57 protein-coding genes, 1 pseudogene and 1 riboswitch (1 of these 59 running past the window's edge) are annotated in these 57,671 nt (G+C 46.6%); of the genes and pseudogenes, 45 read left to right on the top strand and 13 right to left on the bottom strand.

Features of this window, described 5'->3' with window-relative positions:
- The 12 genes from OB236_RS29050 to OB236_RS28995 form a co-directional block, all read left to right on the top strand.
- On the top strand, window positions 1-434 hold the 3' portion of the coding sequence (locus OB236_RS29050; RefSeq protein WP_076229879.1) for an SAF domain-containing protein. It extends 268 nt beyond the left edge of the window; 434 of the gene's 702 nt are visible here — the last part of the coding sequence; its start codon lies beyond the left edge, outside the window; the stop codon is at window positions 432-434.
- Window positions 435-471: 37 nt separating this feature from the next.
- Window positions 472-1,767, top strand: coding sequence for a P-loop NTPase family protein (locus tag OB236_RS29045; protein WP_076229880.1), 1,296 nt, complete (start codon window positions 472-474; stop codon window positions 1,765-1,767).
- A 3-nt stretch (window positions 1,768-1,770) separates the two neighbouring features.
- Window positions 1,771-3,429 (top strand): ATPase, T2SS/T4P/T4SS family, encoded by a 1,659-nt coding sequence (locus tag OB236_RS29040; protein ID WP_262687035.1) that lies wholly within the window; start codon window positions 1,771-1,773, stop codon window positions 3,427-3,429.
- Between the two features lie 3 nt (window positions 3,430-3,432).
- Window positions 3,433-4,425 carry a hypothetical protein gene (locus tag OB236_RS29035; RefSeq protein WP_262687034.1) on the top strand — a complete coding sequence of 331 codons (993 nt, stop codon included), beginning with the start codon at window positions 3,433-3,435 and terminating at the stop codon, window positions 4,423-4,425.
- A gap of 62 nt (window positions 4,426-4,487) precedes the next feature.
- The gene (locus tag OB236_RS29030) at window positions 4,488-5,375 is read left to right on the top strand and encodes a hypothetical protein (RefSeq protein WP_262687033.1); all 888 of its coding nucleotides are present in this window, start codon (window positions 4,488-4,490) and stop codon (window positions 5,373-5,375) included.
- A gap of 23 nt (window positions 5,376-5,398) precedes the next feature.
- Window positions 5,399-5,686, top strand: coding sequence for a hypothetical protein (locus OB236_RS29025; RefSeq protein ID WP_262687032.1), 288 nt, complete (start codon window positions 5,399-5,401; stop codon window positions 5,684-5,686).
- Window positions 5,687-5,703: 17 nt separating this feature from the next.
- On the top strand, window positions 5,704-6,081 hold the full coding sequence (locus OB236_RS29020) for a hypothetical protein (protein ID WP_262687031.1): 378 nt from the start codon (window positions 5,704-5,706) through the stop codon (window positions 6,079-6,081).
- A gap of 7 nt (window positions 6,082-6,088) precedes the next feature.
- A complete protein-coding gene (locus tag OB236_RS29015) occupies window positions 6,089-6,598 on the top strand; it encodes a hypothetical protein (protein ID WP_262687030.1) in 510 nt (169 codons plus the stop codon).
- A gap of 24 nt (window positions 6,599-6,622) precedes the next feature.
- On the top strand, window positions 6,623-8,458 hold the full coding sequence (locus tag OB236_RS29010; protein ID WP_262687029.1) for a hypothetical protein: 1,836 nt from the start codon (window positions 6,623-6,625) through the stop codon (window positions 8,456-8,458).
- 172 nt (window positions 8,459-8,630) lie between these two features.
- Window positions 8,631-9,338: an S-layer homology domain-containing protein gene (locus OB236_RS29005; RefSeq protein WP_262687100.1), complete on the top strand. Its 708-nt coding sequence runs from the start codon at window positions 8,631-8,633 to the stop codon at window positions 9,336-9,338.
- A 269-nt stretch (window positions 9,339-9,607) separates the two neighbouring features.
- A complete protein-coding gene (locus OB236_RS29000) occupies window positions 9,608-10,378 on the top strand; it encodes an alpha/beta hydrolase (RefSeq protein WP_262687028.1) in 771 nt (256 codons plus the stop codon).
- A gap of 73 nt (window positions 10,379-10,451) precedes the next feature.
- Complete coding sequence (locus tag OB236_RS28995) at window positions 10,452-11,642, top strand: M24 family metallopeptidase (RefSeq protein ID WP_262687027.1); 1,191 nt, start codon at window positions 10,452-10,454, stop codon at window positions 11,640-11,642.
- Window positions 11,643-11,831: 189 nt separating this feature from the next.
- Here the strand turns inward: OB236_RS28995 and OB236_RS28990 are convergent, their stop codons facing one another.
- Complete coding sequence (locus OB236_RS28990) at window positions 11,832-12,437, bottom strand: PrsW family glutamic-type intramembrane protease (RefSeq protein WP_262687026.1); 606 nt, start codon at window positions 12,435-12,437, stop codon at window positions 11,832-11,834.
- 180 nt (window positions 12,438-12,617) lie between these two features.
- Between OB236_RS28990 and OB236_RS28985 the strand changes: the two genes are divergently transcribed.
- On the top strand, window positions 12,618-13,580 hold the full coding sequence (locus OB236_RS28985) for a D-2-hydroxyacid dehydrogenase (protein WP_262687025.1): 963 nt from the start codon (window positions 12,618-12,620) through the stop codon (window positions 13,578-13,580).
- An 89-nt stretch (window positions 13,581-13,669) separates the two neighbouring features.
- On the opposite strand, the gene OB236_RS28980 is transcribed toward OB236_RS28985, so the two are convergent.
- Window positions 13,670-14,374, bottom strand: a complete 705-nt coding sequence (locus OB236_RS28980) for a TrkA C-terminal domain-containing protein (RefSeq protein WP_262687099.1) — start codon at window positions 14,372-14,374, stop codon at window positions 13,670-13,672.
- A 203-nt stretch (window positions 14,375-14,577) separates the two neighbouring features.
- Between OB236_RS28980 and OB236_RS28975 the strand changes: the two genes are divergently transcribed.
- The gene (locus tag OB236_RS28975; protein WP_262687024.1) at window positions 14,578-16,026 is read left to right on the top strand and encodes a hypothetical protein; all 1,449 of its coding nucleotides are present in this window, start codon (window positions 14,578-14,580) and stop codon (window positions 16,024-16,026) included.
- Window positions 16,027-16,084: 58 nt separating this feature from the next.
- Complete coding sequence (locus OB236_RS28970; RefSeq protein WP_262687023.1) at window positions 16,085-17,161, top strand: MerR family transcriptional regulator; 1,077 nt, start codon at window positions 16,085-16,087, stop codon at window positions 17,159-17,161.
- A 37-nt stretch (window positions 17,162-17,198) separates the two neighbouring features.
- On the opposite strand, the gene OB236_RS28965 is transcribed toward OB236_RS28970, so the two are convergent.
- Together OB236_RS28965 and OB236_RS28960 are read right to left on the bottom strand one after the other, a co-directional pair.
- Complete coding sequence (locus OB236_RS28965; RefSeq protein WP_262687022.1) at window positions 17,199-18,992, bottom strand: sensor histidine kinase; 1,794 nt, start codon at window positions 18,990-18,992, stop codon at window positions 17,199-17,201.
- 26 nt (window positions 18,993-19,018) lie between these two features.
- Window positions 19,019-20,629 (bottom strand): response regulator transcription factor, encoded by a 1,611-nt coding sequence (locus tag OB236_RS28960; RefSeq protein WP_262687021.1) that lies wholly within the window; start codon window positions 20,627-20,629, stop codon window positions 19,019-19,021.
- A gap of 121 nt (window positions 20,630-20,750) precedes the next feature.
- Here OB236_RS28960 and OB236_RS28955 point away from each other — a divergent pair, with 121 nt between their 5' ends.
- The 14 genes and pseudogenes from OB236_RS28955 (at window position 20,751) to OB236_RS28890 (ending at window position 35,768) form a co-directional block, all read left to right on the top strand.
- Window positions 20,751-21,704, top strand: coding sequence for a carbohydrate ABC transporter permease (locus OB236_RS28955; RefSeq protein WP_262687020.1), 954 nt, complete (start codon window positions 20,751-20,753; stop codon window positions 21,702-21,704).
- Window positions 21,701-22,543: a carbohydrate ABC transporter permease gene (locus OB236_RS28950; RefSeq protein ID WP_076229900.1), complete on the top strand. Its 843-nt coding sequence runs from the start codon at window positions 21,701-21,703 to the stop codon at window positions 22,541-22,543. The genes OB236_RS28955 and OB236_RS28950 overlap by 4 nt, the downstream gene beginning before the upstream one ends.
- Before the next feature lie 84 nt (window positions 22,544-22,627).
- Window positions 22,628-23,947, top strand: a complete 1,320-nt coding sequence (locus OB236_RS28945) for an ABC transporter substrate-binding protein (RefSeq protein ID WP_256711251.1) — start codon at window positions 22,628-22,630, stop codon at window positions 23,945-23,947.
- Between the two features lie 355 nt (window positions 23,948-24,302).
- Complete coding sequence (locus OB236_RS28940) at window positions 24,303-24,686, top strand: ATPase (RefSeq protein ID WP_262687019.1); 384 nt, start codon at window positions 24,303-24,305, stop codon at window positions 24,684-24,686.
- Window positions 24,687-25,157: 471 nt separating this feature from the next.
- Window positions 25,158-26,765: pseudogene (locus tag OB236_RS28935) on the top strand (OPT/YSL family transporter).
- A 9-nt stretch (window positions 26,766-26,774) separates the two neighbouring features.
- Window positions 26,775-27,836 carry a DUF917 domain-containing protein gene (locus OB236_RS28930; RefSeq protein WP_262687018.1) on the top strand — a complete coding sequence of 354 codons (1,062 nt, stop codon included), beginning with the start codon at window positions 26,775-26,777 and terminating at the stop codon, window positions 27,834-27,836.
- A 19-nt stretch (window positions 27,837-27,855) separates the two neighbouring features.
- On the top strand, window positions 27,856-28,815 hold the full coding sequence (locus OB236_RS28925; protein ID WP_262687017.1) for an aminopeptidase: 960 nt from the start codon (window positions 27,856-27,858) through the stop codon (window positions 28,813-28,815).
- A 61-nt stretch (window positions 28,816-28,876) separates the two neighbouring features.
- Window positions 28,877-29,770 (top strand): LysR family transcriptional regulator, encoded by an 894-nt coding sequence (locus OB236_RS28920; protein WP_262687016.1) that lies wholly within the window; start codon window positions 28,877-28,879, stop codon window positions 29,768-29,770.
- 110 nt (window positions 29,771-29,880) lie between these two features.
- On the top strand, window positions 29,881-31,056 hold the full coding sequence (locus OB236_RS28915; protein WP_262687015.1) for an aminotransferase-like domain-containing protein: 1,176 nt from the start codon (window positions 29,881-29,883) through the stop codon (window positions 31,054-31,056).
- 15 nt (window positions 31,057-31,071) lie between these two features.
- On the top strand, window positions 31,072-31,809 hold the full coding sequence (locus OB236_RS28910; protein ID WP_262687014.1) for a 2OG-Fe dioxygenase family protein: 738 nt from the start codon (window positions 31,072-31,074) through the stop codon (window positions 31,807-31,809).
- Window positions 31,810-31,840: 31 nt separating this feature from the next.
- Window positions 31,841-32,251, top strand: a complete 411-nt coding sequence (locus OB236_RS28905) for an acetaldehyde dehydrogenase family protein (RefSeq protein ID WP_262687013.1) — start codon at window positions 31,841-31,843, stop codon at window positions 32,249-32,251.
- A 36-nt stretch (window positions 32,252-32,287) separates the two neighbouring features.
- Window positions 32,288-33,349, top strand: a complete 1,062-nt coding sequence (dmpG, locus tag OB236_RS28900) for a 4-hydroxy-2-oxovalerate aldolase (RefSeq protein WP_262687012.1) — start codon at window positions 32,288-32,290, stop codon at window positions 33,347-33,349.
- A gap of 190 nt (window positions 33,350-33,539) precedes the next feature.
- Window positions 33,540-35,093: a PucR family transcriptional regulator gene (locus OB236_RS28895; protein ID WP_262687011.1), complete on the top strand. Its 1,554-nt coding sequence runs from the start codon at window positions 33,540-33,542 to the stop codon at window positions 35,091-35,093.
- Window positions 35,094-35,285: 192 nt separating this feature from the next.
- Entirely contained in the window at window positions 35,286-35,768 is a 483-nt protein-coding gene (locus tag OB236_RS28890) for a DUF2798 domain-containing protein (RefSeq protein WP_262687010.1), read from the top strand.
- Window positions 35,769-35,870: 102 nt separating this feature from the next.
- Here OB236_RS28890 and OB236_RS28885 read toward each other — a convergent pair whose 3' ends face one another.
- On the bottom strand, window positions 35,871-35,990 hold the full coding sequence (locus tag OB236_RS28885; RefSeq protein WP_240415068.1) for a DUF6254 family protein: 120 nt from the start codon (window positions 35,988-35,990) through the stop codon (window positions 35,871-35,873).
- 542 nt (window positions 35,991-36,532) lie between these two features.
- Here OB236_RS28885 and gatC point away from each other — a divergent pair.
- From gatC to OB236_RS28860, 5 genes are all read left to right on the top strand, one after another.
- Entirely contained in the window at window positions 36,533-36,820 is a 288-nt protein-coding gene (gene gatC / locus OB236_RS28880) for an Asp-tRNA(Asn)/Glu-tRNA(Gln) amidotransferase subunit GatC (RefSeq protein ID WP_262687009.1), read from the top strand.
- A gap of 33 nt (window positions 36,821-36,853) precedes the next feature.
- On the top strand, window positions 36,854-38,311 hold the full coding sequence (gatA, locus tag OB236_RS28875) for an Asp-tRNA(Asn)/Glu-tRNA(Gln) amidotransferase subunit GatA (protein ID WP_262687008.1): 1,458 nt from the start codon (window positions 36,854-36,856) through the stop codon (window positions 38,309-38,311).
- Window positions 38,312-38,341: 30 nt separating this feature from the next.
- Entirely contained in the window at window positions 38,342-39,793 is a 1,452-nt protein-coding gene (gene gatB / locus OB236_RS28870; RefSeq protein ID WP_240415071.1) for an Asp-tRNA(Asn)/Glu-tRNA(Gln) amidotransferase subunit GatB, read from the top strand.
- Between the two features lie 141 nt (window positions 39,794-39,934).
- Window positions 39,935-40,930 carry a Gfo/Idh/MocA family protein gene (locus OB236_RS28865; protein ID WP_262687098.1) on the top strand — a complete coding sequence of 332 codons (996 nt, stop codon included), beginning with the start codon at window positions 39,935-39,937 and terminating at the stop codon, window positions 40,928-40,930.
- A gap of 17 nt (window positions 40,931-40,947) precedes the next feature.
- Complete coding sequence (locus tag OB236_RS28860) at window positions 40,948-41,364, top strand: NUDIX domain-containing protein (RefSeq protein ID WP_262687006.1); 417 nt, start codon at window positions 40,948-40,950, stop codon at window positions 41,362-41,364.
- Between the two features lie 79 nt (window positions 41,365-41,443).
- Here the strand turns inward: OB236_RS28860 and hxlB are convergent, their stop codons facing one another.
- Together hxlB and hxlA are read right to left on the bottom strand one after the other, a co-directional pair.
- Entirely contained in the window at window positions 41,444-42,010 is a 567-nt protein-coding gene (gene hxlB / locus OB236_RS28855; protein ID WP_262687004.1) for a 6-phospho-3-hexuloisomerase, read from the bottom strand.
- A gap of 8 nt (window positions 42,011-42,018) precedes the next feature.
- Entirely contained in the window at window positions 42,019-42,651 is a 633-nt protein-coding gene (gene hxlA / locus OB236_RS28850) for a 3-hexulose-6-phosphate synthase (protein WP_262687003.1), read from the bottom strand.
- Between the two features lie 156 nt (window positions 42,652-42,807).
- Here hxlA and OB236_RS28845 point away from each other — a divergent pair, with 156 nt between their 5' ends.
- Window positions 42,808-43,182: a winged helix-turn-helix transcriptional regulator gene (locus OB236_RS28845; RefSeq protein WP_076229918.1), complete on the top strand. Its 375-nt coding sequence runs from the start codon at window positions 42,808-42,810 to the stop codon at window positions 43,180-43,182.
- 108 nt (window positions 43,183-43,290) lie between these two features.
- On the opposite strand, the gene OB236_RS28840 is transcribed toward OB236_RS28845, so the two are convergent.
- From OB236_RS28840 to OB236_RS28830, 3 genes are read right to left on the bottom strand one after another with little or no spacing between them, the layout of a single operon-like run.
- Window positions 43,291-43,821, bottom strand: coding sequence for a chromate transporter (locus OB236_RS28840; RefSeq protein WP_262687002.1), 531 nt, complete (start codon window positions 43,819-43,821; stop codon window positions 43,291-43,293).
- A 17-nt stretch (window positions 43,822-43,838) separates the two neighbouring features.
- Window positions 43,839-44,408, bottom strand: coding sequence for a chromate transporter (locus OB236_RS28835; RefSeq protein ID WP_262687001.1), 570 nt, complete (start codon window positions 44,406-44,408; stop codon window positions 43,839-43,841).
- Window positions 44,409-44,457: 49 nt separating this feature from the next.
- Window positions 44,458-44,937 (bottom strand): Lrp/AsnC family transcriptional regulator, encoded by a 480-nt coding sequence (locus OB236_RS28830; RefSeq protein WP_076229921.1) that lies wholly within the window; start codon window positions 44,935-44,937, stop codon window positions 44,458-44,460.
- A 298-nt stretch (window positions 44,938-45,235) separates the two neighbouring features.
- On the opposite strand from OB236_RS28830, the gene OB236_RS28825 reads away from it, so the two are divergent.
- Window positions 45,236-45,688, top strand: coding sequence for a GNAT family N-acetyltransferase (locus OB236_RS28825; RefSeq protein WP_262687000.1), 453 nt, complete (start codon window positions 45,236-45,238; stop codon window positions 45,686-45,688).
- Here OB236_RS28825 and OB236_RS28820 read toward each other — a convergent pair.
- Window positions 45,685-47,400: a hypothetical protein gene (locus OB236_RS28820; RefSeq protein WP_262686999.1), complete on the bottom strand. Its 1,716-nt coding sequence runs from the start codon at window positions 47,398-47,400 to the stop codon at window positions 45,685-45,687. The genes OB236_RS28825 and OB236_RS28820 overlap by 4 nt on opposite strands.
- Before the next feature lie 400 nt (window positions 47,401-47,800).
- On the bottom strand, window positions 47,801-48,715 hold the full coding sequence (locus OB236_RS28815; RefSeq protein ID WP_262686998.1) for a Rossmann-fold NAD(P)-binding domain-containing protein: 915 nt from the start codon (window positions 48,713-48,715) through the stop codon (window positions 47,801-47,803).
- Window positions 48,716-48,932: 217 nt separating this feature from the next.
- Here OB236_RS28815 and OB236_RS28810 point away from each other — a divergent pair, with 217 nt between their 5' ends.
- The 6 genes from OB236_RS28810 to OB236_RS28785 all read left to right on the top strand — a co-directional run bounded on the left by OB236_RS28810 (window position 48,933) and on the right by OB236_RS28785 (window position 54,481).
- A complete protein-coding gene (locus OB236_RS28810; RefSeq protein ID WP_262686997.1) occupies window positions 48,933-49,535 on the top strand; it encodes an RNA polymerase sigma factor in 603 nt (200 codons plus the stop codon).
- A complete protein-coding gene (locus OB236_RS28805) occupies window positions 49,486-49,968 on the top strand; it encodes an anti-sigma factor family protein (protein WP_262686996.1) in 483 nt (160 codons plus the stop codon). Before OB236_RS28810 ends, OB236_RS28805 begins: the two co-directional genes overlap by 50 nt.
- Window positions 49,969-50,002: 34 nt before the next feature.
- Window positions 50,003-50,629 carry a hypothetical protein gene (locus OB236_RS28800; protein WP_076229927.1) on the top strand — a complete coding sequence of 209 codons (627 nt, stop codon included), beginning with the start codon at window positions 50,003-50,005 and terminating at the stop codon, window positions 50,627-50,629.
- 169 nt (window positions 50,630-50,798) lie between these two features.
- Window positions 50,799-52,055, top strand: a complete 1,257-nt coding sequence (locus OB236_RS28795; protein WP_262686995.1) for a DUF4097 domain-containing protein — start codon at window positions 50,799-50,801, stop codon at window positions 52,053-52,055.
- A gap of 125 nt (window positions 52,056-52,180) precedes the next feature.
- Window positions 52,181-52,615, top strand: a complete 435-nt coding sequence (locus OB236_RS28790) for a Fur family transcriptional regulator (protein ID WP_262686994.1) — start codon at window positions 52,181-52,183, stop codon at window positions 52,613-52,615.
- A gap of 123 nt (window positions 52,616-52,738) precedes the next feature.
- Entirely contained in the window at window positions 52,739-54,481 is a 1,743-nt protein-coding gene (locus tag OB236_RS28785) for a glycosyl hydrolase family 18 protein (RefSeq protein ID WP_262686993.1), read from the top strand.
- Window positions 54,482-54,593: 112 nt separating this feature from the next.
- Here OB236_RS28785 and OB236_RS28780 read toward each other — a convergent pair whose 3' ends face one another.
- The gene (locus tag OB236_RS28780; protein ID WP_076229930.1) at window positions 54,594-54,935 is read right to left on the bottom strand and encodes a DUF2614 family zinc ribbon-containing protein; all 342 of its coding nucleotides are present in this window, start codon (window positions 54,933-54,935) and stop codon (window positions 54,594-54,596) included.
- 114 nt (window positions 54,936-55,049) lie between these two features.
- Here OB236_RS28780 and OB236_RS28775 point away from each other — a divergent pair, with 114 nt between their 5' ends.
- From OB236_RS28775 to OB236_RS28765, 3 genes are all read left to right on the top strand, one after another.
- A complete protein-coding gene (locus tag OB236_RS28775; protein ID WP_076229931.1) occupies window positions 55,050-55,919 on the top strand; it encodes a nucleotidyltransferase-like protein in 870 nt (289 codons plus the stop codon).
- A gap of 69 nt (window positions 55,920-55,988) precedes the next feature.
- Window positions 55,989-56,121: riboswitch (TPP riboswitch) on the top strand.
- 89 nt (window positions 56,122-56,210) lie between these two features.
- Window positions 56,211-56,411 carry a sulfur carrier protein ThiS gene (thiS, locus tag OB236_RS28770; protein ID WP_076229932.1) on the top strand — a complete coding sequence of 67 codons (201 nt, stop codon included), beginning with the start codon at window positions 56,211-56,213 and terminating at the stop codon, window positions 56,409-56,411.
- A 97-nt stretch (window positions 56,412-56,508) separates the two neighbouring features.
- On the top strand, window positions 56,509-57,282 hold the full coding sequence (locus OB236_RS28765) for a thiazole synthase (protein ID WP_076229933.1): 774 nt from the start codon (window positions 56,509-56,511) through the stop codon (window positions 57,280-57,282).
- Window positions 57,283-57,671 lie beyond the last annotated feature (389 nt).

The raw sequence follows: 57,671 nt of genomic DNA, 5'->3' as shown, positions 1-57,671 counted from the left end.
TGAATGAACAAATCACAGCTGATATGCTGAACACCGCCCATTTGCTGCCTGGTGCTGATGAGTGGAACATGCCACTTCCGGTGGAATGGATGTTTGGAAAACCTCCCGGCAGCTTGCTGCGTGGTGATCGGGTCTCCTTGCTGCTGGTCCAAAAGGAGGAAAGCAAAAAAGTTGATGACAAGACAGCCAATCAGGAGCTGTCACGTGAAAAACTGGACCAGCTGAATGTTTCTTATGAGGAAGAGAAAAAACTTCAGGAAATTGTCGTCAGCTATGCCAAGGGCACCAACAATCAGGAAATCGGAGCATCCGATGACCGTAAAAAACCAACAGGTATGGTCAGTACAATAGAGCTGATTGTCAATAATGATCAAAAAGAACTGATCCGCAAATACGGTACTAAGGGTTACCGATTCCTGGTCGTTTATCACTAGTACGTAGTATATAAGCTTAAAGGAGGTCTATTAAACATTGAATGCTTATGTGGTTTCAGGCGACCGAAGACTGCTGGAGGCGTTACGAATTTCCGGCGATTATGAGTCGGTATCCAGCGTATCCAAGGATATGGTAGCCGTTCTTCTGATGGGAGAAAGAACGGAAAGCAAGCGGGACTCTCTACTGAAAACAGCTCGAACCCTCGTATCGAATCCTTCAGTACCAGCTCCAGAGACCTCGTTATTGCCTGGAGACGTATGGATTGTAAGCGACGTGCTTCTGGATATGCACGAATTGTTCACGCTGCGCAGTTACTATCTGGCGAATCGAATTATTTATTTACTAAGCAACGGTACGGATCCGTTGACCTTAAAAACAACGCAAAGCCTGTGTGCAGCGCAAGGTATTGACTATGTGCTTCCATACCATACTCCTGAGCAGGTAGCGGATGAGACGGGGAAGATATGCCTGATTAAGGCAAGGACTGTCAGTAAGGTCATTACCGCAATCGGCGCGCTTCCGCAGCTGGGTGTCACCTCCAGTTTATTGTCAATCGGAGTTACACTGGCGGCACTATCGGGAGTAAAAGTAGGGATTTTTGGACTAAACGGCTGGAACCCCGGGGATAGTGGATTGATTTATTCGGCCAAATATATGGATGAGCTGTGGGGAAGCTTGCAGGGCAAGCAGCTTCAGGCTGCAGAGCTTCAGAGCAAAATGCAACTGCTGGCACCGAACGTTTATTATTTAGCAGGCAGCCGGGATTTGAAAAAACTGTATTATTACCAGACGGATGGCGTGTCATGGTTAATCGAGAAGGCGCGCGAGTGCTTTGATCTGGTGCTTCTGGATGCAGGCAGCTATCCTGACCATGCATTGGCAGCACAAAGCATACATGCTTCTGATCTGCTGCTCGTTTATATGAGTCAGAGTCAGCAGGCCAAGGCGCAGTGGCGGCGAATGTGCGAGCATATTTTGCACCCGGTTTTTCAATGGGAGCAGCGCCAATCGATGCTGCTGTTTAATAAAATGATTCGCTCACCCGATATCGAAAATGAAAAACAGCTCTCACGCCAGCTGGAGATGCCATATGTAGGCAGTTTGCCGTATGATCCGTCATTTTATCGCAAAGAAGCAGAGGTTGGCTGGGTCCATCCGCACAATCACGATTACAACAAAGAGCTGGGCAAAATAGCGAAGGCGATGCTGCATTATTATGATTTGCCGCTTGTACACACGTCTGCTGTAGAAACGGCCAAGCACACGGATTCTGCGGCAGGATCCTCGAAGGGCTCGTGGTTCCGTTGGATGAAGCCTGTAAAGGAGGCTTAAACATTGGCAAGTCAGTCGCGGTTTCATATTGGACAGTTTCATACGGAGCCTGAAATATGGGAACCGACGTTTTCGTCCTCAGTTGAACAGACCTATACGCCTCCCCAATTGATGAGTAGTGGCGGAAAGGTGCTTTTCGAGCAAGCCTGCCACACCTACAAAGAAATGGTCGGTGAACGATTCGCAGGTGCTATGCATCAAGGGCTAGGCAACCGGAATCTGGCAGGAGCACCGGATAGCGATGATGCCGAAGCTTTCGTCGAGCTGGAAAACAACGCGATTATCGGTGTGCCCGAGACAGTGACTGCCATTATGGAGCAAATACAATCCCATGTGGACCGCCAGGGTCTGCATCAACTGGAGCTGCCGGATTATTACATGAATCTCAGACGGTTTGCCAAGGAAGAGCAGCGCTGCTATGGCGATGTGACACATGCGATGTTTCATGAAATATACGGCTTTAAGGCACTGGCCTGCTGGCAAACGTATCCTGACAGCTACGCCGCGCAAATTATTGGAACCTCCATCTGGATCCATCATCACGGTCGCCATGAACGGATGCCATTTCAATTTGCCTCCACACAGGAGGTGGACAAAATCATTCGCGCACTCACTCGCCAAAAGGAAGATGCGATCGTCAATCTATACAATACAACCTTGGAGGTGGATTTATATACGGGGGAACGGGTTACGCTCACGGTGAAGCCCGACGTAAGGCATGATGTGATTACGTTTCGACGGTTTTTGATCGGTCGTGTTACCGTGGGGGATTTGGCAGATACCAAGCGCCGCACCATCCCGCCGGAAGCTGTCGAACTGCTGCAGGGCATATCGAAAACTCATTGTAATGTAATAGTCATTGGTCCGCCAGGAACGGGTAAATCCACGACACTTAAAGCGTTGATATCGGAACGGGAAAACCATTACACAGGTGCGATTATCGAAAAGCATTACGAGCTGGCTGCCAGCCGCGATTTTCCCGAAAAAAAGCTGATCGAACGGATCACCCATGAAGGCACCTTTCATCATGCAATGGATCAGATCCTGCGCTTCGACGTCGACTATGCGATTATCGGTGAAGTACGCAGAGTCGAGGCGGAGGGTGCGATGCTCGCCTGCGAACGACTGCTCAAGGGCTTTGGCAGCACCTTTCACACATGGAAGCCGGAAACCGTACCCTCACAGTTCGCGAGGCTGCTGTGCAGCTTGAATCCGGGTGTGCGTTTTGAGGAGGAAGAAAAGCGTGTAGCCGAAAATATCGATATTCTGATCGTGCAGACGCAGGACACGACTCGAACGCGTAAACGACTCAAAAGTGTTATGGAGCTTCGCTACAATCGATATACCGGAGAAATTAGTACTCATGAGCTGATGCATTGGAATGAGCGAACGGATACATGGACGTATCGCAACGATTTGAGTGAGGGCTTGCGTAAGGAAATGCATGAGGTGCATCCGGAATGGTCCGAACGAACTTTCCAAGCGTTAGCAGCATTGGCAGCGGCATCACCTATTGCTGAGAACGAGGGAATAGTTGTTTATAATCCTGTAGCGGCTAATCCGCTGCACCGAATCAGTGTTTCGATGAATCTAATGGCTGCTGCGATGTCAAGTAACCCTGTAGTATCACCAACAGAGCACTCGACGGATGAGGAGGTTTAGCCCTTGTCTATGTTTCCGATTTTGACGATGGCGCTTCTGTTCATCTCAGCGTGTTTATTTACAATCGGTTTGTATATGACTCTGAGGCAGCCTCTCCGTTATCTTCGTAAGCTGCTGCTGACAGAGCACCGACACCGAGTTAGCATGAAACAGCTGAAGCGTAAGCCTCGAGGCCACAAGCAAGCAGGGCGAATTGCGGCAATATACCGAAGAATACATCGTCAGCTGGAGCTGCTGCTGAAGGCTACGATGAAGGAGCGTTATAACGAATATTCGGTTCAGCGATTTTTACTGTTGGCTGTATCGAGCTCCTTGTCGGCCGGGATGGTTTCCTACGTAATGGCTTTCGATATTCGTTTCAGTCTGTTCATTGCCGTTGTGGCGTTTGCAGTACTGATCATCTATCAACGGCTGAAGCTGCGCAGCCAACAAATCCAAAGCGGCTATGATCTTGCAGAAACGATAGGTATTTTGACCAGTAAATACAAGGTTACCCGCGGTAATATGCGTATGGCGCTGCAGCTGGCTTGTCAGGAAATGTCGTCCAGTGCGATCCGCAGTCATTTTATGAACCTGATCAGGGAGGAGCTTAATTATGTGGACTCGCGCGAAATGGAGAAGGCGGTTGAAGAATTTATCTACAGTATTCAAACATCCTTTGCCAAGCAGCTTGGCTTAACAATGCTGAAAGGGCTGCTGCGTAACGAAAATGTGGAGAGCACGCTCATGGCGATTGATAAAAATATTCACAAACAGATCGATATGCTGCGCGATGAGGGGGATTCCAGCTCTGAGGTGCTGCAGTTGAGCTGGCTTCATGTGCTTTTGTTCCCGTTGCTTTTGCTAATGATGGTCATATTTATGGGCTACACGAGCACGGTACACTACCAATTAGGAACGGAGCAAGGGCGCTTTTGGCTGACGGTTACGGTTTGCTTTATTATCGGCTCGCTGCTTCTGGCAACCTGGTTCCGACGTCCGCCCAATGATTATTAGAAGGCTGATATCAGCTTCAGCATATGATTTAGCCCACAAGGAGGTCGAAGGTTTTCTTTCAGATGCACCATGATCTATATGCTGTCGGCGGCGGACTTCTTGGCATCCTGATTTGCCTGATTTACATGCTTGCTGCTTATCTGATACATCGCCGTTTGCGGACCCCCCTGTCCATTAAATATATGTCCCGCCTGCAATATATACGATTGAAAACCTGGCTGGATCATCCAGAGCTGGATCAACGTTTGGAGCGTACGGGGTATCCGTTGGGGATGAATGCGCTAAAAATCCAGTCCATCCGTTATGGTGTCGCGCTACTATGGCTGATCAACAGCTTATATGACATCTCATTCAATTGGGGTGTTCAATCCTTGCCTGCACTGCTGCTTCAGCTGTGGGGACCGGTTGTGATGCTGCTTGCGACCAACACGAGGGCTTCGCTGCTCACTTACTTTCTGGCCAAATGGAAGGAGATTGACGACGGGGAAAAAAACCGCGAGCTGTTCATGATCTACAGCATGATCGCTGACGAACTTAAAGGGGTTGGTCGCCGCAGACTGAATCTGCATACGATGCTGACCAAGCTGCGCGATTATACGGTAAGAATCAAGCCTGCATTGAATAAAGGGCTGCGGTTATTTGATGAAGGGGCGTCCGCTGCACTGCATGCGATTGGCGAGGATATCGGAACCAAGGAGGCCAAGGAGCTGTGCAAGCTGCTCGCAGATCTGGAAATGACGCCGCCTGAGGATATTTCTGCCTTGGTGGAGGCGAGGGAAGAGAGTTATACCCAGATGCTGCGCGAGAATCGGCGGCGAAGACGCAAGTTTTTTGGGAGCTTGGCTTATGCTGCGGCGTTTAGCCCGCTGTTGATTTATTTGTGGAATGCGTTAAACATCGCCCAGCAGTATGTAACGGATTTGGCACGCAGCACGAATCATTTTGGTTGAATCATAGAAGGAGTGGATAAATAATGAAACCGGCCTTGGAAAAGTTTTTACTCATTGCAGCTACATTGGCTGCCATCGGATTGTTCATTTTTGTGGCAATGTGGAGCTCGATTAAGGATAAAAAGACGCAAATGGACGATTTATTCAACAATACTAACGTTCCGAGCTCGTTCATTTACACACCTGCATTAGCTCATGGAGGTATTCGTGAAGACATCCATCGCAGTCTGTACGCAGACACGGAACGCAGAACGAATACACCATCCTTACATCCTGCTTTTGCGATACCACCTGATTCCATACCAGCATGAAAGCTGCTTTGGTGGAGATGCTGAGCGTTTATATTTTGCTGCTGCTGCTATTTCAGCCGATTTTGCATGATATATATTCAACTCGGGCCAATGCAGTAGAAATGGTGCTCGACAGTGCCATTCAAAAAGCAGCTAATGCAGATAACGGTCGATTTACTCCGGAAATTATCGATGAGATGCGGTATACGCTGGAGCATACCTTTTTGCTGGATGGTGTGGATATCCGATTTACGGGAACGACGATACTCACACCGAGGGGCGAATATATTGAGGGCACACTTTCTGTAAAAAGTACACCACGATGGCTGTTTCACAGCATGTTTGGCAGTCAGGACCGCGAACCTCCACAAATTGTCCGTTATGCCAAACAGATGAGCGAGGCGATGGTACGGTGATTAATAGATGAATCGAGCGCTGCTGCTGCTGTTTGTGGTGTTGATGTTTTTGTATACGACGGGGTTTGAAGCAGACAGGTTTGTTACGACGACTACACATAACCGGTTAAAATTCACTTTGAATCGTGGCGCTCATGATGCGGCCCTGCAGGTAAATAAGGATTGGCTCGCTGAAGGTCTGGTAGTGTTTGAGCGTCCATTGGCACATGCCGCATTTGAGGCAGGGCTTCGCGGAAATTTACAGCTGCGTCCGGATGGAACACCTTATGAAGGCAGTCTGCTGTCGGCTGCGCCTGTTATCGTATTTGAGGATTATGTGGACGATTTGTCCCCGGGAGTGGTGTTTCCTTACAGCTATGTGTGGGAAAGCGAGCATATTGTTCAGGTTCTGAAAGGGCCGGCTGTGATCTACAGGGTGAAGGTGAAAATGCCGCGCAACAGTTCACTTTCTTATGAAGGAGATGTATATAAAACGGTAATTTATGAATACCCATTGGATTTCAAGTCAAGCCAGTAAAAGGGGGAGGCGTGCTGATTGCATATGAATAAGGTTATAAAGACAAGCTTAATGAAAGCCTGCATGGCGTGCTTGGTTAGCGTGGCTTTGCTTCCGGTGGCAGTATCCGGTACAGCATTTGCCGCTGCATCGGTTCCACCTGCTCCAGGCATGATCCGTATTGATAATAAGCTGACTGGAACATCGGATATGGTTACTGTAACCGGACTGTCCGCGGGAGATATCGTCAAAGTGTATGCAGATGGCGGAACGACCACACCGCTGGGTACTGCTGCAGTCGGCAGCGGGTCGAATAGCGCAATAATCACGATCAATCAGCTGGGTGCTGCGGCTGGTTATGTATATGTTACCGTAACACAGCCTGCGTATTCGGAAAGCAGACGTATTGTGAAATCTTATCTGGCCGAGCCTTTGTCCGTGGCGCCTTCTGCAAGCAACATTCGGATTACGAATAATTCAACAGGCACACCGGATACAGTTGCACTGCTGGGACTGCAAGCAGGAGATCTCGTCAAAGTATATGCGGACGCTTCGAAAACCAATTTATTGGGCTCTGCTACAGCAGTAACGGGTTCCCGCGAAGGCACTGTTGTCTCCATCGGACAGCTCGGAAGCACCGAAGGTGTTGTCTACGTTACGTTGACGGAGTTAGGAAAAGGTGAGAGTAGGGCAACGGAAAAGGGATATGCTGGTGAAGCCATGAGCGCTAAACCGAAATTGGCACAAATTCGTGTGCTGAATGAGCTTAGTGGAACGAATGATCATATTATCGTGAGCGGCTTGCAGGCAGGTGATATTTTGAAAGTATACGCTTCTGAGAAGGCAGCCTCTCCTTTGACTCAGGTTACTGTGGCTGCAGGCTCTGACACAGCGGATGCATCACTCCCGCAGTTGAGTGTGGGAGAAGGCAGTGTGTATATGACCATTACAAGCCCACCCCTGCAGGAAAGTGTACGCGTGGTGAAGCAGTATCGCTCGGAACCGATTACGGCTGCACCGTCACCAAGCACCATTGTAGTGACAAACGAGCCAGTAGGAACGGATGATCGAATTGAGCTGTCGGGTCTGGCTGCTGGTGATATCGTCAAAGTATATGCAGATGCATCTTCAACCACTGTGATCGGGACGGCTACCGCTGACAGCAGTTCAACCCAAGTGAAGGTTTTGGTCCCACAGTTGGGCAGACAGGCCGGATATGTATACGTGACAGTAACCTCTTCCCTTCGTGCGGAAAGTCGACGTGTCATTAAAGCATACGCCGCCGAATTGGCGAGCGGTGCGCCGGATCGATCCCAAATTCAAATTCATAACGCTGTGGGATCCGAAGATACCCTTACAGTGAACGACCTGCAGGCTGGTGATACAGTGAAGGTATATGCGGACGATATATCTGTAGTGGCTATTGGCAGCGCGACTGCATCCGATGATGCGAGCTCTGTTGTGGTTCATGCAGCTTTACCTGGGACTGGTTATGGCCTTGTTTATATAACGGTAACGCATAAGCAAGAGGAAGAAAGTGCACGAACGGCTAAAATATATGCGGCCGAGCCTGTTACCTTTCCGCTATCCCCTAATCAGCTGCGAGTATCCAATCTGGCAGGAGCCTACGGTAATGATGAGGTTACAGCGATTGCGATCAAACCAGGTGATACGATCAAACTCTACACCGATGTACTGATAGCTACGCCAATTCAGACGGTGGACGGGGGAGAGGCCTCAGCCATTACAGCATCTGGTGTGACCACAGCCACGATTAGCGGTCTTCAGCTTAACAGCAATGGCGGTCACATTTATGTGACGATAACCTCTGAAGGAAAACGAGAGAGCAGTCGCATATTGAAGGTTTATGAAGCTGAGTAAGTCATTAACTTTAAAGAGAGGGGCTTGAATAATGATGACCTATCCCAAAAGCAATGTTCTTCATCGTAAAGCGGTTACTGACAGAGCTCGGGCATATCGAATTTTCAAAAACAAAATCAAACTTATGATTGCTGTTTCCTTACTATCTATTATAAGAAGGTTGGTCTTCGTGATGGCGGTTGTAACATTGCCTTTTAGTTTGTTAATTCCGAATCATATAGGATTTGCCAGATCGAACGATACGGTCGTTGTGTCTGATGTTCTTCCAGTTGTTGAGGAGGGTGGCACTGCTGCTGACAACGAGGAAGAGATGACTTTCTTATTTAGCGATATAACAGGGCATTGGGCGGAAGCTCCGATTCGTGAGGCTGCTGCGAATGGTTTTATATCCGGTTATGTGGATGGAACCTTCAAGCCGGATCATACCTTGACACTGGCGGAGTTTACCGCTCTGCTCACGGCAAGTCTGGAAGTTCCAATTTTGACCCCGAGCATAGCCAACTCGGCCCCAAGCGCAGCGAATTCCACTGAGATTACGCTCTATAACGGTAATATTCAGTCATTACGGGATGTTGGTATCATTAAGGAAAATGAATTTACACCAGACCAATGGAACCGCGAATTAACGCGTTCAGTCCTCATAGCACTTAGCTTAAGAGCGATCGACCCCAATTCCATTAACGAAGAATCGGAGCTCAAACAACGAGCGATCTCTGCAGGTCTGTTGGATGATAGCCATTCAACGGATACAGACAGCAAGCAAGTGCAGGCTGAATGGGCAGCTAAGGTGAGTACACGAGCTGAAGCTGTTGTTGTCATGCTGCGGTTACGCAATGCACTCGGTTTAGCAGGCCCTAATAAGGAGACAGTTTCGCACTGAGAAAAGATATTTCTCATTCGGTAGAGGAACAACCATCGTCTCTGTAATCGTGTGTTTACCGAACTCTCTATCACAAAAGTCGATATCGGATCTGCTCTTCCCCACGTGGATGTTGATTGTTGATCCTGATACAACGAAGCCTCCGTTCCACTATGTAGTGGACTTGGAGGCTTCTTCGATCTCATAGAGTCGTCAGAGCTTTTCGCTGGATTTTATTTGGTAATCCTGTTACCCTCTAGGTAAGATTAATCAAAAGGGGACATGAATCTATGGCTTTTATGGACTGTCATTTTTTCTCGGAATCGCTCGGGGTATCCGCATCCATGCACGTCATTTTACCACAGTCGACTACAGGACAGATCGGAATGGAATCCAATGTAATCAAAAAAAAGCATCCTACGCTTTTTTTACTGCATGGTTTGTCGGATGACCATACGATTTGGATGAGAAGAACTTCTATTGAACGATATGCTGCCGCCTATGGCTTGGCTGTTGTGATGCCTGCTGTTAACCGCAGTTTTTATACCGACATGGCTGTTGGCTACAAGTATTGGACATTTATTAGTGAAGAGCTGCCTGCTTTAGCGAGGTCGTTTTTTCCGTTATCGGAGGCAAGGGAGGACACCTTTGTTGCAGGTTTGTCGATGGGAGGATATGGCGCATTCAAGCTGGCGTTGTCGTGTCCGAATCGATTCTCAGCAGCAGCAAGCTTATCGGGGGCACTTGATATTGCGTCCATTGCCAAGCAGCGCGATCCGGTAGAGTTCCAACGTATCTTTGGCGATCTGGATCAATTTGCGGGGAGCCGTAATGATCTTTTTCAACTGGCGGAGGAAGTGGCGCAAGGTGAGGGTCCAAGCCCAATGCTGTATCAGTGCTGCGGCACGGAGGATTTTCTATATCAGGACAATGTGCGTTTCCGTGACCACTGCCGCGCCTTGAAGCTGGATTTGACCTACGAAGAAGAGCCGGGAAGCCATGAATGGGGTTATTGGGATCAAAAAATTCAAAACGTGCTGAATTGGCTGCCAATTCGATAATTGCTGTGCAGTCAGTGATGATTGCTGATGATCAAGCTCGTTTTTGAACGGGAAATATTAAAGGAGAGGTTTCATGAACGAGCATACTGAACGTGTAAGACGGCTTCAAGAAAGACTGTTGCAATTGCAGATTGACGGCTGTATGATCACGCAAAATGTCGATTTGTATTATTTTACAGGATCGATGCAGACCGGGTATTTGTTTGTGCCAAATGAGGGAGAGGCCGTGTTCTTTGTTCGCCGTAGTGTTGTACGTGCAGAGCAGGAATCCTCCATTACCGTGGAGTCTTTGGGCTCATTCCGAAGCTTTGGGGAACGGCTGGCCGATGTGTATCGTTCCTTATTCCATGCAGCGCATTCGCGTAACCTGAGGCTTGCTGCTGAATTTGATGTACTTCCTGTGCAGCAGCTCAAACGATTGGAAGCCGTACTGCCACAAGTGGATTGGGTAGATGGTTCACTACTGATCCGTGAACTACGGATGATCAAATCAGCTGCTGAAATTGGATACATTCGTGAAGCGGGCCGGGTCATCAATCTGGCTTTTGAGGATGCGCTCGACAAGCTGCGCCCGGGAATGCTGGAGCTGGAGCTGATGAGTCATATCGAGACGTATGTACGACGAGCTGGCCACATCGGTATAATGAGAATGCGAGGCTATAATCAAGAGGTAATTACGGGAATGATTGGAGCGGGAGAGGCAGCAGCAATGCCGACTTATTTCGATGGTCCCGCCGGAGGTCAGGGTTTATCCCCGGCAAGTCCACAAAGCGCGAGCCGTCGCCCCATTGCAGCCAACGAACCGATTCTGATCGATATCGGCTGTTGCATCGATGGCTATGTCATCGATCAGACACGAACCGTCGTTATCGGTACATTAGCCGAGGATTTGCTACAAGCTTATGAGCATTCGGAGCAAATTATACGCAGTGTGGAATCGAAGCTGCTGCCTGGTACCGTATGCGAGCAGTTGTACATGCATTCACTGCAAATGGCGTATACTGCTGGACTAAGTGACCATTATATGGGCTATGGCGACGATCAGGTTAAATTTCTCGGACATGGAATCGGGCTTGAGATTGATGAGCTGCCTGTGCTTGCCAAAGGCTTCAGCTACCGACTTCAGCCCGGCATGGTCATAGCTATCGAACCCAAATTTACATTCCCGCAGCGTGGAGTGGTTGGTATTGAGAACAGCTATGCGATTACGGATACCGGATTCGAAAAGCTGACCGTGTCGCGTGAGGGGCTTATCCAGCTCTAATCTTGAAGTAATAGGAAAAAGGAATTTTGTGCTGATTAAGTTTGTATTATGATTTCCCTCCAGACCATCCAATCGCTGCCTATCTTATTTAACATGGTGAAGTAACTTCTAGTCCCCGAGTCCCGGGGGCTTTTTGGCGTGGGCCATATTTCATACTGATAAAATACGAGATACTCAGAAACCGTCCCTTCAGCAGCATCGGCCATTGCCAGTCCCGTTTTCCTTTGACCATGCAGATGGCTGCGCCGGAAAGTGCCGCCCACACGATATGGCCTCCAGATGCCAAATGCCGCACCATAAAATTGTGTCATACAAGCTCTCAAGGTTGCTAGTTTCAAGCAGTACTCTTAGTGCGTAACCAGCGGTTTCAAAGTCAGCAAAGCCCGTACCTGCAGCGGCTCCAATTAGTAATCCATTCAGGATGTAAGTGTCTTTGGAATTACGCAGGAACCAGGCAATGGCCAGTACCTTGGCCGCCGCCTCGACGAAGCCGACAATGAGTACACCACTGAAGTCGTGCAGGGTTTGGTAGAGAACCAGTGCGGCGACCAATGACGCGACACCACCAATAAAGACGGTATACACAACCTTGTAGACAGGGATGTTTTGCGGTGCATTCATTTCCCAGAAAAAGACCACCAAAGTAAAAGGCACCATGAAAGAACCTACGATAATAAGTACGGGCAGGAAATTGAAGTTTCCAAAAAAGGACAAGCCAGTGTACATGCCCATGTAGGTAATCATCACCCATATAAAAACACGGGCAAACAGCCATGGCTTGGCCCGGGTATCCAATACATCCGCCTATATCCAAATTAATGACGTGCGGCTTGTATAACCTATCCAAAAATGTGAACCCTCTATGTACAAAAATAGGCTGAAACAAACGAAGAAATAACAGGGCTATTGCTGTATGCTTAAGCTAAGGAATGTTATAAGAGTATATCAAAGCTTGATCATAAAAGGAGTTCGGTTATGGCGAATATAGTCGTATTGGATGGCTACACATTAAACCCGGGGGATTTGGATTGGGGAAGATTAGAGCAGCTTGGCAATGTTACCGTATATTATCGATCGGCTGTTACTGAAATTGTGGAACGTGCAGCTCATGCGGATATCGTGCTGACCAACAAAACACAGCTGTCAGCCGCTATACTGGAGCAGCTTCCGAAGCTCAAATATATTGGTGTGCTGGCAACTGGCTACAATATTGTAGATACGGAAGCGGCTAAGCAGCGGGGAATTCCTGTGACGAATATCCCTACATACGGAACCCAATCCGTAGCCCAGTTCGTATTTGCGCTGCTGCTGGAGCTGTGTCATCGGGTACAGACTCACAGTGACGCAGTCCATGCGGGGGATTGGAACAACTGCCCAGATTTTTGCTTTACACGTTCGCCGCTGATTGAGCTTTCAGGCAAAACAATGGGGTTGATCGGGCTTGGTCGTATTGGTGGTCAAGTGGCAAGAATCGCCAACGCTTTTGGCATGAGGGTTATCGCAGTGGGCAGCGGTAGAAGCAATCCGACTCCAGTCGAAGGCGTAGAGTGGGTGGAGCTTGACCAGCTGTTAGCAGAATCGGATGTCATTAGTTTGCACTGCCCATTAACACCGGCTACGGAAAAGCTGATCAATGCGGAGCGGCTTGCGCTGATGAAGCATTCGGCTATATTGATCAATACCTCTCGTGGAGCACTAATTAACGAGCAGGATTTGGCAATTGCTTTGAACGATCGACGAATTGCCGGAGCTGCGGTGGATGTGCTGTCCGTGGAGCCTCCTGTACCTTCGAATCCGTTGTATGCGGCAGCGAACTGCTTGATTACACCTCATATCGCCTGGGCGACGAAAGAAGCCAGAGCCAGATTGATGGGAACAGCAGTAGATAATGTTCAAAGCTTTCTGTCGGGTCATACCGTTCATGTAGTGAACGGGTAATCTGCAAACGACTATGAGAAGCATCCATGTTCTACTGCGCGTCGGTAGCATTGGATGCTTTTTATTTGATGTAGCGTCGATCCCCCAATTTACATACCTACAACATGCTGCTCCTTCTGATTACTCAGCTTCATGCTCTGGAGCTCATGGTGAAATTTCTCCTCAATAGCCGATTTATTGCCATACACATACAAGATGTCACCCTCCTGAATCGTCAGCTTCAGGCACTGCTGTCTGATTTTCTGATCATCCCGCTGAACAAACAGCAGCAAAATATCTTCCTCCGTACCCAATAAGGCATCCGTTCTTTGGTCCACTAAATTGGAGTCGGCATGGATATGAACATCCGTGACCCAATCGGTGTCGCTCGTATACAAAATTTCTTCGATGGGCAGCTGATGCAGCTCAAATTGTTGATTCAGATGACGGTGAAACTTGAGCTTGAGCAGACCCATCATCTTTTTGTTTTTGACCGTTAGTAAAATAACAGCAAGTCCAACGGTTACTATTGTCAAAGCCGGGATTCGTAAATTTTGTCCCAACAGGCTGCTGATAATGGAGATCAGAACAGCCAACGAGAAGACACCGAACAAGATAAGAAACACGCCAATATTGCGGCGTACCGGGTGACGCAGGATCAGCTCCGATTCCAGTGTCGTATAACCGGTTGCCGTCAGCATGGAAACCGCCTGAAAGCGCGCGATTTCCTTTTTGAGCCCTGATATGATCAGAAGGGTAGAAGAAACCTCCAGCACCAAGGCAATCAGAATCAAATAAATGACGATAAACAGCATCTCCACGCACGATATCCCCCTTGCAACCGAATATATTCTATCATTACCATTCAGTACCGTTCTTGAACCCTTCAATCTGATTAAGGACAAGGAACTTTACTTCAATTTTTTGGATTTTTGATCTTTTTTGATTGATTGGGTGGGTTGTAGAGTAATACTACCTATAGAGAACAATTCGGTGATCAGTAGGAGCGGTGAAAAGAATGGTCCAACCCCATACCATGGTTCAACCTGTATTAGAAGAAAAACGGCTTAAGGCTGCACTGCTTCAGTTCGTGTTTCCGTTCTCGCTTAATGAGGATTGCCAGGATGATTTGAAGCAGCAGCTGCAAAAGGACGACTTTGCTGCGTTTGAACTGGGAAATCTGGAGCTGGAGACTGCATTCTACGGGGAGGGCTATCAGGTATCCCATTTGAATTTGGAACGGTATTATTTACCTTTTACGAATAGCGTCATTTTTCCTCATAAAGATTCCAAGGATGTATTTTTACGTTATTCCAAGCGTCTGGAAATGGATTGTAGCCTGCGGATGAATCAACAGCATATCCCGTTTCGTATACATTCGGTCGATGTCGTGTTATGTCCCTTTGATTTGGGCTTTATTACGGTACGGACCGAGGTGAGATGTGACGACTTAACCTACTCGCAGGTGCTGGAGTTCGTGAACCGATTCCGTATTTTGCAAAATATGAAGGATCAGGATGAGCCGGTTGAGCTGGTCCAAAATGGAAATCTTTACAACGAGGTCGAAGAATTTATTTTGGATGGACTTGTGCCCGGGATGATCGCCTACCTGGACAAGACGGATCTGGAAAAAACGTATTTTGAAAAGCTGCCCTTTTTTGTGGATGAGCGGATGTTTGTACAGGGACTGGTTTCCTTCACAGATAACTGCCCGATTGCACCTGAGGATATATACCGTGCCTCTCGGGTCGATGGACTGGACCTTCAGGGCGAGCCTTATATTAGCTCTTCGAATATGGACTATATTCAGCGGTATTTGGATGAGCACATTTACGACAGGTGGGGGCCGGATACGTTTTATGTGATTGAAGAGAACTCTTTCTTTTGTTTGACGAATCAGTCCAAGGAAGTGACTACGGCTCTCGGCAACCACATGTACGGAGCATATTATTATGGCGTGCTCATTAATTTGTTTTATAAAGTTGTGCTGCTTAAATTATCGAACCGTTATTCGCATGTCCAACTGGATCAGAATCAGGACGAAATCGATGATTTGATCCGCTCGATTACGATTTTTTCTGCCCGATATTACTTTCTGGAGGTCGCTACCCAATCCCAGGGCAAAGAAATTTTTCTCCAGCTTCGCAAGCATCTGGGCAGTGACGAGCTGTACGCAGAAGTGAATGAAACGCTGGCTGATCTGTACAAATACCAGGAAAATTTTACAGCCAAACGTTCCAATTACTTGCTGCTGATCTTGACGATCTATTCGGTGGTCAGTGGTATTTATGGGATGAATCAGGTGATTGAAGACTTGAAGGGACCTATCGATTGGGGGAAAATGAATGACTATTCCATTTTTGAATATATTGCGCTGACCGTGATGGTTACAGGGATGGGGGCTGCGATTACGCTGGGGGTGACTACGCTGAGGCGTTTGTTTAAGGAAATAGGTAAACGAAAATAAAGCAGAAGCCTCTTTACCTTCCCCTTACGTAATAGTTTATAATGGGGTTAGCAGGGAGATGGGAATATTGAAAATTAATGAACTGGCCCGCAGGCTGGATGTCACTCCGAGGGCGATTCGTTTCTATGAGGAGAAAGGGCTGCTGCAGCCAGTCAAAAATGAACACAACGGTTATCGGCACTACAATGAGGAGGATGCATGGCGGCTGCAAACGATCACTTCATTTCGTGAAATGGGGATCGGCATCGAGAGCATTGCCAAGCTGCTGCGAGTATTTGACAGTGGCGATGCGACCTCCCTGCATCATCATTTGGAGCTGCAGCGGGCGATCCTGTTTTCCAAGTGGGTAGAATGGAAGCAGACCCTGACCGCCATGGATGAGCTGATTGATCAGGTGGACGAAGGAAAGCCACTCGTCATGGACGATCTGTTCAAGCTCGCAGAGCATACGAAGCGAATTCGAACAGCCCGTTCCTCCTGGGAGGATCAGTGGGGCTTTGACCAAATCGCTGAGCAGTTTGACCGCAAACGACATGATCTGAACGAAAGCCCGGTTGGATGGATTGCCTCAGCAGACGAGTATGAGCAGGCTTTGGCCTTTACCGTTCAGTGGCTGGCTCCAAGGGCTGAAGAGGTGGGGCTCGATATTGGCGCGGGGACGGGTAATTTGGCGGGAAGGCTGTTGGAAACAGGTGCCGAGGTTGCGGCTGTCGAGCAATCGCGCCAGATGCTGGTTCGCTGCCGCAGCAAATATCCCGCGCTGCAAGCGAAGCTCGGCAATCTGCTCGCACTGCCGTTCTTCGATGGCCAGTTTCATTTTGCTGCGACCAGCTTTGCGTTCCATCATGTGAACGAGACCCAGCAGCTGCTGGGTCTTGCCGAAATGGACCGTGTGCTGAAGCCGCACGGACGTGTCGTTATTACGGGCCTTATGTTTGAGCATGAAGATGCCAGAGCGGCACATCTTACCCGGCTGCAGGCAGTTGGCAGGACAGATGTACTGGCCAAGCTGGCCAACTGCTATCCCTCTGACCGTTCCAGGCTGCTGCAGTGGTTTCATGAGCATGGCTATATCACGGTACAGCAGCAGCTGAACGAATGGGTACACATGGTGTATGCGCTCCGCCAGCCCTAATGCCAATCTGGAAAAGTGTCAGATGAAACGTCTTGATCTACACCGGATAAGCCCGTGGCATACCTTCGGTTGGCTTTCCCAGACCATCAATGTCATTGTCGTTCAGCAGGGGAATACGAATCGTAACAATGACACCGCTTCCGGCATCATTGTCTTGGATGTTAATCCCGTAATCCACACCGAAAAAGGCTTCGAAGCGTTCCGTGACGTTACGAATGCCATAACCACCGGTGCTTCGTTTTTCCCCTGAATTCCAGTTATTCCTGAGTCCTACGCCATCGTCCGAGACGGTAAATACGATCGCTTCATTCTCCTGAACAGCGGTGATGCAGATCGTGCCTTCCGATCTTCCGTCAAAGCCATGCATAATCGCATTTTCGATAAAGGGCTGAAGCGTCATTTTCGGGATATAATAAAGCTCCAATTCGGCAGGTACATGTGTAACGACGGTCAGGCCTTCCTCCCAGCGCAGCTGCTGGATCTGCATGTAGCAGCCGGCGTGGAGCAGTTCATCGTGGATCGTAACCAGACTTTCCCCATTGGACAAGCCGATCCTGAACATGCGTCCCATCAGCTCGAGAATTTCACTCATTTTATCTTGTCCGGCACCAAGAGCCATCCAATTGAGCTGATCCAGGGTATTATACAGAAAGTGTGGATTGATCATCGCCTGAAGCGCTTTGATTTCGGCCTTTTTTTGCCTGATGTACTGGTTTTCCAGCGACATATACAGCTCCTGAATCCGATCAATCAGCTTCCGGTAGCCTGCGAACAGCACCCCATATTCATTATAGTAATCCTCCGGCAGCTTTACCTTGTTGATATTCGCCGCGTATCCGCCCATCTCATGCAGCAGCAGCCGGATCGGTTTAATAAACTGATTGGAGAAAAATAAAGTGAAAAACAAGGCAATGAATATCGCCAAAATACCGACCAACGATAAAATAAATGCATTGTGAACACTGCCTGAAGTAATCTGCTTCCACGGGGTGAGCTCGACGAGCGTCCAGTCCGAATTGAAATGCTTTGACCAAACCATTAAGTGGCTGCTGGAGTTAGCCAGTGTATATCCCTTGGTATCGACCTTTAAATAGCCGGATTCGTTCACCGTATAAGGAAGAAAATCCTTAATATTGGGTCCAAGCTGCGGATCTCCAATTAACGTAATCACTCTGCCTCCAGAATCGAGCAAGATCCGGTTGGCGTCCGCCGTTTCCCCCTTGACCAGATTTTGAATTGCAGACGATTTTACATTTAAGAGCAATAATCCGCTGTATTCGCCAGTAGAGGAATATACTTTACGGGCAAAGCTGATCACGGAAAAATCCCCGTTAAACAATTGAATCGTACGCTCGCCTACCCATGAGAAATCGGTATTTTCAACCGCTGCGTACCAGGGCTCTCCTTTGACCTTCTGCTCCTCAATAAAGACAACAGGCATCTGGGACTGAATGTAAACCACATTTTTTGTATAAAATTGAATCGAGGAGATCATGGGTGTGGCATAGGTGATACTGGCTAAATAAGCTTCCAGCTCTGCGCCCCTTTTATGGTCGGAATAGACGTCTTCGGATAACAGGGAGTAATCGGACAACAAGGGATTACGCGAGGCTGTTAATGAGACCTGCTCGATTGAACGCATTTGGATACCGATTTTGCTATACAGCTCATTCAATACATTTTGTTGATAATAAGACGTGTTCTTTACCATTTCCTGAGCGGAAAGCGAGTATGCCAACCAGATCACGACGACGAGCAGAATGACGATGAAGCAGGAGAATCCACCATACAGCAAGTAATAGATCGGATATTTTTTGAACATATGCTTCATTTGACATTCCCGCCCTCATTACCGATTTATCTGATTAATTCCATGGGTGTAATTCCAAAATGCTTTTTAAAGGTGGTGCTAAAATAAGGGATGTTTTTGTAACCGACACTTTCTGCAACCTCATAAATTTTGAACGTTCCCTTCAAGAGCAGTGCTCTGGCTTGCTCCATACGAACCCGGATAATGTAATTATTAATCGTTTCTCCTGTTGCATTTTTGAAAATCAGGCTCAGGTAGTTGCGCGAAATGAATACCTTCTCCGCAAGCTCTGCGAGCGTAATGTCCTGCTTGAAATTCTCATGAATATATTGCTTCATGAAATCAACGGCCTGCTTGTGCTTCAGGTTTTCGTGCCAATGCTGATTGACACAGATATCCCGGATTTTATCATGCAGCCACACCCCGAATTGATCAGCTGTATGAATGCTGCGCAGCTCGGCTTCGATCTGCACCTCGGTAAAAATCTCCCATAGACGGATTTGCTCATCATTAAGCGCATAGCTGGCTATCGTCCAGAACTGTGCGCCCAGCGCGTGGAAGAAAGGCTCGGAGGAGTCAGAGCTTTCATGTAATGTATCGATATAGCTGTGAATGATCGATTCCGCCATTTTTCCCTGGGTGTTTTTGATATCCTCAATCAGCTGGTGATAAAACCGCATCGGTTTGGCTAATACACCATTCGATTGGGAACGCTTACTTGATGAATCGTTATAGGCATATAAACTCGAAGAGGACAGCAGGGGAGCACCTTGGGATAAAAAGTGGAATGCTTCCTCCAGTGAATCGGAGATTTGTGACCAATGGTTTTTAAGACCGCCGATTCCGATATGCAGGGAAATGGACAAATACCTGTGCACACAATCAATGATCATTTCGGCAATCGACTTTACCCCATCAATCAGTTCCTCGTACCTTGCGTCCTTCTCGAAGTGCAGAATCAAGCTGGCATGATAGCCATGCAGCTCGACGTAGTCGAAGGTCAGCTGCCGTTCACTGAGAATTTCTTGAATAATGTTTTGAATGGCAAACCGGAACAAAAAGCGGTCCGGAGCCGCAACATCGGATATCCGCGCCGTTCGCATAATTTCAATGCCCAGCACCAGATGGGTTTGCGCCTTTTCTGTATTGAATAGCGGGTGTTCTTTATTCCAATCGTCCATCGTTCCGGTAACCGCGGTTTTCAACCATTCTTTATGGACAAACGGCTCATACAAAATGACTTTATCACGCAGCGCCTTCTGCTCCAGCTGGATTTTATTTTCCTCTTCGACTGTAAGAATGACACGCTGAAGCGACTCACGAAGTGTTTGTCTGGAAACAGGCTTCGATAAATAATCGTCCACATTCATTCTTAATGCCTTGCGTGCAAATTCAAAATCGGAATAGCCGCTGTGAATCAGAAACTTTCCCTGGAACTGCTCTTTCCGCAAGTGTTCTATCATGGTCAGCCCGTCCATCACAGGCATATACACGTCAGTGATGACGATATCCGGCTTCTCCTTCCGGATCAGCTCCAGTCCTTTGTGACCATTCGTGCTTTCACCGACCCATTCGGCACCCAACTCGTCCCAGGGAATCGCTTGCTTCATGCCTCTCAGAACTTGTCTGTCATCATCAATGATCGCAATCTTCCACATGAATGCTTCGCCTCCTGCCTAAATATCGGATTAATTTAAAAGAAATAGTGATATACCCTCATAGGCGCCCGGGATCGAAAATTTTATAATAAGAAAAACACAACAAACGAGGTGGGCGGACATGAAAGAAAGCGCAGCAACATCACTATCTGATCCATTGATCAAGCGACATCGACCCACAATCAAGCGGTGGGAATCACCGATTGCCGGATATTTGTTTATATCTCCATGGCTGTTGGGCTTTCTGGGCCTAACATTATACCCCATGCTGCAATCGCTTTATTATTCATTCACCGACTTTTCGCTGCTGGAGGAGCCAACGTGGGTGGGGCTCAGGAATTACAACAGAATAATAACATCCGATGAACGATTTATACAAGCTGTGAAGGTGACTTTCATTTACGTAGCGGCTTCTGTTCCTTTGCGACTGGTAGCGGCACTGATGGTCGCCATTTTGTTAGCCAAAAACATCAGAGGGATGTCGGCTTACCGTACGGCGATTTATTTTCCATCGTTGATTGGGGGCAGTATTGCGGTAGCGATTCTCTGGAAGAACATCTTTGGCAAGGAAGGCTTTGTGAACAATATCTTGGCCCACTTTGGCATCGAGGGGACAGGCTGGGTAACGAATCCCGATACGGCCTTGTGGACTTTAGTGCTGCTGGTAGGCTGGCAGTTCGGTTCGGCCATGGTTATTTTTCTGGCGGGGCTTAAGCAGATCCCTAATGATTTGTATGAGGCCTCCTCGGTTGACGGAGCGGGCAAAGCAACGCAGTTTTTCCGAATTACACTGCCGATGCTCTCGCCAACCATTTATTTTAATTCGATCATGGGTATTATCGGAGCCTTTCAAATGTTCACCCCGGCTATGATCATCACCAACGGTGGACCTGCCAATTCGACCTATGTATATTCGCTTTATTTGTATGAACGTGCGTTCAGCCGTCTTCAAATGGGTTATGCCTCGGGTCTTGCGTGGATTATGCTTTTGATCATTGTGGCCTCCACGGCTGTTATTTTTCTGACATCGAAATATTGGGTTTTCTATGAATCTGAAGGAGGAAAGAGCAAATGAATAGTAGACGGAATCTCCTGTTCAGACATCTGGGACTTGCCGTGCTCAGCCTGCTGATGATTTACCCCGTGTTTTGGTGGGTGGGCGCTTCTCTGAAATCAAATCAGGAAATGAGCCTGCCGAATCTATTTCCGACGAACCCCATGTGGGTCAATTTTAGTAATGGTTGGTACGCCATCCCCGGTCATTCCTTTACGGATTTTTATTGGAACAATGCGCAGCTGGAGCTTGGGATTCTCATCACGACCGTTATTTCCTGCAGTCTGGTTGCATTTGGCTTTGCCCGGTTGGACTTTCCGCTGCGGAACTTTTGGTTCTCGATCCTGATGCTTACGCTGATGCTGCCTGGACAGGTAACGATTATTCCCCAATATGCGTTGTTTCACAGCTTTGGCTGGGTCAATACGTATTTGCCGTTTATCGTACCACATGCACTGGCTGGTGGCTCTGGAGGCGCGTTCTTCGTATTTTTGCTGGTGCAATTTATTAGAGGCATTCCGAAGGAATTGGATGAATCGGCCAAAATGGACGGCTGCAGCTGGTTTGGGGTTTACTGGAGGATTATCATCCCGCTAACGAAGCCGGCGCTCGTGACTGTATTAATCTACTGCTTCTTATGGAATTGGGATGATTTTTTTGGTCATATGCTTTATATTAACTCGGTTGATAAATATACAGTTGGCTTGGCGCTTCGGATGTTTAATGACTCACAGTCGGCTCAGGAATGGGGTCAGCTGCTGGCAATGGGTCTGGTGTCGGTGATTCCTTCCGTCATTATTTTCTTCCTTGCCCAGAAGCATTTCGTTGAAGGTATTGCGACCACCGGTATTAAGGGTTAAAGCTTTCATATGCTTTGATCTTCAATAGATGATGAATAAGGTAAGCTATTATAATTAAAGGGGACATGATCCAGGATGATGAAAATGAGAAAAAAAGTAATCTTTTCAGTTGTATCCACCGTGATGGGATTATCCATGGTTGGCTGTTCAGCAGCCGGAACACAAACAGCCAAAGTACCGGATAGTAATTCGGCTGCAGCGCCAACAATGGAAAGCAAGCCCGCCGCAAGCAGCAAGCCGATCAAGCTCCGGATCAATTGGTGGGGTTCCCAGCCGAGACATGATGCCACCATCAAAATTCTTGATTTGTATACGAAGAAAAATCCGAACGTCACCTTTGAACCGGAATATTCCGGCTTTGACGGCTATATCGACAAGCTGACTACACAAGCAGCAGCCAAAAATGCACCTGATATTATCCAGATGGACGCCGCATGGTTAGCGGACTGGAATGCCAGAAATCAATTAGCCGATTTAAGCAGCGTCAACGTCAAGGACATTGATCCGAAGCTGGTCGAAGCCGGCAAATATAAGGATAAATCAACAGCTATTCCGCTCGGTAATAATGCCTGGGGCATGATTTATGATAAAGGCTCTCTGGAAAAGCTCGGCTTTCAGCTGAAGGACGGAATTACCTGGGATGAGTATTTCAAGCTTGCCAGAGATATCAAAGCGAAACTGGGCAAGGATCAATATGTGATGCAGGATGCGACAACGAACCGTGAAGCCTATACGTCCTATCAATTAAGTAAAGGTAAAGGACAGCCAGTAACGCCTGAAGGCAAGTTCAACTTTGATAAGGATACATGGCTAGAATGGGTGAAGACGTTCAGCGATTTTAGAAAAGAAGGCATTGTACCTCCCCCGGATGTCGCAGTTGGTGACAAGGAGCTGGATCCAAAGCTGGACCTGATGCTGAATGGCAAAATCATTTTCAGAAACGCACATGCGGCGCAAGCCTCTTCATGGGAGGGGCTGAAGCCTGGAAGCATCGGAGTATCGGCAATGCCTAAGGACAAACAGGGCGGTGGATGGCTGAAGGCGACCTTCTTCTTTAGTGTAAGTCAGGATTCACAGAACAAGGCTGAAGCAGCGAAATTTATCGATTGGTTCGTGAACGATCCCGAGGTTGGGGAAATTTCCGGAACGACTCGCGGCGTGCCGGTTTCCAATAAAATCGTCGCTCAATTAACGCCTAAATTCACAGCTGCCGATAAATTGACTGTGGATATGATTGCCAAGTCCATTGCAGGGGCTCAACAATTTAACCCGGGTGCCAAGGGGTGGAACAACTTTGATACCAAAGAATACAAATCGATTACCGAGGCGCTGATGTTTGATAAAACAACACCAGATAAAGCTTTCGATGAACTGAAAAAGAAGGCATCCGAATACGAAAAATAAATGATCGTTATGGGTTTGAAGCAGCTGAGGTTATCCGAGAGTCGAGCAGACTTGATGGATAACCTCTTCCTGTCATGCGGTAGGCTGTACCGGGATAAAACTTGTAGATTCGACTCTTTTTTCTATAAAAAGCGCAGTTGGCTGCCATTTTGGAAACAAAGTATCCTTGCTTTTTGTCTATCATTGCTTAACCCTATAAAAGATGCTAGAATAAAAACAATTATTACAAACTACCTATATTTGTAGTCTTTTTTGACTCCATTTATGGACGATCTCTATCATTATTTTGCTAATAGGCATACATTTGTATAGAATACTAAGCATGAGACGCGTCAATCTTGGGGAGGAATGGCATATGTTGCGTTTGGGACAAAGAGTAATTATCGTGGCAGACACTTTTGAGCAAAACTTGCCTGTTAGTGAATATGGTTATATCATGGCTATCGATCGGAACGCTGATAATGTTTTTGATTATGTTGTGCGGGTTCCCAAAATAAATAAGCATTTTTTTGTAACAGCTGCGGACATTGAGCTGGAGGAAATTTTGATTCAGCTGGAAGCCGACAGACTTCAGCGTGAATCGCTGATCGATTTTGCACTGGCTACCAAGAACGAAGAATTATTCCGTCGAATTATGAACGGGGAAGATCAGCAAGAGGCGGATACGATGAAGCCGAGCTCCGAGGTTCAATCCCAGGCTGACTTTATTAAACAAGTGAATTTAAAGGCTTGGATTTAAGTCACAAGCCTTCGTATAGTATTGTAAAAAGCCTTCATTTCCGAACGAGTTATCGTCGGGAGGAAGGCTTTTTCGCATACATAGATATACCTGCCGGGACTGAATATCGACAATCGGCTGCATACGATTTTCCACGACTTACATGACAAGGTTGTTACATACCCAATATTTGTTGAAAACGCTATTTTGAATGAGAGCAGCATGTTACCTTTGTGTTCATGCCCAAAAATGTGTTCTTCCATTTGGTACGCTTCCCATAGGAAGGCAGGCCTGCTTTTGTTATAGTTTTGAGGTAAGTTAATGTTTGATGTCAGGTATTATGTTAGATTCATGTAACGTTAAGAGAGCTGCTTTGGGGCTCTAATATACGGGGATAGGCGGAGGTGACGGGTGTCTTTTTAAATACAGCTATACATGTACTCAGATGAATTGGCTTATAGGACGGATATTCAACATGGGAGGCAGCTATTTATGATTGAAAACAAAAAATCCAAAGATAAACACCCCTCGATATTTGAACCGGTTGCCTTGATCATGAATATCTTTTTGGCGATTGTAGGAGCAGTTATCGGTATGCAGCTCATGACCTCGCTCGGACTGACCCCAAATACCGCGATTATTGGTGCCGTAATTGCCATGCTGATAGGGCGGATTCCTATTCCTGCCTTCTCCATGTTCAAGTCCATTCATCGTCAAAACTTGATGCAAACCTCGATTTCATCGGCTACGTTTGGTGCAGCCAACAGCTTGTTGATTCCTATCGGTATTCCATTTGTCATGGGCAAGCCGGAATTGATCGTTCCGATGCTGATCGGTGCTGCTCTGGCGATGTTTCTCGATGCAACACTGCTGTATAAGCTGTTTAATTCCAAGGTGTTTCCTGCGGCGGGCGCCTGGCCACCGGGTGTAGCGACGGCAGAGGCCATCGTAGCCGCTCAAAAGGGTGGTAAACGGTCCGTACTCCTCGGCTTGGGTGCTGCTGGAGGAATTGTGGGTGCCTATTTTGGGCTCTCCATGTCGGCTTTTGGGGTCGCTTTTATCGGCAATATTTGGGCGCTGACCAATGTTTGGAAGCGGTCTGCTGCTGCGGCAGTATTCGATACCGTTGTTTGCCGTTGATATGAATCTGCTCTATATCCCGCATGGATTTATGATTGGTGGGGGACTTATGGCTTTGGTGCAGACGACGATGATCATTTTCAAAGCGAAAAACAAAAAGGGGCAATCCACGGAGCAGCAAGCGGGCGAAGGATCGGAAGCGGCGGATGGGATGAAAAGCGATCAGGAAACGACCCGAACCCTTGGATTTGGCTTCGTGGCTTATCTGGTTATTGCCTTGATTCTGGCTGTAATTGGTGGACTGTTAACACAAATGTCGTTCGGCATGTTTATCTGGTTTCTTTTATTCGCTGCATTGGCTGCCTATCTTCATGAACTGATTGTGGGCATTGCCGCCATGCATTCCGGATGGTTTCCGGCGTTCGCTGTCGCTTTAATTACGCTGATTTTGGGAGTTTTGATGGGATTTCCTCCTATTGCATTGGGTTTATTGGTCGGATTTAGCGCAGCGACCGGTCCAGCGTTTGCGGACATGGGTTACGATTTGAAAACAGGCTATATTTTACGGGGTAACGGCAGTGACCCGGAGCTCGAACTGCGTGGACGCAAACAGCAGTATATTACTGGCATGATAGCCTTTGGTGTCGCTTTGCTGACCGTACTCTTTTTATATAAAGGATTTTTCGCGAGGAACCTGATTCCTCCTGTGGATCTGGTGTACGTCAAAACGATTGAAGCTGGGGCATCTGTAGAAGTGGCGAAGCAGCTCTTTCTGTGGGCGATACCGGGAGCTATTCTGCAAATTATCGGCAGCTCGGTGTTTTGTTCGCCACAGGCCTCTTAATTCTTAATCCTAATGCAGGATGGGTTGTGTTATCCGGTATTCTGATCCGCATCATTGTACTGAAGGTCAAGGGAAAAGAAGCGGAAGCGCCTCTGGGTATTCTTGCCGCTGGATTTATTGCTGGTGATGCGTTGTATGGCTTCTTCAATTCGATAATCAAATTTGCTAAAAAGTAGGGATAAACGATGGGGAAAATAAATGTGGATGAGCAAATGATGGAATATGCCGTGTATGGAGGTGCTGTGCTTGGTGGAGGTGGAGGCGGCTGGATCGAGGATGGGCTGCAGCTCGGCAGGCTGGCGTTGGAAGTAGGTCCTCTTCATCTGCTCACTGCCGATGAAATGGATGAGGATGCTACGCTTCTTACCACATCGATTGTTGGTGCACCTGCCGCCAAGGATAAACACGTCAAACCGATTCATTGTCTGCGGGCAATGGAATTGCTGGGTGAATCGTTCAAAAAGCCGATTGATGGGATCATCGTCAATGAGAACGGAGCGAACACGACGGTGAATGGCTGGTTTCAGGCTGCGATCACAGGTCTTCCCATTATTGACTTGGCATGTAACGGCAGGGCTCATCCAACCTCTATTATGGGTGCGATGAACCTGCATGAATTACCCGAATATATTTCTCATCAAGCTGCCGCTGGAGGTAGAGGCAATCAGTATTTGGAGGTCAGTGTATCGGCGACCATTGAACAAACCTCATCATTGATAAGAAGAGTATCCGTGGATGCCGGTGGGCTGGTCGCCGTAGCGCGCAATCCGGTAACGGTCAAGTATGCACGGGTCAATGGTGCTCCGGGTGCGATCAGCCAAGCTATAGAACTGGGCGAGGCACTGCTTACCCACAAGGGAGAATCGGCAATTGAAGCTGTTTGCAGCAAACTGGGTGGACGCGTTGTTGCAGTAGGCGAGGTTAGTGAGTTTGCAATAACAACGGATCGTGGCTGGGATGTCGGGCATGTGACGATCGGTGATTACGAGCTGACGTTCTGGAATGAATATATGACACTGGAACAGGACGGTCAGCGCTTGGCAACGTTCCCTGATCTCATTATGACTTTGGATGCACGAACCGCTCATCCGGTCGTATCGGCTGCGATTACCAAAGGACAGGCCGTAGCCGTCATTCATGTACCAAGAGGGCAGCTGATTCTAAGCACGACGATGAGCAATCCCACATTGTTAAAGCCGATTGAAGACGTGATCGGCAAGTCGATTAATAGTTATATATTCAAATGATGGAAAGGGACGATTCAGCATGGAATCGATAGGCAGCAAGGAACTGACAAATATCAGTATTAACATCTTGACCAACAGCTTGGGCTTAAAGGCGGGAGAAACCTTCCTTGTTGTTGCCGATGAGGCCAAGCAGGAGCTGGGTATAGCGCTATGGTCAGCAGGAAAGCAGCTGAAGGCCGAGGCCATGCTCCTTATTATGAGGGATAGAGGGAAACCGGGTGAGGAGCCGCCAGCCGCCGTAAGCGAGGCGATGAAAGGCTCCGAGGTAATTGTTTGTGTGACCGAGCATTCGCTGACACATACGAAGGCGCGCAAGGAAGCGGTCGCACGTGGAGCACGGATCGCTACGATGCCGGGAATTACGCCCGACATGTTTCTGGAGGGGGCGATATCGGCAGATTATGCCCAGGTCAAAGAGCTTTCCGTCAAAGCAGCCGGGCTGCTGGAGAATGGGAGCGAGGTACGCATTGAGAAGGGGGGCAAGTCGCTCACCTTTTCCATTGCAGGCAGAAAGGGGTTTCCGAGCACAGGGGTCTACCTGAACCCGGGGGAATGGGGAAACCTGCCGTCAGGAGAGGCTTATACCGCTCCGGTGGAAGGGACTGCAGAGGGACAGATAGAGGTCGACTGTTCCTTTGCAGGCATCGGCAAGCTGGAGGCTCCGTTGCATCTCACGATCAAGGAGGGACGTCTGGTCGACGTGGAAGGTCCTGCCTCGGATAAGCTGCTGCACATATTGGGTGAACAGGAAGGTCGTATGCTCGCCGAGTTTGGAATCGGAACCAACAACAAAGCGAGGATTACAGGCGTTGTATTGGAGGATGAGAAGGTATATGGAACGATTCATGTCGCCTTCGGCAGCAACCACACGTTTGGCGGTACCATTGTGGCTGGCGTCCATGTGGATGGAGTCGTGAATGAGCCGGATGTTTATATCGACGGACAGCTGATTATACAAAAGGGCAGGCTGCTCGTGTGAAATGGAGGAATCGTATAGGACTTTACCTATACGGTTCTTTTTGTTTAGAGGAGGCGATGTGATGGATATTCGACAGCTGAGCTATTTTGTAGAAGTGGCCCGACTCAAAAGCTTTACAAAAGCATCGCAAACCTTGTTGGTCTCGCAGCCATCGATCAGCAAGACGATCAAAAACCTTGAAGATGAGCTGGGGGTTCTCATGCTGAACCGGTCGGAGAAGGAGGTTGAACTCACGGATGCCGGCCACCTTGTGTACGAGCAAGCCTTGCACATTATGCAGTCGATGAAGGATTTATCGTTGTCCATCCATGAGCTGGTTCAAGTAAAAAGGGGAAAAGTGGTTATGGGCTTAATGCCTACGGTTGGCGCGCTGCTGTTTCCACAAATCATTGTCGGCTTTAAGAGCCAATATCCGGGAATTGATATTCAAATGGTCGAGTACAGTGCCAAGCATCTGGAGGTACAAGTGAATGATGGACATATCGATTTTGGGGTCACGGTGCTGCCTGTGGATACAGGGCTATATGGCACGTTCTCTTTGTTAAAGGAGGATCTGGTTGCCATTGTTGACAGTCAGCACTGGCTGGCATCGAAGGAGTCCGTCGATTTAAAGGAACTGGAGGAGGAATTGTTTATCCTGTTCTCCAAAGAGTTCGCCCTTTACGATGTTGTTATTCAAGCCTGTTGGCAGGCCGGTTTTGAACCGAGGGTTGTCCATATGTCTTCGATGTGGGATCTGGTTTGTGAGATGGTAGCGAGTCAGCAGGGAATTTCGTTGATACCCAGATCAATGGCGAGCCGGTTGAAGCATTTACCCATTCATACAGCTGCGATTACCTCCCCTGCTATGGTCTGGGAGCTGGCTCTCATTTACCGCCGTAATCAATATCTTTCCTATGCCTCACGTGAGTTTATAGCCTATATCCAGACACATCTCCCCAATCAGAGCCTATAGTTTGTTTGCATGTATGGGATGCGATATAGGTATTGTACGGATGCAACAGTGCGCCTTTATGATATACATACGGGGGCACAATCTGACAGTACGGGAGGTATCGCAGTGTGATGTTTGCAGAAAGAACAAGGCATTTGAATGGTTCGGATATTCGGGCGATTCTGAAAATGACGGAACAACCGGGCATGATCTCTTTTGCCGGAGGAATGCCTGCTCCCGAATTGTTTCCAATCGAGGAAATCCAGGAAGTATCCCAGCACGTATTGAAGCACCACGGCAAGCAAGCATTACAATATACGATCACGGAGGGCTTCCTGCCGTTAAGAGAGCAGATTGCACAGCGGATGCAGGTGAAGTTCGATAAAGCCTGCTCTCCACAGCAAATTTTGATCACAAGCGGTTCGCAGCAGGGGATCGAGCTATCGGGCAAGCTGTTTCTGGACGAAGGGGATGTGGTGCTGTGCGAAAGTCCCTCTTTTCTCGGTGCCTTTCAAGCTTTTCGCCTCTATAACCCCAGATTTATCGAGGTGCCTACAGATGATCAAGGCATGGTTATGGAGGAATTGACACGTATTCTGGAGACTACGGATCGGGTGAAGCTGCTTTATGTGATCCCGGATTTTCAGAATCCAACGGGTCGGTCGTGGTCACTGGCAAGACGCAAGGAATTGATGGAGATTGTCAGTCATTATGAGATCGTAGTGGTCGAGGATAATCCATATGGCGAATTGATATACGAAGGTGATTCGCTCCCTTCATTAGCTTCGCTGGATCAGAAGGATCAGGTCGTGTTTCTCGGCTCATTTTCCAAAATTCTCTGTCCCGGTTTCAGGGTCGGCTGGGTGTGTGCTTCTCCGCAGTGGTTGGAAAAGTATGTGATGGCCAAACAAGCTGCGGATACGCATACGTCAACTTTTTGCCAGCAGGTGATCCATTCTTACCTGGAACGATACGATTTGGAGCAAAATGTCAGTAAAATCAAAGATGTGTATCGAAAACGTAGAAATATCATGTTGGATGTTATGGATCGTGAATTTCCGGAAACGGCTTTATTTAGCAAGCCTGGAGGCGGATTATTCATCTGGGTGGAGCTTCCGGCATTCGTCAATACGAGAGAGGTTCTTGCAAAAAGTTTGGAAAAAGGGATCGCTTTTGTGCCTGGAGGTTCCTTTTATCCGAATGGTGGTCATGAGCATGCGATGCGTCTGAATTTTTCCAATATGTCGGAGGACAAAATTATCGAGGGTATTCCCCGTCTGGCAGCCGTTATCCGAACATTCATATAAGGAGCGATATCAACTATGAAATCATCTGTACCAACCTTACAAACAACACTGGATGTTAAGCAGGTCTCAGCTCACGTTGCACAGCAGGGTTATTACCCATTAACGAGTGATTTTTTTACACAGGCTGATTTTTTTCGAAAAGATGACGCTGAGCGATTTATCGACAGCTTTCACAATCTGCCAATTGATAAGTATATGAAGGACAATGGAACCTACAGGCTTCGCCGGTTTGCCACTATTGAATATAGTACGAGTGACAGAGCCCTTCATGTTTTCAACGATCGCCCTTATTACCAGCCAACCGAAATCAACAGCTTGAACGGCGGAATCGTAAGACACTTTGATCCTATGGAAGAGAGCATCGTCACGGACAATACATTTTTAAGAGGGCTGCTCCAATGGGCCTTTAACGCAGTGGAGCAATTGGAAGGCCCCAGTGATTGGGAAGTGTCCCTTCATCAAATCCGCATATTAGCCAGAATCGACGAGCAGGGAGAACCGGCTCCTGAGGGTGTTCATCGAGATGGTGTGACGTACATTATGATGATGGTTCTGGCAAGGGAGAACGTCCTTGGTGGGGAAAGCACGATCTACGATAATGACCGCAATCTGCTGATTAGTACGACGCTGCAGCCCTTTGATTTGATATTTGCCGATGATAACCGGGTCATGCACGGAGTTAGCGCTATTCTGCCTGACGCTGTCGATGGTTATCGGGATGTGTTCGTAGCTGCTTTTACGAAAAAAGGATGATTCTAGCCTCCATATGAAAGGATGAGCTAACATGCCAATGATGTTCCCGGCTGCTCAAGCTGTTGTGCCCTTCATTTCGACGATCTGGAATCATTATCTAATATTGGAATCCGAAGTGATTTGCGATATTCCCGGTAAAGCTGTAGATGCTGAATGGCGAGCCAGCTTGGATGAATTTCTCAGCAGCATAGAGCTTGCGCTCACAGGTGCAGGTGTGGCCATGCAGGCGAAAACGATGGTTTTCCTCAATCCGGACGAAACAGCCATGAATCGTTATATCGTGCATCTTCTATTGGATAGAGCCTTCGAGCCTTCCAAGGTTACCCAACTGCTGTCCAATACGGCTGCCGAGATTTCCATGCATGCCCCGGAGTATCGATTGAAATACGCGCCTTGCTTCACGGATCAGCTCGTGATCTTTGTTATTGAGGCTGGAGTCTGAATCAGAGAAAGTCGTGTAGGAAGGAGTTAATCCCACATGGGGAGTAAGCGGTTTATACAAATTTTGGATGCGACGCTGAGAGACGGAAGTCATCCGCTTCGGCACCAATACGATGCCGGTACGCTTTCACGTATAGCCTCTTACCTGGAGCGGGCGAACGTTCCTTACCTTGAGGTTTGCCATGGGGATGGTCTAGGCGGCTCCAGCTTGCATTTTGGTAAAAGCAGGCTTACCGATGAGGTAGCTATAAGCACTGTAAAAGCGGCAGTACAACAGGTGAATATCGCGGCGCTGCTGCTGCCTGGCGTTGGGAGGCTAACGGATCTGGAGCAGGCTGTGCAAATGGGAATAGGAACGATACGAATTGCGACGCTGGCCTCGGAAGCCGATCTGGCGCACCGCTATATCAAAAAAGCGGCTGACCTTGGCATTGAAGCGTTTGGCTTTCTGATGCTGAGCTCGACGTGCTCGCCAGAACAGCTGTTGGAGCAGGCACGCAAGCTCGAAGCATTCGGACCGAATGTGATCTATATCGTCGATTCAGCGGGAGCGATGGCCATGGACGAGGTTCGGACCAAGGTCAGTCTATTACGGCGCTACCTTTCGGTTCGCATCGGATTCCATGGCCACAACAACCTTGGTTTGGCGGTAGGCAATACACTTGCGGCTGTCGAAGAAGGAGCAGATCTGGTGGATGGCTGCCTTGCCGGTTTTGGTGCAGGTGCTGGCAATGCCCCTACGGAAGTGCTTGCTGCCGTGCTGCATAAAATGGGCTATGAAACAGGCGCGAACGCAGGCATCCTTCTACAGGCTGCTGATGATATGTGGAAGCATGTGATGCCGGCTCCCCAATTTATTGAGCGGGGGGCACTAGCTCTTGGCACGCTTGGCATCCGAGGCAGTTCCTTGTTTACTACGCTTCCACTGCTCGGGAAATATGGGATAGATGTCAGGGACATCCTTAGCCAGCTGGTCACAAAAGGAAGCGACATTCGGTCCATTGAAGCCTTGGCTGACGAATACCTTATAAAACAATCGAACGGGTTACCAGGAGTACGTTCCCGCGAAACCAAGGAGAGCGGGCCTCATTTTCATTAATTTGCAGCGCCTCCTTACTGGCAGCACGTTAGTTCAGCTCATATAGACATTCCTCAAGATTGCCAATCATTTAGCTGTCAAGGCTGATAGCGGCAATCTTTTATTTTTTTGTATATATGTCATACTAAATTGGAGTGGAACTGTGATAAGATCGATAAAACCGAGTTCAGAACGTACATGAGGTGAGAGTATGGAGAATGCTCCGTTTACCGTGCAGGATTTGCTGCAAATGCCATTGTTTCAAGGTGCCAAAATCATCTCTGGACATGAAGGCGTAGCCAATGAAATTTATTATATCGATAGTATGGAGACGCCCGATCTGACCGGATGGCTTCGTCCTAATGAACTGATCCTGACGACAGGGTATTCGTTCCGCCATGATCCGAATATGCTCTGCCTTCTGCTGGATGAAATGCATAGGGTTGGCGGTTCGGCGGTAGGGATCAAGATGAGACGCTATATACAGGATATACCTCAGGAAGCGATTCACAAAAGCAACATCTATAAAATTCCCTTATTCGATATACCGCTTGAAATTCCTTTTATGGATATGACGCGATCGATACTGGATCAAATCCTGCAGCGTCAAGCCTATATGCTTCGCGAGCTGCAGGAAGTAAACCAGCAGTTTACGAATTTGGTATTAAATCGGCGAACGACGGAGCTCGTTGTCCTGATTGGACAGCTCCTGAATTGTGAAGTGGCTGTATTGAACCAAGAGGAAGAGATTGAAAGCAGTACCGCCAAATTTAAAAAAACGGACATAGCCGAAAAGCACAATATTCGTGTGGGAAGCCGCAATTTTGGATATTTGTCGATCACCCGGAAACTGAGTGAGCAGGATCATTTTGAACAAAGCTGTCTGGATCATGCAGTTACGGTATTGGCGATTGAATTTACCATACGGCAGTCCCAGCAGCTTCAATTGGAACGGGAACAGGAAGTGTTTCTTGTAGAGCTGCTGTCCGGCCTGAACCACGAGGAAGAGCTGCTGCGTTACCGGGCCAAACGTTTGGCTATTCCTCAAGGACCCTACATCTATGTTATCGTCATTAAACCTTTCAGTCGGACGACCCTTGATGCGGAACAAATCGGCAGGATCAATAATTGGATGGTACGCGAAATCAACACGCCTCGTAGCATTACACGCAAAGGCGTGGAGGTGAACGGCCGCGTTATGATTCTCTGCAGCTCGGTTCATAAGGATATCGAGAGCCAGAGAAGGGAAACAGAGCAGTATGTGCAGGAGCTGCTGAAAAAGGCCGTCAGGCTTGAGGAGGATATAAGCCTCGTAATTGGTGTAGGAGGCATTGTTGAGCGGCTAGCGAATCTTTCTGACAGCAGTCGGGAGGCTCAGAAGGCTTTGGCTATCGGTGAAGGGTCTTTGCCCCATCAGGTCGTTGTTCACATCCATGACGTGCTTATAGAGCAGCTGCTGATGGATTCGGCTGATCACCCAGTACTCGCGGTATTGACGCAAACGTTTATCACTCCCTTGGAGGCTTATGACAAGGAATATGGAACGAATCTGTTAGTCACCCTGGAAGCTTTTCTGAGAGAGCGAAATAACACGAAGCGAGTCGCCGAGGAACTGTCTATTCATCGCAACTCTGTACTTTATCGACTGGAACGGATTAGTGAGATCCTGAAAATCGATATGAATGACGCAGAGGTTCGTTTACGGCTCGATTTGGCCATTCGCTTTTGGAAAATGAAAAATGTGAACAGAACCACTATGCTGTGAGACCATTAACTGACTCTCGCTTTCGCTTGAATAAGAACTGTTCATAAGCCCTCATTCAATCCGGATGAGGGTTTGCTTTGTATTCCAATGGGTTGGCCAATTATGTAATATACATTCACGAAATGTTCACTTACGAAAAAAAATTTCAGTAGATATACTAAAATCATCACAGAAATGAAAGGATGCTTCAATTTGCCTAGTAACAAAAAAGAAGAAATGATCTTTGGATTCATGATGGTATTCGGTATGGTAAGTATTATGTTTGCCTATAACCTCACTCTTGAGGGTCTATGGAGGGAAATGACATTTCTAAAAGGTTTTAGCCTTTATGTCTTAACATTTATTGTCGCATTTATTATTGAAGCATTTGTTGTTGGGACTATTGCTCGAAAAATTGCATTCAAGCTGCCGTATAATAAATCGAAGAAAATCTATAACATTCTTGCTATTTCAACTTGTATGGTAGTCGGTATGGTTTCAGTTATGTCGGTTTATGGATTAATATCGAAAATAGTTACGAGTGGTATAGAAGGCACACTGCTTAGCAATTATGCTAACCTTTTACTATTAAACTTTGTAGTAGCTTATCCAGCACAATTACTAATTGTAGGTCCAGTGGCACGCTATATTTTAACGAACTTTGTGAAGCCATCCAATCAAGCCGTTCAATTATGATTAGAACACTTTGGGAATATATTTCTCGAAGTGTTTTTATTTTTTGAATATAGGGATAAAGCGACCCCGCATAGCCTTGAAAGGTATGAGAGGTCGACTTTATTATTTTCCCGCATCATATTCGTTGGAGTGTTCCTCCAGCGATTTAATTTTTCCATGGGGATTTTGTGCTTGCTTACGAATTTTCCATTGATTTTCCTTACGGCTTTTCGATTGGCTCATCGCAATAAACACTCCTTTGGAACGCGGATATGGTGTTGCACATTTAACTTGTGATTTTATTAAATATTATATACTCAATATTAAGAAGAACGAATAAAAAGGATTCGTAATAGCCATAATACATTCAACGGTGATAAGAGAGGTGTGGTTCCGTTGGGCTGTCTAACGAAACATTCCAGGGAAGTTGTAAGAATCTAAAGTGAAGCGAGGGGATGTGCCGCAGAGACGTTATTGTAGTACCCATACTGCATATTGTTGATGTTGGTAAGACCTAAGGTTCAAAAGGGTTCATGGCAGTAGTACCAAATCAAATTCACCGTTGAAAAGGACTCCGCGAGGGGTCTTTTTTCTTTTTCATTGGGATGGGTGAGAATCGTTAATTTCATTACAAATGATTTTTGAAGAAAATGTGCAATTATGCGACTCCATACACTTTCATGCGACAGGTTACTACGTCAAAACAATTGAGTTCAATTTCCATCTAGTCTATAATGATAAAAACGCAATACCCATGTCATCCATAACGAAACGGGGGCCATTCAGTGAGCATTACAATCAAAGACGTTGAGCACGTAGCCAAATTGGCCAGACTTGAGCTCAGTGAGCAGGAAAAACAAACGTTCACCGAACAGATGAACGCGATCTTAAAATACGCGGAGCAATTAAATGAACTTAATACCGATAACGTCGAACCAACGAGTCATCCGGTGCCGCTCGTTAATGTGATGCGCGAAGACGTGTCCACACCATCCTTGCCGATAGACAAAGTGCTGTTGAACGCGCCGGATGAAGAAGAAGGTCAAATCAAAGTGCCTGCAGTATTGGAGTAATATTAATAGATTATTGAAAGGGAGGACGCGGTTTTGTCTTTATTCGATCTTAAGTTACAAGAGATACATACCCAATTGAAAGCCAAACAAATCACCGTTTCCGATCTTGTGAACGAATCCTATACAAGGATTGGACAAGTTGACGGTAAAGTTAAAGCTTTTTTGAAGTTGGATGAGGAGAATGCGCGTACGACTGCAGCTACATTGGACGAGCAGCTGGACAAGAGTGAAAGTCGAGGGCTGCTGTTCGGCTTGCCGATCGGGATTAAGGATAATATCGTCACAGAAGGCGTTACAACGACTTGTGCGAGCCAGTTTCTGCGTAACTTTAACCCGGTCTACGATGCAACTGTAGTATCGAAGCTGAAGGATGCGCAGGCTGTTTCCATTGGTAAGCTCAATATGGATGAATTTGCGATGGGCGGTTCCAATGAGAATTCGAGCTTCCAGATCACTTATAACCCATGGAACACGGAATATGTGCCAGGTGGTTCAAGCGGCGGTTCGGCTGCGGCCGTGGCTGCAGGAGAGGTTTACTTTTCCTTGGGCTCCGATACGGGAGGATCAATTCGACAACCGGCTGCTTATTGCGGTATTGTCGGCTTAAAACCGACATATGGCCTCGTGTCCCGCTTCGGTCTGGTAGCCTTTGCTTCATCGTTGGATCAGATCGGTCCCTTGACCAAAAATGTGGAAGACAGTGCCTACTTGCTGCAAACGATTGCGGGTCATGATCCGAAGGATTCGACTTCTGCAAACGTGGATATTCCTGACTATATTAGCGCTCTGAGCGGTGACGTAAAGGGCTTAAGAATCGCGCTTCCGAAGGAATATATGGGTGAAGGTATCGATCCGGCTGTCCGTGAATCCGTGCTGTCCGCGCTTAAAGTGCTGGAGGGACTTGGTGCCGTGGTCGAGGAAGTATCCTTGCCGCATTCTGAATATGCAGTGGCTACCTATTATTTGCTGGCATCCTCCGAGGCATCCTCTAACCTTGCCCGTTTCGACGGTGTTCGTTATGGCGTTCGTGCCGACAATCCGAAGAATTTGCTGGACCTGTATCACAGATCACGGAGCGAAGGTTTTGGACCGGAAGTAAAACGCCGCATTATGCTTGGCACCTATGCACTCAGCTCGGGTTATTATGATGCCTATTATTTGAAGGCTCAAAAGGTGCGTACTTTGATCAAGCAGGATTTTGATAACGTATTTGAGAACTATGATGTCGTAATCGGGCCTACTGCGCCTACTACCGCCTTTAAGGTCGGTTCTCAGGTGAATGACCCGTTAACGATGTACTTAAACGATATTTTAACGATTCCAGTGAATCTTGCTGGCGTTCCGGCTATCAGTGTTCCTTGCGGATTTGCTGACGGCCTGCCTATCGGCTTGCAAATTATCGGTAAAGCATTGAGCGAAGCGACGATTTTACGAGTAGCTCATGCTTTTGAACAACATACAGACTTCCATAAGCAGCGCCCCCAGCTGTAACACCTTAGGATGAAAGGAGAATACACCTGCATGTCAGCAACAGAAACGAAATACGAAACGGTCATTGGGCTGGAAGTTCATGTCGAGCTTCATACGAAGTCCAAAATCTTTTGCGGATGCTCCACCGCCTTTGGAGCACCACCGAACACGCATACTTGTCCCGTTTGTTTGGGCTACCCGGGCGTTTTGCCGGTGCTCAACAAGCAGGCCGTTGAATATGCAATGAAAGCGGCAATGGCGCTCAATTGCGAGATTGCTACTGATAGCAAGTTTGACCGTAAAAACTATTTTTATCCGGATTCCCCAAAAGCCTACCAAATTTCCCAATATGATAAACCGATTGGTGAGCACGGCTGGATTGATATCGAAGTCAATGGTCAAACGAAACGGATCGGTGTGACCCGTGTTCATCTTGAAGAAGATGCAGGCAAGCTGACTCACGTAGATGGCGGTTACACGACCCTTGCGGATTTTAATCGTGTAGGTACCCCGTTGATTGAAATCGTATCAGAACCAGATCTGCGTTCACCAGAGGAAGCTCGTGCTTACCTGGAGAAGCTGAAGGCGATTATGCAGTATTGTGACGTGTCCGATGTGAAGATGGAGGAAGGCTCGCTGCGATGCGATGCCAACGTCAGTATTCGTCCTTACGATCAGGCTGAATTCGGTACCCGTGCTGAGTTGAAGAACATGAACTCGTTCCGTGGGGTGCAGAAGGGCTTGGAGTATGAGGAATGGCGGCAGGCTGAAGTATTGAACAGCGGCGCCAAGGTCATTCAGGAAACACGCCGCTGGGATGACGCCCAAGGCAAGACGATCATGATGCGCAGCAAGGAAGAGGCTCACGACTACCGTTACTTCCCGGACCCAGACCTGGTGCGTTTATATATTGATGATGCCTGGAAGGCTCGAATCCGCGCTTCAATTCCGGAACTGCCGGATGCACGGCAAGCACGTTATGTTAGTGAGTACAGTTTGCCGAGCTACGATGCGCAGGTCATTACCTCCTCGATCAAGCTGGCCGATTTCTTTGAAGAAAGCTTGAAGTACACAAAAGACGCCAAAGCCGTATCGAACTGGATCATGGGTGATCTACTTGGCTATTTGAACGCGAATAACCAAGAGCTTGAGCAGCTTCCGATTACTGGCCAAGGTTTGGGCGAAATGATTTTATTGCTGGAAAAAGGCACGATCAGCAGTAAAATTGCCAAAACCGTCTTCAAGGCGATGCTGGAAACGGGCAAAGCCCCTGCACAAATCGTTGAAGAGCAGGGCCTCGTGCAAATCAGCGACGAAGGTGCGATTAAAGCGGCAGTCGAGCAGGCTATCGCCAATAATCCACAGTCCGTAGCCGATTTCAAGGCAGGTAAGGATAAAGCTGTAGGCTTCCTCGTCGGACAAGTCATGAAGGAAACGAAGGGTAAAGCCAACCCGGGACTCGTGAACAAGCTGATCGTCGAGTGCCTGCAGGCAGCCGAATAAGACTGCTTTATTAAATACGGAAATGGTTCAAGCCTTGATTTCATTTCATGTTCTGTAAGGACCATAGAAGTCCGGAATATGAGAGGGAGTCAAGGCTTTTTAATATGGACGAGCTTCATCAGGAAAGGATGACGAATGGATATGATACGTTTCGGCATAATTGGGACGAACTTTATTACCGAGAGATTCATCGCTGCGGCACGTGAGTGTGAAGATTTCGCCTTAACCGCTGTATTTTCTCGTACATGGCAGCAGGCACAGGATTTTGCAGCCAAGCATCATATACCTCATCTATTTACCGATTTGGAGAGTATGGCGAATAGTGAGGAGGTAGATGCGGTATATATCGCGAGTCCGAATTCTTTTCACGCCAGCCAGGCGATTTTTTTGATGGAGCATGGCAAACACATCTTATGTGAAAAACCGCTTGCTTCCAATGGTAAGGAAGTCAGAGCAATGTTTGAAGCTGCACGTAAACATAATGTTTTGTTAATGGAGGCCTTGCTATCTACAATGCTTCCTAATTTTCAGGCGATCCGTGAGCGTTTGCCTGAGATTGGGCAGATTCGTCGTTATACGGCAAGCTATTGCCAATATTCATCACGTTATGATGCCTATAAGCAGGGAACGATACTGAATGCATTTAATCCAATGTTTTCCAATGGTTCATTGATGGACTTGGGTATTTACTGCCTATATCCGATGGTGGTGCTGTTCGGACAACCGCTAAAGGTTCAGGCTAACGGATTGCTGCTCGATTCCGGTGTTGACGGACAAGGCAGTCTTATATTGAAATATCCCGATATGGATGCGGTCATTACCCATTCCAAAATCAGCTCATCCTATGTACCAACTGAAATTCAGGGAGAGAACGGAACGATGGTCATCGATAAAATCAATACACCAGAGAAGATCGAGATTCGATATCGAGATGGTTCGATACATGACGTGTCAAAGCCGCAGTCTCATGCATTCATGTATTATGAGGTTCAGGAATTTATTAATGTGTTAAACCGCGGTGAACGGGAATCAGCTATTAATTCCAATCAACATTCCATTTGGACAATGGATGTTATGGATGAAGCGAGAAGGCAGATAGGACTCGTATTTCCTGCTGACCGTTCGAATGATCTATAGGTGAAAAGAGGGTGTAAATGACTACAGAACGTTTATGTATACCGCAAGTGGGTGTAGGGGCTGTAATCCGCAACGAGCAGGATGAGATTCTACTTGTACTGCGGAAGCGTGAGCCTGAAAAAGGTACTTGGAGTATTCCAGGCGGTAAATTGGATCTTTATGAATCGCTAGAGAGCAGTGTAATCCGTGAGATTAAGGAAGAGGTTAATCTGGATGTTGAAGTGATGGGTCTTCTATGCATGGCGGAAACAATACGGCCAGAACGAAATGAGCATTGGATATCGGCGATCTATGAAGTGAAAATTTGTGGTGGAGAATTACGCAACATGGAGCCGGACGGTGCTATCGGAGATGTGCAGTGGTTTGCGATAGATCGGCTGCCTGCCGAGATAGCCTGCTTTACAGTCCCCGCAATAGAGCGTTTAACCAAGTAATCATTCTATACTCTCAACCTGAAAAAGCAATCAACCGGTCGTTGGCCGTTGATTGCTTTTTTACTATCTTTCTTCATCACTATTCCAGATTGGCATGATTACCATACATCGAGCTGGAATCGAGCCCCTGCTTCTCCATCAAGCTTAATATAGTAGCATCGAAGAAAATAAGAAGTGTCTGCTCGAACAGGGAACCCATGGGCTGAATCGTGTGGTAGCTGCTTTCCGATTGATCCTTGGGCGAGCCGGGCAACCTAATCTTGATGTCAGCTAACCGTCCAATAGTAGATTCGGGGTATATTGTAACTATGGCAAGCTTGGCTTCCAGCTCTTTGGCTTTCTTTGCCATCGACAAGAGGCTTTTGGTTTCACCGGATCCGGAGGCAATAAGGAGCAAATCCTCTTTACCAAGTCCCGGTGTTACCGTTTCACCTACAACATGGACATCCAGTCCAAGGTGCATCAATCGCATAGCAAACGCTTTGACCATTAAGCCGGATCTCCCTGCGCCCGCCACAAAAATTTTACGGGATTGAATAATAGCTTCTACCAATGCTTCACTGCCAGTGCTGCTCGTGCCAAGCATTAGCTTTGCCGAACGCTGCAGCTCGCCCACGATTTCTAAGGTATATTCAGTCACATTCATCGGATCGATTACCCTTGGTTAATTAGCTGTCTGATTTCTGCCGCTGTGCCTGCTTTGTCTTCCTGTCCGGTAATGCCGCCGCCGACAATAATCAAATCTGGCTGAGCGCGAATGACCTCTGGCAAAGTGCTAAGCTTGATTCCGCCAGCAACAGCAGTTTTGGCATTTTTCACAACACGTTTTACCGTACGAAGCTCTTCAAAAGGACTTTGCCCTGCTGCTTGAAGATCATAGCCTGTGTGTACGCAGATGTAATCGACACCCAAGGCATCAATCTCAACAGCGCGTTTTTCCAGATCGGTCACATTGATCATATCAACGAGAATGCTTTTTCCATGCTTGCGTGCTTCTTCTACAGCTCCTTTGATCGTGGCATCATTGCTGGCACCAAGCACCGTAATAATATCAGCACCAGCCTCGGATGCCTTCATAACCTCATAACCACCAGCGTCCATTATTTTCAAATCAGCCAAAACCTGTAAGTTCGGATAAGCATCCTTGATTGCTTTTACCGCGTGCAGCCCTTCGTTAATAACGATGGGTGTTCCTATTTCAACGATATCAATATACGCCTCAACTTCTTTAACCAATTGGATCGCATCGGGAATGTTAACAAGATCTAACGCTAATTGCAATTTCATAAATGATTCACTCCTATTATAGTTGATTGGGTTAATCTCCTTTGTACAGGGATTAGTATATCTGTAATATAATTTTTTTGTAAGTACGCACTTTAATCTTATATAGTGCCTAAAAGTATACTATGCGCTATAATAGGAATTACGAGGAGGGATTCGATGGGACATCTATATGAAAAGACATTTAATTGCGAAAAAGAATTAACACTTAGTGTCATTGGCGGTAAGTGGAAAATGCTGATTTTGTGGTATTTGGGCAAAGAGGGGACCAAACGATTTGGTGAATTGAAGTCGTTAATACCTGATATTACCCAGCGAATGCTGGTCAGTCAGCTGCGAGAGCTGGAAGAGGACCTGATCGTACATCGGGAGGTTTATCCCGTTGTACCGCCCAAAGTGGAATATTCGCTCACCGAGCTTGGCCAAAGCCTGATGCCGATTCTGGTTTCGATGTATGATTGGGGCAAAAATTACATGGAACTTGTTGCCAAAGAAAAGGTTGAAATCAAGGATTTAACTTTGCAAAATAAATAATGATGTTTCTGAGCAAATTGTATGATGACTGTTGGAGCCCTGTAATTATTTTTCGTGAAAATAAAGGCCAGTAGGAGCCAATAAGCCCTCACTGACCTTTATTTATCTTTAACTTAGAAAAATACCACCATACACAAAAGCACAAACGATAACCAAAGCTGGATGAAACTTTTTAATTACCATGGCAAAGTAAGCGACCGCGGCAATCCCAAGTGACTGCCATATTCCGATCGTATGCACAGAGTTTGCACTCAACTGCCACGTCATGACGACCATCATAATGGCGATGACCGGCTGAACCAATAAAGTCATGCCTTTGACAGCATCGGACTTACGGTATTTCTGCATCAGATTCAGCAGCCAGATCAAAGCCACAGCAGTAGGTACAACCGTAGCGATAATACTGACGGCAAAGCCGACCCATCCCCCTGCTTCATAGCCGACAAAGGCAGCAATTTTCGTTGCGATAGGGCCGGGCAGCATATTGCCGAGTGCGAGCATGTTAGAGAATTGAATATTATCCAGCCAATGATAATGGTTAACGATTTCTTCATACATGAGCGGGATCGAAGAGGGACCGCCGCCGTAGCCTAATGCGTTAGATATAAAAAAACCGAAAAATAGTTGTATCCAGTCCATAAGAAAACCTTCCTTTTCTAAGCCTTAGCTTTTTGTTTGCGATAACGGGCCAGCACTTGGAAATGAAAAGCTCCATAAGCCAGAAAAACACCAATGACAATAGCCGAATGCAATTCGATCAGCTGCAGCATTGCAAAGGACAAGACAAACAGCAGCACACCCAATACCTTTCCTAACCCTTTAACGGCCTTTTCGCCAAATTCATAAGCCATCATACCGAGCATAACGGCAACTACCGGTGTCACAGCCCCAATCATGCCGGCAATAATCGTGGAGGAACTCAGTGCAGTAATGATCGATAGTAATGCAACCATGGCTACACAGGTTGGTATAATATGCGCCAGCACAGCAATGGAGGCACCGAGTGCACCTTTTTGACGATAGCCCAGATAAGCAGCCAGTTTGGTGGCAATGGGTCCCGGGAGCGCATTAGCAATCGCCAGCACCTCACCGAATTCATCATCCTGCATCCATTTATAACGGGTAACCGCCTCATATCGAATCAAAGGCACGGTAGCAGGACCGCCGCCGTAGCCGAGCATACCGGTTCTAAACATAGCGATAATCAAATCCTTATAAACACTCATCTTTTCATCCCTCATTACTCATTAATTTTATCGTTTAGATGTCGTCTCGCTACAGCTTCATTCCCATTCGACTTTTATATCTTTTAATCAAAATCTGGCAATCGACACTCGTAATACCTGGCAGCACATACAGTTTTTCCTGCAGGAACAGCTCCATTTCACGATTGCTGGCAAATAATCCATGCATATGCAGCTTGCTTGGTCCTGTCATATGATATAAGCTGCTCACCTCAGGCTCATCGGCCAGACTATCCGCGACCTCCATCAAATGTTTGGGCTCAACCTCCACATTAAAAAATGCCGACACCGTAATGCCGATTTTTTCCGGATTAATGACTGCGGTAATTTTCTCGATTGTACCGTTCTCCATCAACGCATTAATTCGGGCCTGCACACCGACTCTTGAAAGCCCCACGTCCTTGGCAATATCCGTATAAGAGGCTCTCCCGTTTTGCTGCAAAATCGCAATGATCTTGCGATCGATCTCATCCATATTTGAAATAATACCATCTGCCATTTTTGTGCTCATAAGTTTCGGTTACTCCTTTATTAATTTTGATTAATATGTATTCAAAAGGTAAACGTATAACGATAAATACATTCGTTACGTAATAATATACAAAGAATACATTCATTATGCAATCATTAAATATAAAATTCATTCGTATTGAAACGAACTTGCTCTTGATACCCGACAAATTTAAAAGCCCTTCACGTCTTGTGAAAGGCCATTTCTATCATTTTTATTTCCAGTTGGTGGAACTCGTTGAGTGGCTGATGTATACTTTGGCTAACCAGCATTCAGCTTTTGCTCAGGAGGTACCCTTATGATTCGTGAAATCGATCTTACTGATAACAAACAAGCCTTGGAACTGCTTATGCTGCAGCAGTTATCCTACCGAATCGAAGCACAATTGATCGGTTTTAAGGAAATACCTCCCTTATGGGATTCGCCACAATCGCTGCAGGAAAGCGGTGAAATCTTTTTCGGTTATTATGAAGATGAGCATTTAACCGGAGCCATATCCATGAAGCAAGCTGCCAAGGAACTGGCGATATGTCGAATGATGGTACACCCGCAGCATTTTCGCCTCGGTATTGCCAGCCGCTTGCTGGAATTCGTAGAACAATTTGCGGTTCCGGGATTACCGATTAAAGTTTCGACCGGCACGAATAACAAGCCCGCTTTTTCTTTGTATCAGAAGCATGGCTATGAGCCGACACAGGTGCTCGAGGTTTCTCCCGGAATTACATTAACCGTTTTTTATAAACAAACCTAACTGATTCGATAAAGCTCAAGCTGAACGGGCTGTCCGTTAATAGTCCGTTCAAATACGCCTAAACCATCGACAGACATGCTTAACTCATCATTGCGATGTGTAGTGTATAAAGCATGAATGGCAACACTATCCGGGTCAGCGGATTCGACGGTAGTAAACGGGGTCGCTGCTTTTGTCTGCATCGCTGTGGCGAACGCTTCAACATTATTGATGCCGAGCAGGAGTGCTTCTCGATTAGAAATCACCTCAACGAGAACTCCGTTTTTACCCGATTGAAACGGGCTTGCAATTGAAATGCGGTCCGGTTTCTCCTCTATAGTAAAAGGATTCATGAGATGAAAGGAAACATATAATCCCTCGAAACGGCCATAACCACTGTTTCCGTCAAATTTCCACTCTCCCTTGGGTAAACAACCGATAACACTCGGATAAGCGTCCAAATCGCCCTCAGGCAGCTTCCATAATTGAATCACAGCATCCTTATGCAGCAATACCTCGCCATACGGGCTGGCATGTCGATCATCACCGGAAGCATACTTGTTCCCTGGGTGAAAGAAAAATAACTGATTGACGCCTTCGGCTGTAGTTGCTTCCGTTAAAGGTAGTGTCACGACCCATCGCTGCTGTTCGTTATCAAACTCATCACGCCGTTCCCAAATACCGCCGACTGCATATTCAGGTGCGATATACGTATACGTATGTGCCTCTTCCGTAACCTGATTGTTCGCTTCAGCGAACTGAATTTTACGTTGTATTTCAATAGGGGTATCGCGCTTAATCGCTGCTTGTACGAGTTGATCGGCGGTCTGATACGTATACAAAGCCGCGCCTTCGAGACGAGTGATCTCTCTGGGAAGCGGGAAATCACCAAACTGAATGTAGTCCAGCAGCGTATTATTATCCTTGGGTGCATCATGAGGCCATTGACGAGAGTGCGCCCCCACCCATGTACCCGCTAGATAAACATCGGCACGAAGCCGCCACAATTGATCAAGAAGCTGACTCATCGTTTCGCGAACCGCGGCATCCTCGATCACTTCCCATACACAAACAAATGCCTGAATCCAATGCCAGTGCCAAGGCAGCGCACCGTATTCCTTGAATCCGAACTTCTGAATGTGTTGAAGCTGCTGCCTGGCAAACTGTAGGCCTTGGTCAGACAACTCGCTGTTATCAAATTGATGTCCCAACAGCAGCTTGAGGGCGGTATGCTTGGCTTCGTGATGATTGACCTTGTCTAATGGGTGACGATATACATTGCTTTCATACATATGCAGTATGGCAATCATGGCATTGCTTTTCAGCTCAATGGGGAGCGTACTCTGGTATTTGTTATAGAAGAAAATCAACAAACAGCCCATAAGCTCTACTGGCAATGGATGCGGCTTGGCCGCTGCAGGATCACTGCCCAGATTCAGCGGCCAATGTCCGTACATTGGATGCTCTGCGTTCTGTTCCTGAAGGGCGAGCACTTTACCGATCATTTCCACAGCCAGTGCGTGACCAGCCTCCTGCTGCTCCTTGGACCATGCTTGAGCGAATGTGGGATTGACAGTAAAGGCATACAAATGGATAGCGTAATAAAAATTATCACGAAGATCGCTATGGAACCAGAAGCCGCTTGGCAGTATGGGAAGCTCCATCGCTTTGTGGGCAGCGAGTTCTAGAATCGCAAGCTTTCGATCTGTTATGGTTTGAATGGGCAGAGTCATAATGAAGGATGTCTCCTGTTCTGTATTTGGTTTGAGAGCGTAGTCAATTCTTATTTAGTCTACCTGTCCACATGGGGAAGTCAAGAGGGGACCCTCCCAAACCCTCCCTATTAGGGAGGGCCCCAAAGGGCGCTGCCCTCTGGACTCCCTTTGTTCGGGTGCGGAAATGTGGTGTTCTCGGGACGCTTTCGTCCCTGCGGGACACGCTTGATGGTAGTGGAGTAGCCAACTGGTGAGTGGGAGTGGGGAGTTTTGTGCTCGCTTTCGTCCTTGTAGGACACGCTTAACTTTGGGTGCATCAACACCAGAGCAAGATCAAGAGCGGACCCTGACATTGCCCCTCAAGGAAGGGGCGCGTCAGGTGGGTTACTACTAGTACTACAATTCAGGTAATTCGGAATTACTTTTGCAGTAGGTGCAGCATTAAAGCTTTTTGGGCATGCATGCGGTTTTCGGCTTGTTGATAAATGACGGATGTATCCGATTCAATTAAGACTTCCTCGATTTCGTATCCCGGATGGATGGGCATATCATGCATGATATAGGGCGTGTGGCCGGATAAATTGTCTCTGCTGACTTGGAAAGGCATCATCGTTTGGATACGGCGCTGTTTTTCTTCCTGGTACTCGATTTCATGAAAATGCTCCATATCGATCCAGGTATCGGTATAGACATAATCAGACTGTGAAACGGCTTCCGATAAATTTTCCGTCGTTTGAATATGGCCGCTTTGACGTGTGGCAAGCATAAGCTCCTCGTCCCACGAGGCGTCATTAATAATGGGAGTGACTAATAATAGTTTGATGCCCAATGTAAGGCAGCCTATAATTAAGGAATTGGCTACATTGTTGTGAATGCCTACGTAAGTGAGTGTAATATCTTTGAATGTTCCGGACACTTCATAAATCGTCATAAAGTCTGCCAGCGCCTGGCATGGGTGGTATTTATCACAGCAGCCATTGATTACTGGCACATTGGAATACGAGGCGAGCTGAAGCACATCGTCATGATTTTTTAATCGGGCCATGATCAGATCGCAATTTCTCGAAGCATACCTGACTTCATATTGAATAGGTGATAGACTGAAATTGCTTGACTCCCAATCCATCGGTACACAATAGCCGCCCATTTGGTTCATACCGGATTGGAACGATAAGTTTGTTCTTGTTGACGTTTTTTGGAAAAGCATCAGTAAACCTTTTCTATAGCAAGCCTGAAAGAAAGCATCAGGTTGTTTCTTGAGCTCAATCGCTTTTTGAATAATGGATAACAGCTCATGTTCGTTCAATTCCTTTAAAGTCAATAGATGTTTCATTACAGATCACCTCAATATGAATAATTATACATTTATATGTATATAAATTCATGTTAAATGGATTGTATAAAACTGTCAATGCGTTCCATCGAAAATTAAACAACAGAGTGTGCTATACTTTGATGTCTGTTTTTAAAAAGTAATCTTCCCATTTTGAAGGGTTCATTGTTAAGTGGTCGTCTAACAATGTATAACCAAGGTTAAAGGTGGTGAAACGATGGAACAATCGACGGATGAGCAATTGGTGGACCAGATCCGTCAAGGCGATGAAGAAGCATACCGGTTGCTTATTGAGCGTCATAAAGGATATATCTATACGCTTGTTTATCGTATGGTTGAACATCGCGAAACCGCCGAGGATTTGACACAGGATATTTTTATCAAGCTGTATCGTTCATTAGCTCATTTTCGGGGGGATGCCAAATTCACAACTTGGTTATATCGATTAACGACCAATTTGGTGACGGATTTTCGCAGAGCACAACGTCGCAGGCCGTATGAAGCCATTTTAGACAAAATGAAGGGTTGGCTGATCAACAGGCAGGAAGAACCGGAAGCTATGGCCTTGCAAAAGGAAGAACGACAGACGGTTCAACAGCTGCTATCCGAGCTGCCTGACAAATACAGACTGATCCTTTATTTGTATCATTATAAACAGTTGTCCTATCAGGAAATAGCAGAGGCAACCCAGCTTCCGCTCAAAACCATAGAAACCCGTCTTTACCGCGGCAAGTCCTTGCTTAAACAAAAATGGCAGGAGGTACGTAACCTTGAACAGTCAGCATCCGAACGAACGACAGCTTCAACGATTCCTAAATAGAGCTTGCTCCGAGCTTGAATACAAGCGAATTCAACAGCATATTCATATCTGCTCTGGCTGTCGGGCCCGTCTGCATACGTATCTGAATTTGGAGGAGCTTTTGAACGGAATGGATGTGCTGTCCCCTACCCCCGGATTGGAGGACAGGGTCATGCACAAGATTCGTGAACAATCCAAGGAGCATATTGACAATCTTGTACCGACATCGAGTCATCCCTGTAAGGCTGACCCAGCTAGTGCCCCAAGACGTCTTTGGCGGCCTGAGTTAATTAATGGGCTGATCGCTACAGCGGCAACCTATCTGTTCGTAAGCTCGGGTATTTTGGGTAGAATCATTTCTATTAATGCAGGTCAGTGGGGAGCGGGCATACAAAATACATTTACGGAGATCGGCAATACGGTTCAGCACCTATCGTTGTATCTGACTTCTTAACCCTAATATCTAATGAACGGAGGAATATACGAATATGGAAGAAAAAAACAATCAGTCTGCAGATCTGGACCTTGAAAAGGAAGAAGCCTTTTTAAAGGAGCGTATGGAGCGCTGGAATGCAACCAAGCACGAACCTCCTTATGACCCATTCCGCAAAGCACCTCGTAAAAATAAATTTGTGGCTGGTCTGCTTTCATTTCTGATTCCCGGCACCGGTCTGCTTTATTTGGGACTGATGCAGCGGGGAATGATGATTATGCTGCTGCTGATTATGAATATTTTTGCTATCGTGTTTTTTTCAACAAGCTCAAGCACCAGTATCCCGTTGATTGTGCTGTTCTCGTTATTTGTGCCAGTGATTTATTTTTACAATATTTTTGATGCGCTGCAGCAAACCGATAATGTGAATGGTCAATGGAACGGAGTATACTCCGACCCTTTGAATGATGCAGGCGACGAATTTAAACAGCCATTAAAAAAGCTGACTAAAGGCAGCCCGCTTGGTTACGTATTAGTTATTGGAGGTATTTTCCTATTTCTGATTAGCAGCAAACCGGCTTGGCTGAATCAAATTTTTGACATGCTGGGCTCATCAATCGGCGCGATTCTGTTAATAGTGATCGGTGTCTTTATGTTCTTGAAGGAATCCACCAAAAAATAATAGCATTCAGATCAAGTAAGATTGCCCAAGCAAGCTTGATGCTATGCTTACGAAGACAGTTTTGCTCTGCAAAACAAAGACTATGCTTACGATGCAAGTTTGCTAAAGCAAACAAGCATATGCTTACGAAGACAGTTTTGCTCTGCAAAACTTATAGGAGGTGTTAACCATGCGTAAAGCAGGACGTTATACAGCAGCGTTATTACTGATTGCAGTTGGCTCTGCTGTAATTATAGATAAGTATGCCAGCTTACACCTGACAGCACTTTTGGTGGAGTGGTGGCCGATACTGTTTATTTCGCTTGGTTTGGAGTACATTTTATTGAATATGAGATATGGCGAAAGCGATAAGCAGCTGCGGCTTGATCTTCGTGGAGTTGTATTTGCAGTGCTGATCTCTGCGGTAGTAATCGGTAGCACGAATACAGCTGCTTTGTTCCAAAACTGGACGGGCGCGTTCGACTTCGGGAAATCGTTTGTGACTTCCACGATGGGTGGTGAAGGTCGAAAATTTACAAAAGAAGCTGAGCTGATCTCGCTTCCATCGGACCTTGACCGCATATCTATCCATAACGAGAGCAACGGCAGTATTACAATCCAATCAGGGAGTGGCAGCCAGCTGCAGGTCGAAGCGACTGTTTATGTAGCTTTAGATGATGAGAAGGAAGCCGCTGAGATTGCTAATCAAACACAAGTCAAGCAAAGCTTTAGCGGGCATACACTTCAACTGGTTGCTGAAGGAGGAGAGTATGGCGGAGAATTTTGGTCGAGGAAGCGACCTGCAATTGATCTGGTCATAACGGTCCCGGCCCAACTTCAAGCCAATATGGACGTTGAATTGACCAATGGTCGTCTTAAAGCTGACCAGCTTGCACTCACAAAGCAGCTCAAAATCCGTACTACCAACGGAGAGATTCAACTGACGGGTATCGAAGCGGATATAGATTTGGAATCGACGAATGCTCAGGTTACAACCAACGCCACCAAGGGTCGTTTGAAGCTGAGTACAACGAATGGATCTATTGAAGCAGGCAATCACGAGGGGAATGCTGAGCTCGAGTCAACCAATGGTGAACTGCGATTAACAGGGGTAACAGGAGATATTAAAGCCTCAACAACGAATGGCAATATTAAAATTGTCGAAGCATTGCGATCTCTGAAGGCTGAAACGACCAATGGCGATCTGGAAATAACCAGCCATGCCGTCAATGGAGAATGGGATTTGGAAACGAATCATGGCAAGATGAATCTAGCCCTCCCATCCAATGGCGATTACAGAGTTAAAGGAGAGGCCAATAAAGGTAATATTCAGACCGCATTACCTTTGCAAGTTCGCAAGGATAACATAGAAGGCAGTATCGGCAATGGCAAAAATCTGATTAAATTGGATACCAAGGGATCGCTAACGATAACGGTGGCTAAATAAAAGCAATTCAATCAAAAAAGTAAGAGTTTCCAACGTTTTATATCAATCTGTACATTGACAAACAGCTTGAAACCCGCTTAAAATGAGGCGATAACCTTTTACTGAATGTTAGGCGGTGAGACAGCATGGATTCACGAATGGAGCAAGCGTTAACAAAGCTGAAGGCGACTGGCGTACGCATGACCCCTCAAAGACATGCAATTCTCGCCTATCTGCTGAATACCATGACACATCCGACAGCGGATGAGATTTACAAAGCCCTGGCACCACGTTACCCAAGTATGAGTGTGGCTACGGTCTATAACAATTTAAAAGTGTATATTGAGCTGGGACTTGTAAGAGAAATGACCTACGGTGATCATTCAAGCCGTTTTGATGCGGATATGTCCGACCATTATCATGCGCTGTGTGAAGAATGCGGCAAATTGGTCGATTTTGTTTATAAACCATTGAATGATTTGGAAATAACAGCCGGAGTGGAAACTGGCTTTTTGATCAAAAGCCATCGTGTAGAAGTATATGGATTATGTACCGACTGTGCAGCTGTACGACAGGTATAGGAAGATTACAAGACGACCAGCCGGATTTGCGGTATAATGGACGTGTCCCAAGCGCCTTGCTGGACAAGGGCCTTGGACGCGTTCTTTTTGTGTTGTCCATACCGTCATCATGGGAGTGAAGCGATGGAATCGGATTACTCGAACGACCTGTTGAAGCCAAGAAAATCAAAGAGGTTACGCTTTATTTTGTTATCATTACTAATTGTCATTGTATTAGGTGTAGGTTTTGGTTATTATTGGGCCAAATTCGTACCTACCGGTAAGCATGAGAAGCCTACATTTGCGGGACTGGTGAAGCCTATTTTTTATCAGGGTGAGATGCTGGAGAAGCCTGCCACGGGCAAGGAAGAGAGTCTCAAGCTGCCGTTTGACACGGTGAAGGAACTTATTGATCCAAGTATGATTCATGAATCAGAGAGCGAATCGACGATTATTACGACACAGGACAAAGTCATTCGTTTGAGAACAAGTCAATTAACGGGCATGTTGAATGAAAAACCATTTACACTGAAATTTCCATTGGAAAAAGTAGAGGGTACCCTGTATTTGCCGATGGAGCCCATCAAGCAGCTTTACCCTATTGAGCTTCGCGAATCACCCGAGACAGGTGCAGTTATCCTCGTTAAAGAAGGAGATACCCTGGAATGGGGTAAGACGGTAGCTTATCCGGATAAGCCTTCCAAAACCATTCCGATGCGTAAAGAGGCGGCCATTAAATCCCCGATCCTTGTAGATATTAAGCAGGGCGAATCGGTAATGATCTGGTCCGATGATAATCCTGAATGGTACCGTATACAACTTAGCAGCGGCTATATGGGGTATGTTAGCAAGGATCACTTGAAGCCTGACCGTAAGGAAACGCTGCCCAAACAAGTGCCTCCACCAAGCTTTGTCCCAGTCAAACCGATTACTGGCACAATCAACATGACATGGGAGCAGGTATTTAACAAAAATCCGGATACGACCAAGTTTCCCCCGATGCCTGGCCTGGATGTCGTCAGTCCAACCTGGTTCTCTCTGGAGGATGGGCAAGGTACGATCAAGAATATCGGGGACCCTGCTTATATCAAATGGGCACACGCTAACAACATTCAGGTTTGGGGACTGTTCAGCAATGGCTTTGAACCCAAACGCACGACAGAAGCTCTATCTACCTATGACAAAAGAATGAAAATGATCAAACAGCTGCTTAGCTATGCACAGCTTTATTCGCTTCAGGGGATCAACATTGATTTTGAGAATGTAAATCTGGATGACAAAGATGAACTGGTACAGTTTGTTCGTGAGATGGTTCCGCTCATGCATGAGCAGGGGCTTGTCGTGTCGATGGATGTAACTCCCAAATCAACCAATGAAATGTGGTCCATGTTCTATGATCGCAAAGCACTTATAGAATCACTTGATTATATGATGTTGATGGCTTACGACGAATTTTGGGCAAGCAGCCCGACCTCGGGCTCAGTGGCTTCGTTGCCATGGGTGGAAAAAAGTCTGACTCGAATGATGAGCGAAGATAAAATTCCAGCCTCCAAGCTGATTCTCGGTGTTCCCTTTTACACGCGTATTTGGACCGAGGAGCAGGTTAACGGTAAGACCAAGGTAAGCTCTCGATCCGTTTTTATGGAAGCTCAGCAGAGGATTATCAAAGAAAAGAACTTAACCCCCAAATTTCTGCCTGAAGCAGGGCAAAATTACGTGGAATATAAAGAAGACGGCAAGCTGAACCGGATTTGGATGGAGGACGAAGTATCCATGAAGGCAAGGGTTGATTTGGTGAAAAAATACCAATTGGCCGGAATTGCCTCCTGGCGCAGAGGCTATGAGCTTCCACCGATCTGGAGTTTGATTAATAATGCTTTGCAGTAAGTTCTGATCAAGATGCACGTATATAACAAAAAACCGACGTTTCAGTGCCCTTGAAGGCATTGAAGGTCGGTTTTTTTACGATTAAATCAGATGCAGCTTTGGGTGAGTTACCTTAAGCGTTAGCGTTAGGATCATGCTTGGGATCCAGAGAAAGAATCGTTTTACAAAACATGCAGCGATCGGTCTTACCCAGCATTTTGGTGGGCTTGCCGCATTCCGGACACTCGATGACGGTCGTACTGGTAGACATCATGCCCGCCCAGAAATAAACCGCCATACTCGCCAGCATCGCGATGGCACCGATAACCATGAAGATTCCCGCCATAATTTTGCCGGCAGTACCCCAATTGAATACAATTCCGGCCAAGCCGACAATCATGAGCAGCATACCGCCCATCGTCAACAATAAGCCCCATAATCTGAACTCGTTCACTTTACTTGATTTGAATTTCATGAATTCACATCTACTTTCGAATAAATTGTGAAAATTGTCACTTGGTGCATGCAGGAAACCGCCTACTTTTGTAGAAATATGTTGTATCATGAAATCTATTAGGAGGCTGCAGCGATGAATGCCATTAAGGAACAGCTGGTTGCCAGGCTCCGAGAGAATGAAGCAGTTACCAGTCTGCTGGCCGTAGACAATCCGTCTATTTTTTCAGCGGTAACCGATGGCTTTGATCTCCTGCTGCTTGTCATTTCGAATGAAGTCCAGAAAACCGATCAACAATATCATTATATAAAAGACAACCGCCGTATACAAGAACGTTGGATCAGCCCGTCAACATTAGACTATTTTATATTGCACGGAGAGCATCGCAATCTTATCTTCTGGATCTTAAAAGGAGAGATTCTTCTGGATCATAACCTGTATTTGGAAACCTTACGGCACCGGACGCTAGAATTCCCTATGGAATTGCGAGAGCATAAGCTGTTAATTGAGTTTTCAAAATTTTTAAGGAGATATTTGCAGAGCAAGGAATACATATTGGAGAATCATTCGCTGGATGCCTATAACAACATCTTAGAAGCACTCCACCACTGGGCGAGAATCGTCATTATCGAGGCAGGCATTCATCCTGAGGTAACAGTCTGGCGTCAGATCAAATCGATTAATCCCGGTGTATACAAGCTGTATGAAGAGCTGACCATGAGTAAGGAAACAATCAAGCAAAGGGTTCAACTGGTGCTGCTGGCGTGTGAGTTTTCAGTGATGTCCAAGATGGAGCGTTGCTGTAAAAGAGTTCTCGATCTGCTATCAAGCAGCACAGAGGCATGGAGCCTTCAGGAGCTTCAACAGTCTGAGGTGCTCTCCGATATCAAGCTGGAGCTGCCTTTGCTATTGAATAAGCTGGTCAAAAAGCAGCTGGCCAAGGAAGTCATCTATGCGATGGACGAGGATATTACATTATTGGAAATCCGTTACACGCATATTTAAACCACATATTATATATTGAGTTATTCAATGCGACAAATGTTCATTTTTTTGATATAATATCGATAATTGAATACCCACTGGGGGAGCCTCTGACGTTGAGGCTGAGATAAGGAAATACATTCCTTGACCCTTGGAACCTGATCGGCATGCGGCTAGCATGCTTCTGGATGATACCAGCGTAGGGAAGTGGACGAGCGCAGAGCCTGTTGTTATGGGTGTTAATTGCGAAGTCAACCAACCGATGCGGTTGGTTTTTTTGTTGATTTATGATCAGAAAGGCAGGTGTTTTATATGCTATTAACCATCAATGGGGAAGAGCGAGAGGTGGAACAGCTTTCAACGGTTGCCGAGCTGTTAACTCTGTTTAAGCTGGAACAAAAAATTCTGGTCATCGAATTGAATAGGGACATTGTTGACCGTGATGCTTATGCTAATACGCCTTTACAGGAAGGTGATAAGCTGGAAATCGTTCATTTTGTTGGCGGGGGCTAAATCCAATCTCCATACATAGGGTTACGAACTGGCATGTCTACTTTTTCTTGATAAGAAGTGTAAATAAATGTGAGCAATAACATTGGAGGAATAAGGTATGAGTGATGTATTAAAAATAGGGCCGTATGAGTTTAAATCCCGACTGTTGTTGGGAACTGGAAAATTTACAGATTTGGGCGTTCAAAATCTGGCTGTACAAGCTTCCGAAGCGGATGTTTTAACATTTGCTATCCGCAGGCTGCCCATCGATAACCCGGAAGCACCCAATTTTTTAGAAACACTTGACTTGAAAAAATTCACGCTGCTGCCTAACACCGCAGGTGCTTTTAGTGTAGAGGAAGCGGTTCGTATCGCCAAGCTTGCGAGAGCTACAGGTTTGTGTGACATGATTAAGGTTGAAGTTATCGGTGATCCGAGAACATTGCTGCCTGATCCAATAGGTACATTAGAGGCGACCAAAATTTTGGTGGATCTTGGTTTTATCGTATTGCCATACACATCCGATGATCCGATCTTGGCGCGAAAGCTTCAAGAAGCCGGTGCGGCTGCGGTTATGCCGGGTGCATCGCCAATTGGCTCCGGACAAGGAATCGTCAACCCTAACCAGCTGCGATTTATTATTGAGGAAGCCAAAGTCCCTGTTATTGTTGATGCTGGAATTGGCAGCCCATCAGATGCAGCTTTAGCAATGGAGCTCGGTGCTGATGGTGTGCTGCTTAATACAGCAGTTTCAGGTGCCCAGGACCCTGTACTCATGGCTGAAGCCTTCAAGTTAGCCGTTATTGCGGGTCGTAAAGGCTTCCTGGCCGGACGTATTGCCAAGAAGAGGTATGCTTCTGCCAGCAGCCCAATTGAAGGTATGATTGAATAATTAATCGCTACCTTTGAACATAATAAAGCTTGGGAGATTAGAGCGTTTGCGCTATGGATGGCAGGCTCTTTTCTCACCATAAACTTATTTTAGATTTAGTGCTTGACTTACAATCACAGTATATGATACATTACTTCTCGCCGCTAAAAACGGTACAAGCATTAACGAGCAAGTCGAGTGTTATGAAGTTTAGAAGAAAAAAATAACACTTGCATTGAATCGGGTTAGTGTGGTATATTAAGAAAGTCGCCGCTAAAATTAATTTAGATAAACAACTTAATTGAAGCTGACGAATTTATTGATTTCCAAAATGCATGACAGATATAGATTGTCCTTTGAAAACTGAATCAACGAGTGAGTAAATAGCAGTACAAGAGAATGCAAATTCT

Source organism: Paenibacillus baimaensis (assembly GCF_025567575.1).
The sequence above is the reverse complement of the archived record's forward strand: the minus strand, read 5'-3'. Positions and strand labels throughout refer to the sequence as shown.

Coding starts and splice junctions, on each gene's coding strand:
- OB236_RS28860 (WP_262687006.1), top strand. CDS start 40,948: ATGACTACAGAACGTTTATGTATACCGCAAGTGGGTGTAGGGGCTGTA.
- OB236_RS28985 (WP_262687025.1), top strand. CDS start 12,618: ATGGCGAATATAGTCGTATTGGATGGCTACACATTAAACCCGGGGGAT.
- OB236_RS28775 (WP_076229931.1), top strand. CDS start 55,050: ATGAATGCCATTAAGGAACAGCTGGTTGCCAGGCTCCGAGAGAATGAA.
- OB236_RS28785 (WP_262686993.1), top strand. CDS start 52,739: ATGGAATCGGATTACTCGAACGACCTGTTGAAGCCAAGAAAATCAAAG.
- OB236_RS28930 (WP_262687018.1), top strand. CDS start 26,775: ATGGGGAAAATAAATGTGGATGAGCAAATGATGGAATATGCCGTGTAT.
- OB236_RS28800 (WP_076229927.1), top strand. CDS start 50,003: ATGGAAGAAAAAAACAATCAGTCTGCAGATCTGGACCTTGAAAAGGAA.
- thiS (WP_076229932.1), top strand. CDS start 56,211: ATGCTATTAACCATCAATGGGGAAGAGCGAGAGGTGGAACAGCTTTCA.
- OB236_RS28865 (WP_262687098.1), top strand. CDS start 39,935: ATGATACGTTTCGGCATAATTGGGACGAACTTTATTACCGAGAGATTC.
- OB236_RS28820 (WP_262686999.1), bottom strand. CDS start 47,400: ATGACTCTGCCCATTCAAACCATAACAGATCGAAAGCTTGCGATTCTA.
- OB236_RS28965 (WP_262687022.1), bottom strand. CDS start 18,992: ATGAAGCATATGTTCAAAAAATATCCGATCTATTACTTGCTGTATGGT.
- OB236_RS28895 (WP_262687011.1), top strand. CDS start 33,540: ATGGAGAATGCTCCGTTTACCGTGCAGGATTTGCTGCAAATGCCATTG.
- hxlA (WP_262687003.1), bottom strand. CDS start 42,651: ATGAAATTGCAATTAGCGTTAGATCTTGTTAACATTCCCGATGCGATC.
- OB236_RS28825 (WP_262687000.1), top strand. CDS start 45,236: ATGATTCGTGAAATCGATCTTACTGATAACAAACAAGCCTTGGAACTG.
- OB236_RS28960 (WP_262687021.1), bottom strand. CDS start 20,629: ATGTGGAAGATTGCGATCATTGATGATGACAGACAAGTTCTGAGAGGC.
- OB236_RS28885 (WP_240415068.1), bottom strand. CDS start 35,990: ATGAGCCAATCGAAAAGCCGTAAGGAAAATCAATGGAAAATTCGTAAG.
- dmpG (WP_262687012.1), top strand. CDS start 32,288: ATGGGGAGTAAGCGGTTTATACAAATTTTGGATGCGACGCTGAGAGAC.
- OB236_RS28765 (WP_076229933.1), top strand. CDS start 56,509: ATGAGTGATGTATTAAAAATAGGGCCGTATGAGTTTAAATCCCGACTG.
- OB236_RS28840 (WP_262687002.1), bottom strand. CDS start 43,821: ATGGACTGGATACAACTATTTTTCGGTTTTTTTATATCTAACGCATTA.
- gatB (WP_240415071.1), top strand. CDS start 38,342: ATGTCAGCAACAGAAACGAAATACGAAACGGTCATTGGGCTGGAAGTT.
- OB236_RS28780 (WP_076229930.1), bottom strand. CDS start 54,935: ATGAAATTCAAATCAAGTAAAGTGAACGAGTTCAGATTATGGGGCTTA.
- OB236_RS28910 (WP_262687014.1), top strand. CDS start 31,072: ATGAAATCATCTGTACCAACCTTACAAACAACACTGGATGTTAAGCAG.
- OB236_RS28975 (WP_262687024.1), top strand. CDS start 14,578: ATGGTCCAACCCCATACCATGGTTCAACCTGTATTAGAAGAAAAACGG.
- OB236_RS29025 (WP_262687032.1), top strand. CDS start 5,399: ATGAAACCGGCCTTGGAAAAGTTTTTACTCATTGCAGCTACATTGGCT.
- OB236_RS28950 (WP_076229900.1), top strand. CDS start 21,701: ATGAATAGTAGACGGAATCTCCTGTTCAGACATCTGGGACTTGCCGTG.
- OB236_RS28905 (WP_262687013.1), top strand. CDS start 31,841: ATGCCAATGATGTTCCCGGCTGCTCAAGCTGTTGTGCCCTTCATTTCG.
- OB236_RS29030 (WP_262687033.1), top strand. CDS start 4,488: ATGCACCATGATCTATATGCTGTCGGCGGCGGACTTCTTGGCATCCTG.
- OB236_RS28810 (WP_262686997.1), top strand. CDS start 48,933: ATGGAACAATCGACGGATGAGCAATTGGTGGACCAGATCCGTCAAGGC.
- OB236_RS28920 (WP_262687016.1), top strand. CDS start 28,877: ATGGATATTCGACAGCTGAGCTATTTTGTAGAAGTGGCCCGACTCAAA.
- OB236_RS28955 (WP_262687020.1), top strand. CDS start 20,751: ATGAAAGAAAGCGCAGCAACATCACTATCTGATCCATTGATCAAGCGA.
- OB236_RS28970 (WP_262687023.1), top strand. CDS start 16,085: ATGGGAATATTGAAAATTAATGAACTGGCCCGCAGGCTGGATGTCACT.
- OB236_RS28980 (WP_262687099.1), bottom strand. CDS start 14,374: ATGCTGTTTATCGTCATTTATTTGATTCTGATTGCCTTGGTGCTGGAG.
- OB236_RS29020 (WP_262687031.1), top strand. CDS start 5,704: ATGCTGAGCGTTTATATTTTGCTGCTGCTGCTATTTCAGCCGATTTTG.
- OB236_RS28830 (WP_076229921.1), bottom strand. CDS start 44,937: ATGAGCACAAAAATGGCAGATGGTATTATTTCAAATATGGATGAGATC.
- OB236_RS28815 (WP_262686998.1), bottom strand. CDS start 48,715: ATGAAACATCTATTGACTTTAAAGGAATTGAACGAACATGAGCTGTTA.
- OB236_RS28795 (WP_262686995.1), top strand. CDS start 50,799: ATGCGTAAAGCAGGACGTTATACAGCAGCGTTATTACTGATTGCAGTT.
- OB236_RS28995 (WP_262687027.1), top strand. CDS start 10,452: ATGAACGAGCATACTGAACGTGTAAGACGGCTTCAAGAAAGACTGTTG.
- OB236_RS29000 (WP_262687028.1), top strand. CDS start 9,608: ATGGCTTTTATGGACTGTCATTTTTTCTCGGAATCGCTCGGGGTATCC.
- OB236_RS28940 (WP_262687019.1), top strand. CDS start 24,303: ATGTTGCGTTTGGGACAAAGAGTAATTATCGTGGCAGACACTTTTGAG.
- OB236_RS28915 (WP_262687015.1), top strand. CDS start 29,881: ATGTTTGCAGAAAGAACAAGGCATTTGAATGGTTCGGATATTCGGGCG.
- OB236_RS29015 (WP_262687030.1), top strand. CDS start 6,089: ATGAATCGAGCGCTGCTGCTGCTGTTTGTGGTGTTGATGTTTTTGTAT.
- OB236_RS28945 (WP_256711251.1), top strand. CDS start 22,628: ATGAGAAAAAAAGTAATCTTTTCAGTTGTATCCACCGTGATGGGATTA.
- OB236_RS29005 (WP_262687100.1), top strand. CDS start 8,631: ATGGCGGTTGTAACATTGCCTTTTAGTTTGTTAATTCCGAATCATATA.
- hxlB (WP_262687004.1), bottom strand. CDS start 42,010: ATGAATGTGACTGAATATACCTTAGAAATCGTGGGCGAGCTGCAGCGT.
- OB236_RS28835 (WP_262687001.1), bottom strand. CDS start 44,408: ATGAGTGTTTATAAGGATTTGATTATCGCTATGTTTAGAACCGGTATG.
- OB236_RS28790 (WP_262686994.1), top strand. CDS start 52,181: ATGGATTCACGAATGGAGCAAGCGTTAACAAAGCTGAAGGCGACTGGC.
- OB236_RS28845 (WP_076229918.1), top strand. CDS start 42,808: ATGGGACATCTATATGAAAAGACATTTAATTGCGAAAAAGAATTAACA.
- OB236_RS29010 (WP_262687029.1), top strand. CDS start 6,623: ATGAATAAGGTTATAAAGACAAGCTTAATGAAAGCCTGCATGGCGTGC.
- OB236_RS28925 (WP_262687017.1), top strand. CDS start 27,856: ATGGAATCGATAGGCAGCAAGGAACTGACAAATATCAGTATTAACATC.